This is a genomic window from Paraburkholderia unamae (assembly GCF_003096875.1).
Classification (GTDB): Bacteria; Pseudomonadota; Gammaproteobacteria; order Burkholderiales; family Burkholderiaceae; genus Paraburkholderia; species Paraburkholderia unamae.
The window spans coordinates 573,403-631,073 of sequence record NZ_QEOB01000002.1 but is presented as its reverse complement, the minus strand read 5'-3'; the positions used below and the strand labels follow the sequence as shown (position 1 = coordinate 631,073).

Below are 57,671 nucleotides of genomic sequence, written 5' to 3'. Positions count from 1 at the left end.
GGCTTCGAGAAATCGCAGCCACGCGGTCGCACCGGGATCGGGATGACCGATGCTGCGCTCCTGCACCCACGCCGCGCGTCCCTTCTTCGACTGTAGCGCCGCCGTCTCGCTCACCTGGCGTTGCGCCGTGGCGATCATGGCGTCGAGGAGCGCGCGGTCGTCACCTTGCGCCTCGAACGCTTCGAGCGTGTCGAGGCTCGGCACGAGCGCGTCGAGCACCGTCTTGTCGCCGAGTTGCGACTTGCCCCGCTCGGCGATGCGTGCGGCAACGGCTCGCCCCATGGCGAGCGCCTCGGCCCTCCCCGCTTCCTGCCGCCCCGCCAAGGTTTTGGCGGCGGCGAGCAACCCGCCGCCCACGAGTGCCCCAAATGTCGAGGGATTCGCCGTTGAAAATGCCTTGCCCGTGGCCACCAGCACGTCGTTGAGCGCCGCGTCGGGCGGCAGCTTGCCGATGGCCTCGGCCGACGCGAGCGAACCCGCCTTGACGGTCAGGCCCAGGTCGCCGTCGCCCAGTGCGGCATCGAGCTCGCGCAACTCCTCCGCGCAGGCGGGCATCGCATTGAGCACATCGATGAGCCGCGCACGTATTTCGTTGACCGAAAGACTCATCGCGCGCCTCCTTCGTCCACTCGCCAGCCTTCGCGCCAGAACGGCGAGCGCACGGGGGCGTCGAGCAACGTGTCGAGTTCTTCGTCGAGTTGCATCACCGAAATCGAGGCGCCCGCCATTTCCAGGCTCGTCACGTACTCGCCCACATAGGCGCGCGCCACGCGCAGTCCAGCGGCTGTGACCGCTTGCGCGGCGCGCCGGTACAGGAGATAGAGTTCTTCGAGCGGCGTGGCGCCGAGGCTGTTCACGAGCAGCGCGACGCTCGAACCCGTCGGCGCACGCAGATCGCGCAGAATTTCGCCCGAGAGCCGTTCGGCGATCGCGTCGGCGCTCTCCAGCTTGCCGCGATGCGTGCCCGGCTCGCCGTGTATGCCAATGCCGATCTCCATCTCGCCATCGGGCAGCGTGAAGGTAGGCTTGCCGGCCGCCGGCAGGATCGTGGGCGAGAGCCCCACGCCCATGGTGCGCGTCGCGCCGTTCGCCTTGGCCGCAATGCGCGCGACTTCGTCGAGCGTGTCGCCGCGTTCGGCCGCCGCCCCCGCGCACTTGAAGCCGAACACCATGCCCGCCACGCCGCGGCGGTCGGAGGCCCGTTCGGAGGGTGCGGAAGCGACATCGTCCGCCACGAGCACGGTGCGCGTTTCAATGCCGTCGGCGTCGGCAAGGTCGGCGGCGAGATCGAAGTTGAAGACATCGCCGCCATAATTGCCGTACAGATAGAGCACGCCCGCGCCACCGTGCACCGCTTTGGTGGCTTCGTAGATCTGCTCCGAAGAGGGCGAGGAAAACACGTTGCCCACGGCCACGCCGCTCGCCAGCCCCTTGCCCACGTAGCCGAGAAATGCGGGTAGATGGCCGGAGCCGCCGCCGGTCACGATGCCGACCTTGCCTGCGTTCGGCGCGTCCGCGCGCACCAGCGCGCGGCGGTCAGTGGTGACCGGTTTGAGCCAGCCCGGATGGGCGAGCAGCAAGGCATCGATCATTTCATCGACAAATTGATCAGGATTATTGATGATCTTTTTCACGTGTCGCGTCTCCGGTTGCGGTGGCGCACGCGCCACCCTGAATGTCCACTCCTTCCTTGATTTAGTGCTTGCGCCTCTGGCTGAGCGCGTCGAGCAAAACAGCCGCAAGAATCACGCCGCCCTGGATGAACTGCGTCCAGAACGGATTCACGCCGAGCAGCGAGAGCCCGACATTGATCACGCCGATCAGCACGACGCCGATGAACGTGCCGACGATCGAGCCGCGCCCGCCCGCGAGCGACGTGCCGCCAATCACGATGCCCGCGATCACCTGCAATTCGAGGCCGTTGGCCGCCGAAGGCAGCGCCGAATTGAGGCGTCCGGCCAGCACGATGCCCGCAATCGCGGCGGTCACGCCCGCGAGCATGTAGGTGAAAAAGATCACACGGTTGACGGGAATGCCCGCGAGCCGCGCGGCTTCCTTGTTGCCGCCCACGGCGAACACCTGGTGGCCGAATTCGGTCTTGCGCAGCAGCACGTGGCCGATCACGAAGACGGCGAGCATCACGAGCATCGGCGCGGGTAGTCCCGCAACCGTCTTCGCGCCGAACGCGGTGAATACCGTGGGAAAGTCGAACTTCGTGCGCCCGTCCGAGATCGCGAGCGTGAGGCCCCGCCCCATCGCCATCATCGCGAGCGTGACGATGAACGGCACGAGACGCAGCCAGGCAATGCCGAAGCCGTTGAGCGCCCCCACGGCCGCGCCCGTGGCGAGCGCGAAGAACAGCCCGGCCACGCCCAGCCCGATCGCGTCCGGGCTGGCACCGGCCATCACGGTCGCGGCCACCATGCCGCTCAGCGCAACGAGCGAGCCCACGGAAAGATCGATGCCCGACGTGATGATGACGAACGTGCCGCCCACCGCCGCGATCCCGACCACGGACACCTGCACCATGATGTTGGTGAGCGTGCTGGTGGTGAGAAATTCGGGCGAGGCGAGCGAGAGCGCGATGCAGATCAGCGCGAGCGCCGCGATGAGCGGCCCGAGGCCGCTGCGCATCTGGCGCAGCACACGCTGTTGCAGGGTTTGCGCTTCCTGCGGCTGAACGGTGGTGGACGTCATGCTGCAACTCCGGTGGTGGCCCATTGAATGATCGTCTCCGAGTCCGCGCGCTCGCGCGCCACCTCGCCAACGATGCTGCCGCGATACATCACGAGCACGCGATCCGACATGCCGAGCAGTTCGGGCAACTCCGAACTCACGAGCACCACGGCCGCGCCCGCGCGCGCCATCTGCACGATGTGCGCATAGATCTCCGTTTTCGCGCCCACGTCGATGCCGCGCGTGGGTTCGTCGAGCAGGATCACGGCGGGCGACGTGGCGCTCGCGCGTCCGAGAATCACCTTCTGCTGATTGCCGCCCGAGAGATTGCCGGTGAGCGTCGCGACCGAGGGCGCGCGCACGGCGAAGCGCTCGCTCGCCTCGCGGGCGAGCCGGCGCTTTCTGGCCGCGCTCACGAAGCCGCCGCGCACGAGCGCGCGCAAGCTTGACAGCGCGACGTTCTCCTCGATGCTCGCGTCGAGCACGAGCCCTTCCAGCTTGCGGTCTTCGGCGGTATAGACGATGCCCGCGCGCATGCCCTGCGCGGGCGAGCGCAACGTGAGCCTGCGCCCGCGCAGCCGCAACTCGCCGCCTGTGAGCGGCAGCGCGCCGCATAGCGTCTTGAGAAGCTCCGTGCGCCCCGCTCCCGCAATCCCGCCTATGCCGACGATCTCGCCCGCGCGAATGCTGAAGCTCGCGTCGCGCAGCACGGGCGCGCTCGCCACGTTGCGGGCCTCCAGCACCACTTCGCCATAGGGCCGCGCTTCCCACGGATAAAACGAGTCGAGGTTGCGCGCCACCATGGCCTGCACGAGCGCCGGCTCATTCCACTCGGACATGGGCCGCGCGCCGACCGTTGCGCCGTCACGCATCACCACGGCCGAGTCGGCGAGTTCGAACACCTCTTCCAGATGGTGCGAAATGAAGATGATGCCCATGCCCGCCGCGCGCAGGCGGCGCACGACCGCATAGAGATGCTCGATGTCGTGATGCTGAAGCGCGGCGGTGGGCTCGTCCATCACGAGGATGCGCGCCTCGCGTGCGAGCGCCTTCGCCACCTCCACGAGCTGACGTTTGTTGAGCGGCAGATCGCCCGCACGCATGGCGGGCGACACGTTTTCCAGTCCGACCTGCGCGAGCACCTCGCGCGCCATCGCTTCGGCGCACCGATGATCGACGAGAGCGTAGCGCCTCGGCATGCGGCCCAGAAAGAGATTCTCGGCCACGCTCATGTCGTTGACGAGCGATAGCTCCTGATAGATCACGGCCACGCCGGCGTCGATCGCGGCCTGGGTGCCGCGCGCAAGCCGCCGGCCATCGATCTCGATCGTGCCTTCGTCCGGCTCGTAAGCACCGGAGAGCGTCTTGATCAGCGAAGACTTGCCCGCCCCGTTCTCGCCGACGATCGCCATCACATGCCCCGCGTGCAGTTCGAGGCTCACGCCGCGCAGCGCCTTCACGCCGGGAAAACTCTTCACGATGCCGCTCATGCGCAAAAGCGGCGGCGCGAGCGCGTCGTCGGGCGCGCGCTGCGGTGCGTGCAATGCAGAACCTGATTCGCGTATCATCCGTTCATCCCTGGCGCCGGCGCACGCCTCGCGCGCGCCGGGCACATTGACCGCTGCGCGTTACTGCTTGACTTCGAGCGCCCACAGACCGTACTGCTTCACCGCGTCCGAATCGATGTTCGACTTGTCGATCAGATAGGTCGGCCACGCATAGTTTGCGGGCACGTCCTTCTTCGTCTCATAGTCGGTAATGAACGTCATCGCCTTCGCGGACATACCGATCGGATTCTGCGAAATCGTCGCGTCCTGCTTGCCTGCACGGATCGCGGAGAGCGCCTGCGCCGTGCCGTCCGCACCGATCACCATGATGTGGCCGGGGTCGCCAAGCGGCTTGTAGCGGCCCGCGTTGTCGATCGCCTTCTCGGCGCCCACGGTGTTGTCGTCGTTCGCGCCGAATACCGCGTCGATCTGCGGATACTTCTGGAGAATGTTCGTCATCGCGTTGAGCGACTTCTCCTGGTCGAAGCCGCCTTCCTGGCGCGCGACCACCTTGATGTCCGGATACTTCGCGATCTCCTCGGAGAAACCTTTCTCGCGATCGGTCGCAGCCGTCGTGCCGATAAGTCCGATCAGGTCGACCACGTTGCCCTTGGCCGAGCCATAGCGCTTCGTGAGTTGATCGGCGATCCACTTCGCGCCGGTCGCGCCAAGCGCTACGTTATCCGAAGCAACGAACGAAGTGACCTTGCCGCCGTCCGAGCCGCGGTCGAGCATGAAGACCGGCACATTCATCGAATTGGCCTTTTCCACGGCCGGAATGATCGCCTTCGAGTCGATCGGGTTGAGCACCAGTGCGCTTACGCCCTGACTCAGCAGATTGAGCGCGTCGTTGACCTGCTGCTGCGCATCGCCGTTCGCGTTCGTCTGCACGAGGTCGAAGCCCTGCTTTTCGGCACCCCGCTCCACGCCGCTCTTGAGCCCCACGAAGAACGCGTTATTGAGCGTGGCGATCGAAAAGCCCACTTTCATCTTGACCACGCCGGGTGCGGCGGCCTGTGCCGGCGCACTCGCCGCCGGCTCCGAGGCAGCCGTGCTGGCCGAAGGCGACTCGCTCTTCGAACACCCCGCGAGCATCGCGGCGGCGGCAAATACCGCCACGCCCGCCGTCTTGCCCGCCGACGCTCCCACGCGCGCGCCGCGCGCCACCCAACTGTCGAAACCTGCTGAACTCCACGCCATCACTGTCTCCTGTTTTTGATCTGCTGGTTATGGACTCGATGTTGACCGACCTGCGAACCGCCAACCGACTGCGTTACCGTGTGTACCGCCAATGCCAGGACTGCCTGGGCGCGCGCGTTCCCGCGCCTTACTTGCGCGGGCCGTAGCCCTTGAACTTTTCGATGACTTCCTCCATGGCTGCGTCGCTGAGCAGCGGCGGCTCGCCAAGCTGGCACGCGAGCAGATATTGCTTCGCCAGCACCTCGACTTCATTCGCGAGCCACAAGGCTCGCGCCAGATCGCGCCCGAGCGCGATCACGCCGTGATGCGCAAGCAGGCACGCAAGCCGCTCGCGCAGGGCTTCGAGCGCGTGATCCGAGAGCGCCTGGCTGCCGAATGTCGCATACGGCGCGCAGCGAATCGAATTGCCGCCCGCTGCCGCCACCATGTAGTGATGCGCGGGAATCCCACGGCCGTGGATGGCCAGCGCCGTGGCCGCCTGCGAATGCGTGTGGACCACGGCGTTCACATCGGCCCGTTCGCGCAGAATGTCACGATGAAAACGCCATTCCGAGGAAGGCCGTTGCGCTTCGAAAAGCGCATCGTCGTCGCGTACGTCGAGTGGCATCCACACGATGCGCTCGCGCGTGAGCGCGGCGCACGGCACGCCGCTCGGCGTGATGAAGAGTCCGTCGCGCCAGCGCGCGCTCACATTGCCCGACGTGCCCTGATTGATGCCGAGACGCTCCATCTCGCGCATGGTGTGGACGATCTGCTCGCGCAGCCCCGCTTCGGCGCGTGCGTCGCTCATGCAGGCGCTCCCGTCTTGAAGAGCGCCGCGAGGTTGGTGTCGAACGGCGCGCGCACGATCCCCAGCTCCGTGACGATGCCGGTGACGAGCGCGTGCGGCGTAACGTCGAAGGCTGGGTTGCGCACCTTCATGCCCTCGGGCGCAACGCGCCGGCCCGCGAGTTGCGCGACCTCTTCCGCACCGCGCTCTTCAATCACGATGTCCGCGCCGCTCGGGGTACGCAAGTCCAGCGTGGATGAAGGGCACGCCACATAAAACGGAATGCCGAAGTGTTTGGCCGCAATCGCCACGCCGAGTGTGCCGATCTTGTTCGCGACGTCGCCGTTCGCCGCCACGCGGTCGGTACCGACGATCACGAGATCGATGAGCCCTTGCGACATCAGCGCGGGCGCCATGCTATCGGTGATGAGCGTGACGTCGAGTCCGGCTTGCTGCAATTCGTAGGCGGTGAGGCGCGCGCCTTGCAGGAGCGGCCGCGTCTCGTCCGCGTACACGCGAAACGCCGCGCCGTCACGGTGAGCGCAATACAAGGGTGCGGTCGCGGTACCGATGCCGGTGGTCGCAAGCGCGCCGGCGTTGCAATGCGTGAGCACGCCGCTGCCGGGTTCGATCAGCGCGCGTCCCGCCTCTCCAATACGCGCGCATAGTTCGATATCCTCACGATGAATGCGCTTGGCCTCGTCAACCAGCGCTTCGTAGAGCGCTGCACCCGTTTGCGCCGCGTCGCCGCGCGCATGGGCGAGCATACGTTCGAGCGCCCAGCGCAGATTCACCGCCGTGGGTCGCGCGCTATCGAGATACGCCGCGTGCTGTTCGAGGCGCGTGAGAAACGCATCGCGAGCGGCAGGCTGATCGCGCTGCATCGCCACGCACAGGCCGTACGCCGCGGCGACGCCGATCGCGGGCGCCCCGCGCACGCGCAACTCGTGTATTGCGCGCCATACGGCTTCGACGCTGTCCGCCGCCTCAACGACGCATACCTGAGGCAGGCGGGTCTGGTCGAGCAGATAAAGGGTGTCGTCGCGCCACTCGATGGTGGGCGGAAGACTCGAATGGTTCGGCTGCAACGCCATACGTTCTCCGTCGATGCCGGTTGGTCAGACTTTGCCGCGTGAGCGGCGCAGGGGGTGCTTCGGGAATACGTGTTCAGGTGTTCGCGGGCTCCGCTAGCACCTGGGCGGCCAGCGCAGTGGCCGCTTCGATCGAGGCCAGTTCGCGCCGCTGCACGAGCAGCGCCTCGGCGAGCTTCAGGCAGCGCACTTCCACCTGCGCGCGCACTGCTTCGTCCTCAATGCTGGTGATCTCCGCAACTTTCGCCACGCCGACGATGCGCCGGATCATCTTGCAGCCCGCGAAGCCGAGGGTATCCGCAAGAAGCCGCCGCATGAAGTCTTCGCGAAAGGCCTCGGCCGCGCGCGTATCGGCAGCGCCGCCAATCCATGCGCGGCCCGTCTCGTGCTCGTGCGCGCGCCAGAGTTGCGCGAACTTCTGCGCGAAGCCGTTCCACACGGCTTCGGTCTGATCGAGCAACCAGCGCTGATACGCCTGCGGTTCGCGCCCCGCCGCGCGGTCGTGCCATTCGCGCGCGTAGCAGGCGAGCAGCAGGTTCGCAATGAATGCGCCCGTGTCAAAGCCCATTGGACCGTAGAACGCGAACTCCGGATCGATCACATAGGTCTCGTGCTCGTTCGCCATGATCGAGCCGGTATGCAGGTCGCCATGCACGAGCGTTTCCGCATGATTCATGAACGCCCACTTCATCTCGCCCGCCGCACGGCGCAGCGGTTCGTGCGTGCGCAGGCGCTCGACGGCCGCCGCAGGTAGCGCTGGGCTGTACACATTCGACGGATTGTCCTCGAATGGAAACGTGAACACGAGGTCCTCGGTAATCCGGCACAACTCCGCGTTGATGTCGCCACTCACGGCTGTCTTCTTCTCATTGGGTGCGAGATAGAGGTCGGAGCCGTGAAAGAGCGTGCGCGCGAGAAACGTGGAAATGTGACCGGCCAGGCGCGGGTACACGATGCCTTCGGTCAGGGCCTGACGCAGCACGCGATGCGAGTCGAGCCGCTGCATGACCATGAGGTACTTTTCGCTGTCGGCGTGATAGACGCTCGGCACATGCTCCGGGCATAGCGCGCCGAAGCGGCGCAACGCGGCCACTTCGCGCTCCATGCGCTCGCGCGGCAAGGGCCAGCTCTCGCCCACCAGCCGCAGGAAAGGCGGCGCCTGCTTGACCACCACACTGCGGCGCGGGTCGCGCGCGCTGCTCACGAAGTAGACGTAGTTCAGATTGCCGTCGCCCACTTCCATGACATCTAGTTCGCTATCCTCACCAAGTCGCGCGCTGACGGCAGGAATACCCTTCAGGTATGCCGCCAGTTCGGAAGCGCTGAAAGCCTCGAAGTGCATGGGTTTTCCTGTCCGAAAGTTAGGCCCGCGGGCCGCGTCTAACGTCGTTTGCGTACGAGATCGAACTTGAAAATACTGGCGTTGTAGTAGTCGTTGCTGTAGCAGACCGCGCGGCCGGTTTCGTCGAAGTCCACTTCGTCGATCAGCAGAAAGAGGCCAAGGCTCTCCTGCAATTCCGGCAAGTCGCGCGGCGTGAGTACCGTGGGCTGGATCGAGCTGTGCGTGTGCGAAAGCCGGATGCCCGCGCGCTCGAACGTGCCGAACAACGACTCGCCCAGTTCCTCCCCTTCGAGCACCGACTTTGGCACGATGTCGATACAGTAGGCGGCGATCGCGTCGTCGGCGCGGCGTACGCGCTCCAGCCGCACGCAGGGCTCGCCCTCCGCGAGACCAAGCTTCTGCGCAAGACTGGCCGACGCCGCCATCGTCTTCACCTGAATACGGCTCGTGGAGGGCACCGCGCCCACACTGCGGATCATGTCCGTCACAGACATCAGATCATCCAGCCCGCCTTGTAGCTTCAGCGCAATCTGTCTGACGAAAGTCCCTTTGCCGTGCACACGCGTGAGCAAACCGTGGGAAATCATCTGCGCCACCGCTTCACGCAGGCTCGAACGGCCCACGCCCAGCAGTTCGCAAAGCTCGGGCTCCGTGGGAATCTGGTCGCCGGGCTTGAGCGAGCGCTCGCGGATCATTGCCAGCAGAGAATCCTGGATCCGGTCGCTCATCGACTGATCGACGCTCAGGCGCATGGTTGCCTTCGGTAGCCACGTTACGCGCCAATTTACATCAGACGTCTGATGTCATCGACCCGTGGTTTTCCCTTGCTTGCAATGCAACATTGCCCCGGAAGGCCGGCATGGGAAACGACGTTATCAAACATGAAATTGCGCCGTGCTCGCGGTTCGCCTCGCTGTGCACGTGGTGAATCGAAAAACGCTAACCTGTCGCCAGGCCGCCGCGTCATGCGCTGCCGGACCTTTGCAAGCGTTTTTTGTCAGGCTGCCCGAAACGCGAGCTTGCTCGCGCCCGCAGTCGGTAACTCTCTCTGGAGTGACCATCATGAACACGCAACGCCATGCTCCCCGTATCGCCTCGCCGCTTCTTGCCGCGATTTGTGCACTCGCGATGGCAAGCGGCGCAGTGGCGCAGACGGCCGCGCCCACGAACGCCAGCGAAGCCCCCAGTGCCGGCATGCCGCAAACGGAGCAGCAAGGCGACGTATCGTTCGTGTCCGGCGGAGTTGGCCGCGACGAATCCACCGCGCTGCGACAGGCACGCAGTCAATGGCCGCTGTCGTTGCTGTTCACCGGTCCCGGGTCGTCTTATGTCTCCGATGTCCGGGTGCAGATTGCCAATGCCGGAGGCACGACGGTGCTCGACACGAGTGCGCATGGACCGTACATGCTCGTGCGCCTGCCCGCGGGCAGCTATACGATCAACGCCACCTACGGCAGCGTAACGAGGCGGCAGACCGTGAACGTGCATGGCAATGGCAGCGCGCGTGCGACCTTCGCGTTCCCGGCGAATCATTGAACGTGATTTGTGCGGCGTCGTTCAGGCCTGTGCGCGCCGGTGCGTGATCAGGCGGGAAAAGGTCAGCGCAAGCGCCAGCAACCCCAGTGCGGCGAATGCCAGCCAACTGCGTGTGGACCACTGTTCGACCACCATCGCCGCAATCAATATCCCGCACGATTGGCCAAGAAACAGGACGCACGAGAATAGTGAAACTGCCGTTCCCCTGGCGCGGGGCGCCATTTGCGTGGCGTTCATTTGCAGAACGTTGTGCAACGAATAAAAGCCAAACCCCGCAAAAAAACATGCGGGCAAGGCAACGGACACGGACGGCGCCACAGCCAGGATGACGAGAGACGCAAACAGAAAGAGCCCTCCCATGATGGCGAAGCCTCTTTCGCTCAAGCGCGCGAGCAGCAGGCCTGCGCATCGGCTGTAGGTCAAGCCGCCCAGGCCGTAGAGCGCCACCGTCAACGCCGCGCTGGACATCGACAAGCCCATTGCAGCGTGCAGATGCGTTGGCATGAATGCAAGAACGCTGTATGCGAAGCCGCCCTCAAGGAAAGTAACGAGCAGGACGACTCTTGCCCATGGCTCGGCGAGAACGAGCTTCACGCGATCAAAAAAGTTGCCGTCCTTCTGCAACGCAAATGCCTGTGAATGGCGTGCCTCGAGAATCGCGAGTATCGCGCCCACGAAAAATACAACGGCCATGGGAAGAAACGCGCCGCGCCAGCCAAAATGCGCCGACATTACACCGCCCGCCCATTGGCCGGCGATCATGCCAAAGACAGTCGCGCCCAGCAGTTTTGCGAGAACGGCCTGCCTGCGTTCATAGGCAACGTTGTCGCCTATCCACGCCATGGTCAGCGGCACGATGCCCGCGGCAGCCGCGCCCGAGAGAAAGCGCGCTGCAATCAATTGATCGAATGAGTGCGCGAAAAAAGCGGCGGCGTTGCCAAAAGCACAAAGCGCCGTAGCAACAGCAATGACGCGAATCTTGCCGAATTTGTCGCCGGCCGGTCCGAAGAAGAGTTGAATGACACCGTATGCCAACGCAAAGACGGAAATGCTCTTTGACGCGGCCTCCGTTGTCACCGAGAACGACTCGGACAGTGCGGGCAACATGGCGTCGCAGACCCGCATCGAAGCCAGGCTTGCAAAACAGCAGACGTAGAGCGTGAGAACAAGGCGGCGATGCAACCCGTGTTCTGCGTTCCCCTTGAAATCACCCAACGCCGCGTCCGCTTTATTCACCACGCCTTCCTCGACTCAACCATTTTTCCCAGCCATTTTCCCTCGCGTCAACCGACGATCTTCAAGGGATCCATTTGCCACGCCGTGGCTCGCCTGACCGCGCTTTCCAGCGCCTTGAGCCAGTTACCCGAAGCGAACGCACGCGAAGCGTCGCCCTCCCCGGCAAACCACAGCGACGCGAAAACCGACGGCGGATCGCCCTCGAATCCGAGCGATTCGCGATGCGCTGTCGTCTCGACCCTTTCCGTCGACCATTCAACGCAGCCCGCCAGGCCCAAACTCTCCTGCAAGCGCCGGATAGCGCTTTCGGACTCGTCCAGGAGCTTTGCCGCGATCATGACTTTCAGCAGGCCGGGACGGATCTGCCGCGCACCATCTTCAACCCGGCAGAGGGTGATTCCATCGAGGAACTTCAATTCATCTGCCGGCAGCCATTCCCTCACGACTGCCGTTTCACCCGCTGCCGCCATTGCGGCCTCGTGTTCAAACTCCAGTTCAACGATTCCGTCACATTCGTAAGCCGCTTCGCTCGGGTAACTCCATAGCCTGGCGTCAACACGATTCTGCGTATAGGCCGCGATGCCCGGCATGGCGGTAGCTATTTTCGCATGTGGCCCCGCCCAGTGAGTTCGAAATTCCTCGCTGGTGAGATCGGCGCGCCGGCGAAGGAGCGACGAGCGCTTCGCCGTCGAAGGTATTAATTTGCTCACTTTGGTACGCACTCCATGACGTGGCCCGCAATGCGAACCAGGGAATATCGATGTCTACGGTCACTGCGAGGATTGCGGCGCACGCGCTAGCGCGCCGTGTAACCGCCGTCCACAAACCACGTTTGCCCAGTGGTAAAGCTCGCTTTATCGGACAAGAGAAACAGGATCGCCTCCATGATCTCGTTTGAACGGGCGAGGCGGCCCATCGGGTGGAGTGCGGCGATCTTCTCTTTCTCGTCGTCGCCTCGGCCCGACAGTAGCGGCGTATCGACGTAGCCGGGAGCCACGGCATTGACCCGCACGCCTTGTTCGACATAGTCCAGCGCCGCCGCCTTCGTGATCCCCACGACACCGTGCTTCGCGGCGACATACGGAGCGCGCCCGGCCAAAGCCACGCCGCCCAGAATCGACGAAAGATTGACAACGGCGCCGCCGCCGCTGGCGATCAGTGCGGGTATCTCGTACTTCAAGGCGAGGAACACGCCCGTCAAATTGACCGCGATGTTTCTCGACCAGGTCTCGACGGAAACCTCGTGAAGCGCTGAAAACGGCACTGCAATGCCCGCATTGTTGACCGCCAGATGGAGTGCGCCAAAGGCATCGACCGATTTGCCGACGGCTGCTTCCATGTCGCCCGGATTGGACACGTCGGCCTGTATGGCTATTGCGCGACCTTGTTGCGCTTCGATACGCTCAACGGTCTGCAACGCGTTTTCCAGATTGAAGTCCACCACTGCGACCACGGCCCCTCTGGTTGCGAGCGCCACGCACGTTTGCGCGCCAATTCCCGATCCACCGCCTGTTACAAACGCAGACTTGCCTGCGAATTCAGAACTCATCTCAATCTCCTTGATTCATCGAAACCCGCACACTTCGGTTGAACTTTGCCTCTAGCCACGATTTGCTTCACTTCAACACGTACTCCGTTCCGTAAAAGCGTTGCGTTCCTCCGGCGATGAAATGACCAAGGTCGTGCATGATTTCGTCGCGACCTCGCGGCGAATCAAAATAACGCTCGCGCATCGAGGCTTCGTCCGGGAAGTGCAAATCGGAGAGCCCGCGAATCTTCGGCGAGCCCTCTGTCAACACGGCGTCCACCCAGTGGCGCGCATATCGGGCAAGACCAACGTGAACCTTCGTAGCCAGCCCGGAGTGGTGTTCCCAGATTCGGCGGGCAGCGGAGTCTGGCAGATCCTCGAAAATAAAAAGGCCTCGCATCAGCTTGATGCCAGGCGTGGGCACTCCGCGGCTGAGCATTGGTCTGTGAAAAACTTCCGACTCGGTCACCTGGTAGACGTGATGTACGCCGCACCGGCCTCGCAGACGCTCCAGCGCGGGCTTGACAAGGCGTTCGTAGTCGCTGTGATCCCTAAGAGAGACTTGAACAATGACGTCGAATGCGTCGCCGGCTAACGATTCGGCACTTCCGTAGGGTTGTGCGGTCCGAATCGCCGTCGCCAGATTTACGATCAAACGTTCGACTCTGTCTCCGTGGTCGACAAGCGTGGGCGCCCACTCCCGCAAACACCACGATTTGAATTCGTCGGCTTTCTCTTGCGATTTTGCGCAGGCTTGAATCATCACTTCCATATCGCTTCCTCCCATTGTTGACAGGCTTGCGGATCACTCGGCTGACACGGGTGGCAACATCTGGAAATGGTCGGTGATGCGCGAGTACATACCGGGATTCGACAGGCGCCCGACGGGGTTCATTGCCAGCATGTCCACGTGCAGGCGTTGATTCACGATCCCGCTACGGTAGTGGGCGTAGACGATTTCGCCGACAACCATGTGATACGGCGTCTTGCCCAGCGTGTGAATGTCGGTCACCACGCATTCGAACTGCACGGGACAGTCGATAATGCGCGGCGCCTTGACCCGAACCGAAGGGGCTGTCGTGAAGCCCGCCCTCTCCATCTCGTCGACGTCGGCACCATACTCGGGCGCGCACAGATTCATGCGCTCCTTGTTCGCGTCGTCCACGAGTTGAACCACGAACTCGCCGGTTTCGCGCACGTTGCGAAGGGTGTCTTTTTCCTGGCCCAATTTTTCCGACTTTGTCGGACCGATACAGAACATGACCATCGGCGGTCCGATCGAGACGGCATTGAAGAAGCTGAACGGCGCCGCGTTGCGTCCAGCCGGGCCGTCGGTCGACACGAGCGCAATGGGTCTGGGAATGACCGTGCTCGAAATCAGCTTGTACTGCTCGTCCCAGGACAGGTCGCGTGTGTCGACGCCGGTAACACTACCGGCTTCGTCGAGCTTGAGCGCCGCCTGCGCGCTTTCGATTTCCATCATGGCGCGCTTGGGTTCCGCGCCGGGACATGTCGCATTTTTCATCGACAATTCTCCTAAAATCCAGTTATGGTCAGAAAATTCGACTGCCGTTAGAACTTGTGCCGGATGCCAATGCGAATCAGCGTTTGCTGATTGGTGGACGAATCGCCGAGGTTGTCGATATCGGCCACCGCTGCGGTTCCCAGCGACGACGTACCGGAAGCGCGTTGCCACCCGGCTCCGAAATACACGTCCGTTCGCTTGGACAGGAAGTAGTCAACGACGAGTGATACCTGGTTGTAGTGCTGATTTCCCACCGTCGTTCCGCGGTCGGTCGTCACGCTGTTTGCCTTCAGATATTCATACGACACCGCTGCACTCAGGTAAGGCGTGATCTGATAGGCGGCACCGATATCGAAGTTATTGAATATCGCGGTGCCATTGAGGAATCCGGGTCCCAGATTCGCGTACTGGACATTCGAGAACGACGCCGCGAGCGTCGCAGCACCGATCAGGTAGTTGGCGGCGACAATGGCAACCTGGTAGGCCTGAGCCGTGCTGTATGCCTTGTTCAACGACTGGGACAACGGTGACGCCCCGTTGGCGTACGCCGTAAAGAATCCGTTCCCCGCGGTAGCGGTTGGATTCTTGAAATACTCGAATGCGGCGCCAACTTTCAGCGAGCCGCCTGTATACCCGGCGCCGAGAGAATATCCGCTGTTGGCCGTGAAGTTACCCGCGACACCGCCCAGACTGTACTCGCCGCCGAACGAAAAACCACGGTACGACGGGCTCATATAGCGAACCGAGTTGTTCAGACGGACCGTATTGGCGGCGTTGTCGACGTCGCCCGGGTGCATCCCGACAGGGCCGCCTACCAGACTTCCGGCGGTGAGCGGTTCGGGAAAGTAGAACACCATGTCATACTGGCGGCCAAACGCCAGCATGCCAAGCTGATCGCTCTTCAGCCCGACGAAGGCTTGTCTGCCAAATTCCGTCCCGCCTTGCCCGAACTGGCCGTTATTCAGATTGACACCTGATTCAAGGGTGAAAATCGCTTTGAGATTGCCGCCAAGATCCTCGATTCCGGTCATCCCGAACCGGCTTCCAAACAAGCCTGATAAGGAATCGAGAGCCACCTTCGTGCCGCCATTGACATTGCTGGTGTACATCAAACCTTCATCCAGAATCCCGTAGATCGTCACGCTGCTTTGTGCGAGAGCAAGCATCGGCATGGCACATAGCGCGCCGCCTAGAAGTAATGCCTTTTTCATTGATTCTCCAAACCGTATTTTTCGATATTTGTATTTTTAATAATTTTTATTTTCGTTACGACTGAGTCTCCAGCTCAACCAGCTTGTTCTGATTGATCGAAAATATCGATGCGGCGGAAATGAGTGCCGGCACGGCCAGCAGCGTGAACACGTCCCCCAGGTGCCAACCCAGCCCCAGCAGCGCTGCGCCGGCAAAAGAACCCGCTACGCCGCCGAATCGCCCCACGCCCTGCATCCACGCCACGCCGGTCGAGCGCCCTTCGGTCGGGTAGATCTGCGCGGCATACGCCGACAAAGAAGTCGATGCGCTCGTAGCAAGCGCCCCGCACAGGAAAATCAGCACGCCCAGCGCAAGTTCATTGCCAACGCTCTGGCCAATCAGCACCACCAGCACCGCAACCAGCACATAGGCGTAGACGATGGTCCGGTTTGCATTGACGCGGTCCATCAACCAGCCGGTAACTGGATTGCCGATCAATCCGCCCAGCGGGAACAGCGAGGCGATCAACATACTGTGTTCGGTACTGAAGCCGAGGTCGCGGAACAGCGTGGGCATCCAGTTCGTCAGCAGGTAGTAGACAATCAGGCTCGTGAAATACGCCGTCCAGAGCAAGAACGTGCGCGCCCGATAATCCCTGGACAGTATCAACGCGAGCGCGGCCCTGCCCGTCGCCTTCGACGCCGAAGCGCTTGAGGCGACGAAATGGCAATTTTCCAGCGAGGCATGCGGCGCGATCCGCTTGAGAATGCGCTCGATCTTTTCACGTGTGCCGTGGCGAACCGCGAGAAACTGGACCGACTCGGGCAAGAACACCAGAAGAACGAAGGAAAGAAAAATCGGTACGGCGCCGCCGATCACCAGAATGCTTTGCCAGCCCACGTGCGGAATCAACCACGCCGACGCCGCGCCGCCCACAATCAGGCCAACGGAAAAGCCGCAATACATGACGTTGACCGTCATCGACCGCAAGCGCTCCGGCGCGTATTCGGACATGAGCGCGACCGTGTTCGGCATTGCCGCTCCGAGGCCCAGACCGGTCAACAAGCGAAAGACCGTAAGCGAGAAAACCGTATGGGAATTCGCGGCAATCAATGTCCACACGCCAAAGCAGGCAACCGACACGACCAGGACGCTCTTGCGGCCGATCCGGTCGGCAATGGGGCCGCCCAGCACCGACCCGAGCCCCAGACCGACAAGGGCAGCGCTCATCACCACGCCGAGTTCCGTTCGCGGGATACCCCAATCCTGAGTCAGCGCCGGTGCAATGAAGCCAATCGCCGCGGCGTCGTAACCGTCGGCAGTCACGATACAAAAGCAGAGGATGAGAATCACCCATTGGCTTAGCGAGAATCGCTGGGCGTCGATGAATGCCTTGACGTCGACTGTGCGCGTCGCGTTTGTCATCATGTGTCTCCTGAATGCGTGGGCCTGCGGCCCGAACGCACTCGTAGATAATTTCTTTATATAAAGGAACGATCGTCAAACGTTGGTCATGCGACGACTACAACCGGCCTCCAAACCGGGTTGCGCACAATATTGATTCGATATACTAATTAACATGGATAAAAGTCCATCTTCTTCGGCGCCCGCCTTACATGGCGAGATATCCCCCGTCGACAGGCAGCGTGACACCGGTGACGTACGTCGACATCGACGAAGCGAGGAACAATACGGCGCCGACGAGCTCATCCGGCTTCCCCACACGGTGCATTGGAATACGCGACAAAAAGCGCTCCAGCTTTTCCGGGTTATCTCGCGTGGAAACGGTCATCGGCGTTTCGATCACACCGGGCGCGATGGCATTGACGCGAATGCCGTCCTTGGCGAGATCGACGGCGAGCGACTGGGTCAGCATCTTCACCGCGCCTTTGGAGGCCGAATAGCCGAGCGTGTTGGGCTGGCCTGAGAACGATGCAATGGACGCGACGTTCACGACATTGCCCGAGGTCTTGCGGAGCGCGGCAAGAAACGCATACGTCACGTTGAAGGTTCCTTCATGATTCACCTTCATGACCTGTTGCAGGTTGTGCGGTGCGTTCGGGCTATCAATGCCGTCGCGAACGATGATGCCCGCGTTGTTCACCAGGATGTCGATGGCTCCCGCCTCCGCCTCGACCTTGGCCGCCGTGGCTTGACATTGCGGAAGGTCGGTAACGTCGAGTTCGTACCACGCGGCCTGACCGCCCTTCTCCTGGATCAGCCCGGCGGTCTCGCGCGCGTTGTGGCTATTCATGTCGGTCACGATCACGCGCGCGCCGGCTTGTGCCAGCCCCAAGGCGATGGCCCGGCCGTTGCCCTGGCCTGCGCCGGTGATAAAGGCTTTCTTGTTGCTCAGGAGGTTCGGAATAGTCATGAAAAATCTCTTGTAGTGGTATTGGAACGAAGACGTCGATCGCCCCCTGTGCCAGGGCGTGCATGCGCGACGCCGCGCATGCACTCTCGCCCGGCTCACGCAGGCAGCGAGGCCGAATAGCAGCGAGACTGACCGGCCGATCCGCGTGCCGCCATATCGGCCATATGATTGGCCGCCACGTAACCGAACGTGAGGCCGGGTCCAAGCGTAATGCCCGCACCGTTGTATTCGCCGCCCATGATGCTCGCGGCATCGTTGCCGGCGGCGTACAGGCCGGAAATCGGCGCCTCCTGCGACGTGAGCACCTGCGAATGCTCATTCGTCTTGACACCCATGAACGAACCCAGGTCGCCCGGCACCAGCTTGATTGCGTAGAACGGGCCGGTCTGCAAGGGCTCCACGCACGGATTCGGTGCGTGCAGCGCGTCGCCTTGATAGCGGTTGTAGGCTTTGCTGCCGCGCCCGAATAACGGATCGCGGCCGATTTTCGCTGATTCGTTATACTGACGAATCGTGCTTTCCAGCACGGCGGCATTCACACCGATCTGCGCGGCCAGATCGGCGACGGTCCTGCCCTTCTTCAGGTAGCCGTTGCGCAGATGGTTGCCAAGCGGCATCGGGAAAGGCTTGACGAAGCCAAGACCATAGCGCCGCAGCGCGCGGTGATCCGCGAGCAGCCAGCACGCGGCCTCGGGCTTTCCTTCAGAGGCGGCGATCATCGCTTGCACCACGTCGTGATACGAGTTCGCCTCATTGGTGAACCGTCGACCTTCCTGATCGACCGCGATCACACCGGGTTTGGCGCGGTCGATGAAGTGCGGCATGATGCCGGTCGAACCGTCTTTGCGCGGCACGAGCGACATCGGCGTCCAGGCAGCGGCATTCGAGAGGGTGTCGTCGAACATGCCGCCGACCTTCTCCGCCATGGCGGCGCCGTCGCCCGTATTGGTTGGCGGCGTCGGCGAAAAATGACGCTGGCCCGCCTTGATATGCGGATAGGTGTGTTTCTGACGTTCGACGTCATGCGGGAAACCGCCGCTTGCGAGCACCACGCCGTGGCGCGCCTTGACCGTCACCCGTTGGCCGTTGCGATCGATCACCGCCCCGCTCACGCGCTCGCCGTTCCGCGTCAACTCGACGGCAGGCGCGGACAGCCACAGGGTCACGCCCAGATCGCTCGCGGATTTCGCGAGACGCGCGGCAAGCGCGTTGCCGTTGGTCAGCGTCATGCCCCGGCCATAACGCATGACTTCGGCGAAGTGTTTGCTCAGGCGCTTCGCCACGTACCACGCCGATTGAACCGACCGCGTGACGCGCATGAAATGAATGATGTCTTTGCCCGAGCCTATCGTGACGCCGAAAACCGTCAGCTCGGGCAGCACCGGGCCCAGCGTCTTGAGAAGCGGCCCGAGCTCACGCGCGTCGTACGGACGCGTCACCATCGAGCGGCCGCCCTGCACCGCGCCGGGCGCTTCCGCGTGATAGTCGGGGAACGTCAGCGGCATGTCGAACTGCACGGCAGTCTTCGACATGAAAAATTCGATCGCCTTCGGCCCGTTGGCCAGGAACGCGCGCACACGCGCCTCATCGAAGCTCGCGCCTGCCTGATCGCGGATATAGGTCAGCGCCTGGTCCGGCGCTTCGTCGTGCCCGTATGCCTTCGCAAGGTGCGATCCGGGCACCCATAGCCAGCCGCCCGAGCGAGCCGTGGTCCCGCCGTAGTAACTGGCCTTCTCCGTCACGATCACCTTCAGGCCGCGACTCGCGGCGGTAATCGCCGCGGACATTCCCGCTACTCCCGAGCCGACCACGAGCACGTCGCACTCTTGCACGTCTCCTGCTGACATAAATCTCTCCATTCATCACTTAGCTGGCGAACGCCTCGCCGCAGTGGTTGCTAGATTACTACTAGCACGCTAAATTAAAACTAAGCGTTAACCATAGCTGAGCACGTTAGTCATTCACTATTGATATACTGGAGATCATTTCCCAATCGCAGGAACCTGACGTGGAACAATCCGCACCGCAGCCGGACCGCGAACGCCGTGGCATCCAATCCATTGAAGTGGGCGGCGAAATCCTCAAGGTGTTCGCCTCCGAGCCACGCCCGATGGCGCTGCGCGACCTCGTGAAGGCCGTCAACATGCCGTCCGGGAAGATTCACCCTTACCTGGTCAGCTTCGGCAAAGTGGGGCTCGTATCGCAGGACCCGGTCACGGGGCGCTATCAGTTGGGGCCGATGGCCATCCAGCTCGGTCTGACCAGCCTGCAAACGCTCAATCCGGTGCGCGAGGCGTCGCCGTTCGCGGACACGCTGGCCGAGGAGACCACGCACAGCGTCGCGCTCGCGGTGTGGGGCAACATGGGGCCGGTCATCGTGCGACTGGTCGATTCGGCTTACCCGGTGCATACGAACATCCGCACCGGCACCGTGATGTCGCTCGTCGATACTGCAACGGGCCGCGTGTTCTCCGCCTTCTTGCCGCGCCCGTTCGTCGACAAGCTGCTGCTCGACGAACGCAAGCGCCTGGGTCCCGATATCGCGCATCCGCTCGATGCGGCCGTGGTCGAGCAGATGATCGAGGAAACGCGAACACGCAAGCTCTCGCGCGGCATCAACCATCCGACGCCGGGTGTCGTGGCCTTTTCCGCGCCCGTGTTCGACTACTCCGGCAACATCGTGCTTGCCATTACGATCATGGGCCCCACCGGCACCATGGACGCGGAGTGGGAAAGCCCAGCCGCGCAGGCCGTGAGAGCGTGCGCGGAAACCATCTCCAGACGTCTGGGCTTTCAGCACGCCTATTGAGCCATTCCATCGCCAACCAGTCAGGAATGCCAGGTAATGACGCGCCGGCGATCACACACTTTGGCGCAACCGGGTTAACCGCGCGCCTGGGGTTGGCGATGCGCTGATCCGCGTCAGTTTCGCGCCCGGACGCATAAGCGTCGAGCCACTTCTCCGGTGCTTCGCTCGCAGGCACCACGCCCCGGATTGTCATCCCGGCTACGCCTCCCAAAAAATCGGGGCGCGTTCAAACACGCGCCTGCGCCCGGCCCCAGGGTCATCCCTCTCCTTCCGCCGATTTACTTGACACCTAAAGTAAATCGACCTACTCTGCCCTTACAGACTGAACGAAGGAGCGAGCATGCGCATTGTTTGTATCGGTGGCGGGCCGGCCGGCCTCTATTTCGGGCTTTTGATGAAGCGCCGTCACCCCGACTACGACATCACCGTGATCGAACGCAACCGCCCGTACGACACATTCGGCTGGGGCGTGGTGTTCTCGGACCAGACGCTGGGCAACCTGCGCGCGGCCGACCCCGAAAGCGCAAGCGAAATACTCGACGCGTTCAATCACTGGGACGACATCGAAATTCATTTCCGCGGGCGCTCGATCCGCTCGTCGGGCCACGGCTTCTGCGGCATCGGCCGCAAGCGTCTGCTCAATATCTTGCAGGCGCGTTGCGAAGCGCTGGGCGTGAAGCTCGTGTTCGAATCGCAGATCACGGACGACGACGTGACCAACGCCGACCTGATCATCGCGAGCGACGGACTGAACAGCGCCACGCGCCAGAAGTACGCCGCCACCTATCAGCCCGACATCGACCTGCGCGATTGCCGCTTCGTGTGGCTCGGCACCTCGAAGCTCTTCGATGCGTTCACGTTCGCGTTCGAAGAAACCGAATGGGGCTGGTTCCAGGCGCACGCGTACCGCTTCGACGACAACACCTCGACATTCATTGTCGAAACGCCCGATCACGTGTGGCGCGCCGCCGGTCTCGACACCATGAGCAAGGAAGACTGCATCGCGTTCTGCGAAAAGCTGTTTGCGCGCTATCTCGACGGCCATGCGCTGCGCTCGAACGCGTCGCATCTGCGCGGCTCGTCGCAGTGGATCCGCTTTCCGCGCGTGGTCAATCGCGAGTGGGTTCACTGGAAAACCGCAGCCGACGGCAAGCAAACGCCGGTCGTGCTGATGGGCGACGCCGCGCACACCGCGCACTTCTCGATTGGCTCCGGCACCAAGCTCGCGCTCGAAGACGCGATCGAACTCGCCAACAGCATGGAAGCGCACCCAGGCGACCCGCGCGCGGCGCTCACGCACTATACGAACGTGCGCAGCGTGGACGTGCTGCGTATTCAGAACGCGGCGCGCAACTCCACGGAGTGGTTCGAACACGTGGACCGCTATACGCAGTTCGAGCCCGAGCAGTTCGCCTATTCGCTGCTCACGCGCTCACAGCGCATCTCGCATGAGAATCTGCGCGAACGCGATGCCGGTTATCTGTCCGGCTTCGAAACGTGGCTCGCGCAGCGCGCGGGTGGCGAAGCCGACAACAACGCGCGCGCCGTGCCGCCCATGTTCACGCCTTTTACGGTGCGCGGCGTAACGTTAAAGAATCGCGTAGTGGTCTCGCCGATGGCGCAGTATTCCGCGCATGACGGCGTGGCGGGCGACTATCACCTCATGCATCTCGGCGCGCGCGCCATGGGCGGCGCCGCGCTCGTGATGACCGAGATGACCTGCGTCTCGCCCGAGGCGCGCATCACGCCCGCTTGCCCCGGCATGTATGCGCCCGAGCATCGGCAGGCGTGGCAGCGCATCGTCGATTTCGTGCACGTGAATTCGGACGCGAAAATCGGCATGCAGCTTGGCCACTCCGGTGCCAAGGGCTCGACGCGCGTGGCCTGGGAAGGCATCGACCAGCCGCTCGACGATGGCAACTGGCCGCTCGTTTCCGCTTCGCCGCAACAGTATTTGCGCGGCGTGAGCCAGTGCTCGCATGAGGCAAGCATCGAGGAACTGCGGGAAATCGAAGCCCAATTCGTGCGCGCCACGCAAATGGCCGCTGAAGCCGGCTTCGACTGGCTCGAACTGCACTGCGCGCACGGCTATCTGCTTTCGAGCTTCCTCTCTCCGCTCACGAATCAACGCACGGATCAATACGGCGGTTCGCTCGAAAACCGGCTGCGTTATCCGCTCGAAGTTTTCAAGGCGATTCGCGCGGTGTGGCCGGAAGACAAGCCGATTTCCGTGCGCATCTCCGCCCACGACTGGGTCGAAGGCGGCAACACGCCCGACGACGCCATCGAGATCGCCCGCGCGTTCAAGGCCGCGGACGCGGACATGATCGACGTCTCCTCGGGCCAGGTGAGCAAAGACGAAAAGCCCGTGTATGGCCGCATGTTCCAGACGCCGTTTGCCGATCGCGTGCGCAACGAGGCGGGCATCGCCACGATCGCCGTGGGCGCGATATCCGAAGCGGACCACGTGAACGGCATCATTGCGGCCGGGCGCGCGGACCTGTGCGCCGTGGCGCGGCCGCATCTGGCCAATCCTTCGTGGACGCTCACCGAAGCCGCCCGCATTGGCTACCTCGACATCAAGTGGCCGAACCAGTACACCGCGGCCAAGACGCAACTCGAACGCAACATCGAACGCGAACGCGCGGCAGCCGCAGCCGCCGCGGGACTGTCGCCAATCGAACGCGCCCAACGTGCGGAAGGAACCGTGTGAGCATGAACCAGGCTGACCAGGCAATCCTCGGCGATCGTCACGCCGTCGTCACAGGTGGCGGCAGCGGCATCGGCGCGGCCACCGCCGCCGCGCTGCTCCAGGCCGGCGCGCGCGTCACGCTGATGGGCCGCGACGCCGCGCGCCTCGACGCGCAGCGCGCGGCGCTCGGTGGCGGCGAGCGTGTGGCTTGCGTGAGCGTCGACATCACCGACGAAGAAGGCGTGAGCGCTGCGTTCGCGCGCGCGGCCGGCGCATTCGGCGACGTCGATATCCTCGTGAATAACGCAGGCCAGGCGCAGGCCGCGCCCTTCGCGCAAACCGATCTCGCGCTGTGGAAACGCATGCTCGACGTGAATCTGACGGGCGCGTTTCTCTGCACGCGCGCGGTGCTTCCCGCGATGCTCGCGCGCAAGGCCGGGCGCATCGTCAATGTCGCGAGCACGGCGGGCCAGGTCGGCTATCCCTACGTCGCCGCCTATTGCGCCTCGAAACACGGCGTGATCGGCATGACGCGCGCGCTCGCGCTGGAAGTCGCCACGCAAGGCGTGACTGTGAACGCCGTGTGCCCCGGCTACACGGAAACGGAGCTGCTGCACGCGTCGCTCGAACAGATCACACGCAAAACCTCGCGCAGCGAAGCCGAGGCGCGCAGCATCCTCGTGCGCCACAACCCGCAGCAACGCTTCGTCACGCCCGAGGAAGTCGCCAACGCGGTGCTGTGGCTTTGCTCGCCCGGATCGTCGGCGATCACCGGGCAATCCCTTTCCGTCTCCGGTGGAGAAATCACATGACATCGCCCACATCCACTCGCAAGCCCGCCGCCACGAAAGCCACGGCGAAAGCGCCGCGCAAAGGCGTGGAGAAGCCGGCCGGGAATGTCGTCGACATGGAGATGAGCACCGGCGCCGACAGCCACATGGGCCTGCGCCTGTGGTTGCGTCTGCTCACCACGACGAACCTCGTGCAAGCGGAGCTGCGCCGCCGTCTGCGCGCCGAATTCGACACCACGCTGCCGCGTTTCGACCTGATGGCGCAACTCGAGCGCCAGCCCGAAGGACTGCGCATGACCGAGCTCTCGCGCCGCCTCATGGTGACGGGCGGCAACGTCACGGGCATTACCGATCAGCTCGAAAAAGAAGGCCTCGTCGTGCGCGACGTGGCGCCCGAGGACCGGCGCTCCTTCGCGGTGCGCCTCACGCCCGAGGGCCGCGCCCTCTTCGACCGCATGGCGAGCGCGCACGAACAATGGGTCGTGGAGTTGCTCGGCGGCCTCTCGCTCGACGAGAAGTCGAAGATGCACGAGCGCCTTGGCAAGCTCAAACAACATCTGCGCAACGGCATCGAAGGCTGACGCCGTATTGCACGAACAACCGAGAACACCCGGGAGACATATCTTGACGACACCTTCCAGCGCCGAGGCGCTTTTCGCGGGCAACCGCGTGACGCTCGCCGGCTATCGCGCGCAGCACTTCGGCTGGTCGGTCGACGGCCGCGTCGCGACCATCACGCTCAACCGCCCCGAACGCAAGAATCCGCTCACGTTCGAATCGTACGCAGAACTACGCGATCTGTTCCGCCAACTCGCCTACGCCACCGACGTGAAAGCCGTCGTGCTGCACGGTTCGGGCGAAAACTTCTGCTCGGGTGGCGACGTGCACGACATCATCGCGCCGCTCATCGACCTGCCCATGCCCGAGCTCCTGATGTTCACGCGCATGACGGGCGATCTCGTGAAGGCCATGCGCCACTGCCCGCAGCCAATCATCGCCGCCGTGGACGGCGTGTGCGCCGGCGCGGGTGCGATTCTGGCCATGGCCTCCGACATGCGCTACGCCACGGCGCGCAGCAAGCTCGCCTTCCTCTTCACGCGCGTGGGTCTCGCGGGCTGCGACATGGGCGCGTGCGCGATCCTGCCGCGCATCATCGGCCAGGGCCGCGCCGCCGAACTGCTCTACACGGGCCGCTCCGCCACGGGCGATGAAGGCCACGCATGGGGTTTCTATAACCGCATTTGCGACCCCGAAACGCTGCTCGCCGACGCCCAAAAGCTCGCCGCCGATCTCGCGGCCGGGCCGACCTTCGCGCACGGCATCACCAAGACGATGCTGCATCAGGAATGGACCATGAGCATCGACGAGGCCATCGAATCCGAAGCGCAGGCGCAGGCGATCTGCATGGCCACACGCGATTTCGGCCGCGCCTACGAAGCGTTCGCGGCGAAAACGCGTCCGGTTTTTCAGGGAGACTGAATTGAACGCTGCCGCTAACACCCCTCTCCACGACGCGCTTGCATGGCCGTTCTTCGAAGATCGCCATCGCGCGCTCGCCACAGGAATCGAGACGTGGGCACGCGAGCATCTCGCGCACGTTCCGCACGACGATGTCGACGCCACCTGCCGCGCGCTCGTGCACAAGCTGGGCGCGGCCGGCTGGCTGCGCTACGGCGTGGGCGGCGCCGCTTACGGCGGCCACGGCGACACCATCGACACGCGCGCCGTTTGCCTGCTGCGCGAAACGCTCGCGAAACACTCTGGCCTTGCCGACTTCGCGCTTGCCATGCAGGGCCTGGGCTCCGGCGCCATCTCGCTGGCCGGCAACGACGCGCAAAAATCGCGCTATCTGCCGCGCGTGGCGCAGGGCGAAGCGATCGCCGCATTCGCGCTGTCCGAGCCGCAAGCGGGCTCCGATGTCGCCGCGATGGCGCTCGCCGCGCGCGCCGACGGCGACGACTACGTGCTCGACGGCGAAAAGACGTGGATCTCGAACGGCGGCATCGCCGACTTCTATGTGGTGTTCGCGCGCACCGGCGAAGCGCCGGGCTCGCGCGGCATCAGCGCATTCATCGTCGACGCCGACACGCCGGGGCTGGAAATCGCCGAGCGCATCGACATGATCGCACCGCACCCGCTCGCGCGCCTGCGCTTCACCGGCGCGCGCGTGAAGCGTGCCCAGATGCTCGGCGCGCCCGGCGAAGGCTTCAAGATCGCCATGCGCACGCTCGATATTTTCCGCACCTCGGTAGCCGCGGCGTCGCTTGGCTTCGCGCGCCGCGCCATGGCCGAAGGGCTCGCCCGCGCGGCTTCGCGCAAGATGTTCGGCCAGGCGCTCGGCGACTTTCAGTTGACCCAGGCAAAGCTCGCGCAAATGGCGCTCACCATCGACAGCAGCGCCCTGCTCGTTTATCGCGCGGCGTGGCTGCGCGACCAGGGCGAAAGCGTGACACGCGAAGCGGCCATGGCCAAGTGGCATGCGAGCGAAGGCGCGCAACAGGTGATCGATGCGGCCGTGCAGTTGTGGGGCGGCATGGGCGTGCAAAGCGGCAACGTCGTCGAGTCGCTTTATCGCGAGATCCGCTCGCTGCGCATTTACGAAGGCGCGACCGAAGTGCAGCAACTCATCGTCGGGCGCGACTTGCTCAAGGAATACAACGCCGCGTAAGCACGCGCTTCGCGACGCCTCTACGGAATCGGACGAGACATGAAACAAGCCCTTCTTCCCGCAGGCTGGGTCAAGCCGCGCGGCTATGCCAACGGCGTCGCCGCCACGGGCACCCAGGTCTATATCGCCGGCCAGATCGGCTGGGACGAGAACGCGCGCTTCACGAGCCGCGAATTCGGCGCGCAGGCCGTGCAGGCGCTGCGCAATATCGTGGCCGTGCTCGCGGCCGCAGGCGGAAAACCCGAGCATCTCGTGCGCCTGACCTGGTACGTGATCGACAAGAAGGAGTACCTGGCATCGCTGAAAGAAATCGGCGCGGCGTTTCGCGAGCTGATCGGCGACTACGACATCGCGATGAGCGCCGTGCAGGTGGTCGCGCTCGTGGAAGACGAAGCCAAGGTGGAGATCGAGGCCACCGCCGTGATTCCCGACGACGCGCGCCTCACGCGCAAGTAGACCGCCGCCCACGCAACAGAACGATCTGCTCACGCAGACAGCCGGAGACGCCATGCAACCCACCGCCCATGTCGACACCTTCGCACGCGACCACCTGCCGCCCGAGACGCAGTGGCCCGTCATGCTGCTCGACAATCCCGACGTCGCCTACCCCGCGCGCATGAATTGCGCGGTCGAGTTGCTGGACCGCGCAATCGAGGCCGGGCACGGCGATCGCCCGGCCATCTGGTCGGACATCGAAGGCAAGCCGCACGCAACGACTTACGCCGAGCTGCTCGCCCTCGTCAACCGCAGCGCGCACGTGCTCGTGCAGGACATGGGGCTGCGGCCCGGCAATCGCGTGCTGCTGCGCGGGCCCAACACGCTGCAAATGGCGGTGGCGTTCCTCGCGTCGCTCAAGGCGGGACTCGTGGTGATTCCCACCATGCCGCTGCTGCGCGCGAAGGAGCTCAAGCAGATCGTCGACAAGGCGCGGATTCACGCGGCGTTGTGCGACGTGCGGCTCAGCGAGGAACTCGCGCGCTGCATGGACCCGGCCGACGAGTTCTTTTGCGAAACGCTGCAACAAGTGAGCTATTTCCACGACGATGCGGCGGGCACGCTCGAATACCTCGCAAAGGACAAGCCCGCGGACTTCACAGCCTGTGACACGGCCAGCGACGACGTTTGCCTCATCGCCTTCACGAGCGGCACGACGGGCACGCCCAAGGGCTGCATGCACTTCCACCGCGACGTGATCGCCATGTGCGACCTGTTCCCGCGCCACATCCTGAAGCCCACGGCCGACGACGTGTTCTGCGGCACGCCTCCGCTCGCGTTCACGTTCGGGCTGGGCGGCCTGCTGTGCTTTCCCATGCGCGTCGGCGCTTCGACGGTGCTGATCGAAAAGCTCACGCCGGCGCTACTGCTCGAGACGATCCAGCGCTTTCGCGCAACGATCGTCTTCACCGCGCCCACCTTCTACCGGCAGATGGCGCCGCTCGTCACGCAATACGATCTTGCCAGCCTGCGCAAGACGGTCTCAGCGGGCGAGGCGCTGCCGCAAGCCACGCGCGACCTGTGGCGCGAGGCGTCGGGCATCGAGATGATCGACGGCATTGGCGGCACCGAGCTGATTCATATCTTCGTATCGTCGGCGGGCGCCGATGTGCGGCCCGGCTCGATCGGGCGCGCCGTGCCCGGCTATGTCGTGCAAGCGCTCGACGACAACCTGGAGCCCGTCGCGCCCGGCGTGACCGGCAATCTTGCCGTACGGGGCCCGACCGGCTGCCGCTACCTCGCCGACGACCGCCAGGCGAAGTTCGTACGCGGCGGCTGGAACCTGCCGGGCGACGCCGTTTCCATCGACGCCGACGGCTATGTGTTCTACCAGGCGCGCTCCGACGACATGATCGTTTCGTCGGGCTACAACATCGCGGGGCCCGAAATCGAGACCGTGCTCATGCAGCACCCCGCCGTGGCCGAGTGCGGCGTGACGGGCGTGCCCGACGAGTTGCGCGGCCAGGTGGTGAAGGCGTTCGTCGTCTTGCGCCCCGGTTTCAGCGCCGGGGACGCGATGGTCGCCGAATTGCAGCGCTTCGTGAAGAGCGCCGTGGCGGCTTACAAGTATCCGCGACTGATTGCGTTTATCGACGCGCTTCCGCGCACCGAAACCGGCAAGCTCAAGCGCTCGGCGTTGCGGCTGCTGTGAGGCGAGACGGGCTGGTGGACTGAGATTAGCGTTGGGCGTTTGCGGATTTGTTGTGCGCGAGCGCCCGATTTTTATCATGTATTACTACGTAAACCGTTAATTTTCTACTATCAACGCTAACATTTTTGACATTATTCCTATAATGTTTGGATTAAAGAGGATGCACGCCCATGAAACGCGCGCGGACGCCTCACACCCTGCCCATGAAAGCGAGCATGGCACCACATCTGGAAGGCCGCATCATTCTGCGCAGTATCTTGCGCAATTTCCCATTCATTCACTCATTTGCGCACAATAGCGCGCATTTGGTTGCGTGTATGCCAGCGATCCGACAGGAGATTTGCGCACAATAGCGCGCAATTCGACAGAAACCGACCTATAATGCGCACTATGATGCGCAAAAAAGCTGCCCAACCACCGATCTCCAACGTGGAGCGTCTCGCAGCGAGCCTGCGTGCGACCCGACGCGAGCGCAAGCTGACCCAGCAGACCCTGGCAGAGCGGTCAGGCATTGCCCGCCGCACCATCACGAACGCCGAGCACGCGGGTAACGTCGGCATCCGTGAACTCTGCCGGCTCGCGAACGCGCTCGGCTATGAAGTCGTCCTGCGTCCCATGGACACCGTGATCCTCGAAGACCTGAACGACATCTTCAGGGACGACGAATGAGCACCAGCGCGCCCTTCGATCTCGAGCGGCTCCTGCGGGAGATCCGCAAGCTCGAAGTCCACACGCCCCAAGGCCCAAGTGGTCTGCTGGCGCGCGAAAGCCGCTTCGTTTTCAACTATGGCGAGGTGCCCGATGTCGCCGGCGTGTCGCTCACCATGCCCGTGCGCCGCCAGAGCTACGCGAGCGGCGACCTGATGGGCGTCTTCGCGATGAACCGCCCGGAGGGCTACCTGCGCTTCGTGATCGAGGAGCGGCTCGCACGCTATGGCGCGCCGAGCGACATGTTTCTGCTGTTTCTCGCGGGGCGCAACCAGATCGGCCGCCTCACCTATTCCGTGCCGGGCGAACGCGTGCCGGAAAGCGAAGGCGAGCGCCTCGACGAATTGCTCTCCTCGCCGTCGGGCCGGCTGTTCGAGCGCCTGATCGACCGCTATGCGCTCGGCTCCGGCATCTCCGGCGTCCAACCGAAGGCCGTCGTCCCGCTTGCCGGGGACGCTGTCGCGCGCCCGGCGGAGCACACGGCACTGCCGCTGCGCACGGTGATCGTGAAAGCCGAAGGCGAGGATTTTCCCGGACTCGCGCGCAACGAGTTCTTCTGCATGTCGGTGGCAAAAGAAGCGGCGCTCGAAGTCCCCGACTTCTGGCTATCCGACGACGGCCAGCTTTTCGTGATGTCCCGCTTCGACCGCGAGGCGAACGGCTCCCTCCTCGGTTTCGAGGACATGAGCGTCCTCACGGGCAAGGGCAAATACGAGGGCAGCTACGAGATGATCGCCAAGGCCGTGGACATCTACACGCGCTCCGACCCGGCGCAAAAGCGGCGTCTCTTCGAACGCATCGCCCTTTCGTGCCTGTTGCGCGACGGCGACGCCCACATGAAAAACCTGGGAATCCTCTATATCGATCCGACGGGTCCACGCCGGCTGGCTCCCGTGTTCGACGTGGTCTGCACGGACATCTACCCGGATCTGGACGGCCGCATGGCGCTCAGCCTCAACCGCAGCAAGACGTTTCCGCTGCCCGCCGAACTCCTTGCGTTCGCACGCCGCCTCGACCTCGGCGCGGCCGAGAGCGAGGCGATCATGGCGCGTCTGCGCGACGCCTACCACACGGTCGCCGCGCGCCTCGCCCATGACCCGCGCTTTGGCACGGACGATCTGCTCGCGAGGATCCTGCATGCCGTCGAACGCACCGGCATCAAACCGGTGTCGCGCCCCAAGGTGGTTCGCTAGGGGCGCGCCAACGTTTCAGGTTTTTGCGCCGCGGTCGTATCAGCCGTTGCCGGCGTCCTGCAACGCAAAGGCCATGCGCCGCTGCGCCGCGTCGTAGCGACAGAGGACTTTCGCCCCCTCCTTCACGTCGCCCTTGAGCATCTCCTTCGCCAGCTCGTTTTCCACCGCCTGCTGGATCTGCCGCTTGAGCTCGCGCGCGCCGAACTCCGGCCGGTATCCCTCGGCGGCGAGATGGTCGATCACGCTCTCGTCGAAGGTCAGGTCGATGTCCTGGCTGCGCGCCATCCGCTGGACCTGTTCGAGCTGTAGCCGCACGATCGAGCGAAGCTCGTCGCTGCTGAGCGGCTGGAACATGATGATTTCGTCGATGCGGTTCAGGAACTCGGGCCGGAAATGCTGGCGCAACTCGCCCATCACGGCGTTCTGCATCGATCCTTCGGCGCTGGAAAGGAACCCCGGCCCCGAGCGCTTCTGGCCCGAGACGACGTCCGAGCCAAGATTGCTCGTCGCGATCACGATCGTATTGCTGAAGTCGACCACGCGCCCCTTGCCGTCGGTAAGGCGCCCGTCGTCGAACACCTGCAACAGCACGTTGTAGACGTCGGAGTGCGCCTTTTCGATTTCGTCGAGCAGGATCACGCAATAAGGACGGCGGCGCACCTTCTCGGTCAACTGCCCGCCCTCGTCGTAGCCGACGTAGCCGGGCGGCGAGCCGATGAGCCGCGACACCGCGTGCCGCTCCATGTACTCGCTCATGTCGATGCGCACGATGGCGTCCTCGTCGCCGAACACCACTTCGGCCAGCGCCTTCGCGAGTTCGGTCTTGCCCACGCCGGTCGGCCCGAGGAACAGGAACACGGCCGTGGGCCGGCGCCCGCGCCGCAGCCCGGCGCGCGAGCGGCGCACCGCGTCGCTCACCGCGACGATTGCCTGCTCCTGGCCGATCACACGCTCGTGCAGGCGCGCTTCCATTTCGAGCAAGCGCGTGCGCTCCTCGGCGGTCAGTTGCGTGACCGGCACGCCCGTGAGCTTCGACACGATCTCGGCCACGTCCTCGTTCGTCACGTCGGACGTGACCGAGCCGAGCTGGCCTTTCCATTCGCTCGTGGCCTGCGTGAGCGACTTCTCCTTGTCGGCGATCGGCTCGTCGAGCGTGTGAGCGCGCTCGAAGTTCTTGCGCGTGGCCGCGTAGTCCTGCTCGCGGCGCAACTGCGCCAGCTCCGCTTCGAGTTCGAGGATCGCGGCAGGCCGCGAGGTGGCCGAAAGATGCACGCGCGCCGCGGCCTGGTCGACGAGGTCGATCGCCTTGTCGGGCAGGAAGCGGCCCATCACGTAACGGTCCGACAGCTCGGCCGCCGCGACGAGCGCGTCGTCGCGTATCGTGACGTGGTGATGAACCTCGAGCTTGTCGCGCAAGCCGCGCAGGATGTTGATCGTCTGATCGACGCTCGGCTCCGACACGAACACGGGCTGGAAGCGCCGCTCGAGCGCCGCGTCCTTCTCGATGTACTTCTGGTACTCCGAGAGCGTCGTCGCCCCGATCAGGTTCAGCTCGCCGCGCGCCATGGCCGGCTTGAACACGTTGGCGATATCGAGCCCGCCTTCGTTGCCGCCCTGGCCCGCGCCCACGATCATGTGGACTTCGTCGATGAAGAGCACGAGGCTCTCGCGCTGCGCCGAGATTTCCTCCATCACACCCTTCACGCGCTCTTCGAATTCGCCGCGATACTTCGCGCCCGCGATCAACCCGTTGACGTTGAGCTCGACGAGCCGCCGCCCGCGCAGCGACTCCGGCACGTCGCCGTTGAGCATGCGCTGCGCGAGCCCTTCGGCAATTGCCGTCTTGCCCACGCCCGGCTCGCCGATCAGCACCGGGTTGTTCTTGCGCCGCCGCGCGAGCACTTCCACCACCGTCTCGATCTCGCTGGAGCGGCCGATCACGGGGTCGAGCTTGCCCTCGCTCGCAAGGGCCGTGAGGTCGCGGCTGTACTGGTCGAGTTGCGGCGTCGCGCTCGGACCTTTCGCGGCGGGCCGCTCGCGCTTGTCGCCCTGGGCCTCCACGAGCCCCTGGAGCACCTTCTGGGGCGTGACGCCGTAGCGGCCGAGCAGATGCCCCGCGAAGCTCTCCGGCACCTGCGTAAGCCCGAACAGCAGATGCTCGGGCGCCACGTAGCTGTGGCCCAGTTCGCGCGAAACGAGAAACGCGCGGTCGAGTGCGCCCTTCAGGCGCGGCGAGACGCCGATGCGGCCGTCTTCGGGCGTGCCCGTGCCTTCGCGCTTTTGCGCATTGGCGTCGATGAACGCGCGCACGTCGTCGGGCTGAATGCCCAGGCGCTTGAGGATGGCCGCGCCGGCATCATTGCCCGCGAGTTCGTAAAGCAGATGTTCGGTGTCCACCTCGCGGCGCCCGAACTGCACCGCGCGCTCGGCCGCGCGTTGCAGCAATTCGCGCGCCACGTCGCTGAAGTAGCGCTCGACGATCGCGCCGTCGCCCGCCTCCATGGCCTGCGCGACGGGTTCCTGCGGCGCGCCGCCGCCCTGCTGCGAAGCGCGGAACAGCGACTCCAGCGGGCTCAACGTGCGTTGATGCCGGGTGAGCTGCGCATAGTGATAATCGCAGACATCGAGAAAGCGCCGTCTGCCGTCCTGCAACACGGCGACCCGCACCGTCGCGGGGCGCACGCCGCAGATATCGCAGTTGAACTGAGCCATTTCCTCTCCTTGGAAGCGGTGCGCGGCGCACGTGAGGCCGCCGCCCGCGACCGGAGCCGGGACGAAGCGTGCCGCCACGAGCGCCGCTGAATGCTCTAACGAATGCCGTCGCGAAATTCAGACGTCATCGTAACGTCGAATCGAACGGCGCGTCGTCAAGGAGACGTTTTGCGTCTGGATCGGATTGGCTATGCCCGGTCAAACGTCTTGACGGGTAGCCGGCTCGCCCGCGTCGCGCACACCGGCCGCCGGGTCGCGTATCCACGCCGTCAGCAAGGTGGAAGACACCGCGAGAATCACCGGCCCGATAAAGAGCCCGACGATGCCGAAGGCGAACAAACCACCGAGCACGCCGGAGAGTATCAGCAGCATCGAAAGATTGACGCCGCGCCGGATCAGCACGGGGCGCACCAGGTTGTCTAGCATGGCGACCATCACGGACCACACCGCGAGCAGGATGGCCACGACGTGCGCGTCGTGCATGAACAGCCAGATCACGCCGCCGAGCAGCGGCAGCGTGGGACCGATCTGCGCGAGGCAGAGCATGAGCATCACGGCCGTGAGCACGCCCGCGCCCGGCACACCGGCCACGGCGAGGCCGATGCCGCCCAGCGCCGACTGGAGGATCGCCGTGACGACGATGCCGAGCGCCACGGCGCGAATCGAAGCGCCCGCGAGCTTCACGGCCTGCTCGCCATAGGCCGGAGCGACGCGGATCGCGAAGCGCGTGACATAGGCGGCGGCGTGCTCGCCCTGGCTGTACAGGATGCCCGTGATGATGATCGTAATGAACATGTGCATGACGAACACGCCCACCGAGGCGGCATGGCCGATCAACCAGTGGGCGGCGATAGTCGCGTAGGGCTCCAGTTGCGCGAGCAGGCCGCTCGGGCCCGCATCGGAGAACTCCTGCCATTTGCCCGCAATGCGCTCGCCCACCACGGGAATCTCGCGAATCCACTCCGGCGGCGACGTCAACGCATAGTCGGGCAGCTTGCGGATCACGTCCATGATTTCGCCGCCGTGCACGGCGAGCGTCGACACGGCTTCATAGAGCGGCAGGACGATCACCACGAGGAGGATCACCAGCATCACGAGCGTGGCGAGCCAGCGGCGGTTGCCGCAGCGCCGCTCTATGCCGATCATGGCGGGCCACGTCGCGACAACGATGGTCGTGGCCCAGATCAACCCTGGGAGGAACGGGCGCATCACATAGAGGCTGCCGATCGTCAACGCGCAAAGTATCGCGACGATGAACAGAATGCGGGCAAGGTCCGGCGTGGCTTGCGGCTTCACTTACATCTCCTGGCTGCGGGGCGCGCGTCATGGCGCCGACGCGCTAGTCTATCCCGGATACGTGACACAACCTACCCAGATGGGACGCGCCCGAGGCGCGCGGCCCGGCCGTACCCCGCATCAGGCCACGCCGCCCCACTGATCGGCACGCCCCGGAAACGCATGCGAGCGCCCGCAAACATCCAAAAGCGCCCGATTCATTCGCATTCTTAACTGAATGCAAGGCGGTGCGAGCGCGGGGCGCGCATGCAGCCTGCGGCGCACTCTGGAATAATGCCTGTTTCCCCGACCCTGCACCGAACCCGAGCGCTCCATGTCCGCAACCGATACGAAACTCCCCTGCGTGCTCCTGACCAACGACGACGGCATCGACGCCCCCGGCCTCGCCGTGCTCGAAGCCGTGGCCGCCGAGCTGGCGCACGAAGTCTGGGTCGTCGCGCCCGAGCACGACCAGAGCGGCACCTCGCACTCCATCAGCCTGCACACGCCGCTGCGCGTGAGCCGCCGCGGCGAGCGGCGCTTCGGCGTGCTCGGCACACCCGGCGATTGCGTGGTGATGGCGGTGCGCCAGTTGATGGGCGACGTGCGGCCCTCGCTCGTGCTTTCGGGCATCAACCGCGGCGGCAACCTCGGCGTGGAAACGATGTTCTCCGGCACGGTGGGCGCCGCCATGACGGGCCTGCTGCTAGGCCTGCCGTCGATCGCGCTGAGCCAGACCTTCCGCGACCGCGACCACGTGCGCTGGGACACGGCCCGCGCGCTCGCGCCGGACGTGATCCGCCGCCTCGCCGCGGTCGCGCACGACGCGCCCGTCTGCCTGAACGTGAACTTCCCGGATATCGACGCGAGCGCGGCCGGCCCGCTCACGGTCACGCGCCAGGGCGTGGGACTCGTGCAGGGCATCGACGTCGTGCCGCAGATCGACCCGCGCGGCATGGACTACCACTGGCTGCGCTTTAACCGCGGCCCGCGCGAAAACGGTCCCGACAGCGAAACGGCCGTGGTGAACGCCGGGCGCGTTTCGGTCACGCCGCTGCACTTCGAGCGCACCGACGAAAAGACCTTCGCCACGTTGCAGGCGGCGCTGGCCGGCGCCGCCTGAGCCTCACTCGCGAGCGGCCGCCATGGCCGTTTCGATCGCTCGGCGAATGTCATCAGGAATGCCGATCGATCGATGGGTGTCGAGCGAGGTCGTGACGATGGTCTGGCGCGCCGCCATGCGCAGCACGCCGTCCACGCCCGTGCAGGCCCACGCGAGCGTGAGCGAAGCCTCGCCGAGCCGCACGACCTCGAGCGACAACCAGACCTCGTCACCCATCTTGCTGATGGCCTTGAAGTCCACTTCGAGCCGCACGGTCGGCATGCCCACACGGCGCACGCCCAGCACGCCGTGATAGCCCTCCTGCGGCAGCATTTCGTCGAACCACGACTCGACGAGGTCGTTGAACAGGACGAAATACTGCGGATAGAACACGATGCCGGCCGGATCGCACTCCGAGAAGTGAATCTTGTGCTTGCGGCGGAAGGTGGGCATCCCCACGCGGGTATCTGCGCTCATTGCCGTACTCGCGCCGCTCAGATCACGAGGCGCGAGACCTTCACGCCTTCGAGCGACACCCCCGCCATGAGGCCGCCGTTGGTCAGCACGAACGCTTCGACGGGGCTCATGGCGGTCGAGGTATCGACATTGCCGTTCGCCCCCACGGTAACGACCGCGACCGTGGCGTCCGCGCCGGCCGACCATCCCTGGCTGCTGGTGAAGTCGTCGAGCGCAACCGGATTCATGAACGCGAAGATGATGGCCTTGGACTGGGCCCCGATCTGCAAGCCGAACGAGCCCGCCACCGTGCTGTAGTAGCCGGTGGTGCGGCCCTGCACGCGCAGCGCGCCGGTGCCGTACTGACCGCCGATCCAGAAGCCTGCCGCCAACACCTGCGGAAAGACGAGCACGCCGCTCGCCTTCGAAATCAACTCCTGCGAGCCGCTCACCGTGCTGTAGAGCCGCGTGAGCGTGCTGTCCACGCCCGCGTCGATGGCGTTGCGCTTGGCCGCGTTCTGCGCGGCGCTGTCCTGCGAACCCAGCGGGGTCGTCGTGCAGCCGGCAAGCGCAAGGCCGCTTGCGGCGAGCGCGGCGCTGGAACTGAGTATGAATTGACGTCGGCGCATTGCGGTGTTCCTGTGGATAGGTGACTTCGATTGCCCGCGCCGGCCGCGCTATCGCCTGGCCGTGCGCAAAGCCCTACAGGATAGCGCGCAGGGGCGCGGGCCTGGAAAATTCGCGGGCCGATACGCCACGGCAGTCGCGCGCGAAGGGGCGCGCCGCCGCGTGGTCGGCCGGCACTCGCGCCCGTGACCGCCATCCTTGGGGGTATAGGACCATGCGCCGCGCATGGAGTTCGCTCCCCGGCATCAGGGTGTTCCCGCCCTTCGGTGCGATGCAGCATGGCTCCACTTCTCGAAATCCTTCTATGTCGGCGCGGCACCCCGATCGCTACATTGGGGTCATGTCTCGACGAGGTCTGCCGCAACGGCCGCCGCCCTCGCCCCGAGCCCGACATCCGAGGAGAACCGCCATGCCCAACAGCACGCCAGACCGTACGCCGCAACCGCGCAGCCAGGCGCTGTCGCGTGCCTGCGAATACCTGAGCGGCGCGGGCATCTATCTGCTGCCGGTCTTCTACGTCAGCTTCGTCGCCATGCTGTTCCTGCTGTGGCGCTCGCCCGCCGGCGCCTTCTGGCTGCCGGCCGCCGCCGGCGCGCTGGGCGGTTCGATGGGCGTCTGGGCGCTGGTATTCCACGTGGCGAGCGCGAAATGGTCGAACTCGCGAGAACCTGCGGCCACTCGCCCTGCGGCGCCACTTGCCGCGACGCGCTCCGTCCCGCTGCGCTTCGTCCAGATGACCACGCGCACGTGCAGCCACGCCTGCACCTCGTCCAGCGGCGCGCGCTCGCAGTTCACGGTGTCGTGCTTCCACGCCCACTGCCCGGCCGCCACGCCGGCGAAAAACGCCGCCCGGCCGCCCTACGCCAACTCAGACAAACATCAGTAAGGCCTGACATATAATGAGTGACACGATGGCAGAGCGGCGCAATCGCTGAAGCCTGACTCTGCTGGCATGGCCCTTGGGGTTTTCCGACTTCAGGCGACTCTCTCACGCCCATGACGAATGCGACGCAAGACGTGCGGGTCGTGGTGGCCGACGACCATCCAGTCGTGCTGACAGCGATCAGCGACTACCTCAACGGCATGCCGGGCTTCAAGGTGATCGCTACAGCCAGCACCGGCGCTGCCCTCATCGACACCTTGCGCGAGAGCGCGTGCGATCTCATCGTCACGGACTTCTCGATGCAAGGCGAAGTCGAAGACGAAGACGGGCTGCGGCTCATCAGCAGGCTGCGCCGGCTCCACCCCGACACGCCAGTCGTCGTATTCACGATGCTCACCAACGGCGGCATCCTGCACGAACTCGCGCAACTCGGCGTGTCCGGGCTGATCGGCAAGGACGAGCCGATTCCCGCACTCGGCGAAGTCTGCCGCCGCGCGCTCGCGCAGGCGGGCACCGCGCTTTCCGCCCGCATTGCCGAGCGCCTCGCGAAAGAAGGTTCGAACTCCGACGAATTCCAGCGCAATCAACCGCTCTCGCCGCGCGAGCTGGAAGTGGTGCGCCTCTTCGCGCTCGGCCTGAGCGTGACCGAAATCTCAAAGCGGCTGAACCGCTCGGTGACCACCGTCGCCACGCAAAAGCGCGCGGCCATGCGCAAACTCCACCTCGAATCGAATGCCGACCTGATCAGGTACGCCAGCGAAAACGGATTCGCGTGATGCCGCGCTCCGCGTATCGGAACGGCTTCGCTCATACCTCGCCCTATGAAGCGCTCGGCGCGCTCGAGCGCAACCTGAAACGCGAACGGCGCGTGTTCGCGATGCTCACGGGCCTTCTGATTTTCGCGGCGCTGTGCATGGCGGCCATCGCGATCGCCAGCGTCACGTTCGCCTCGCTGCGCACGCAGGCCTTACGCGCCCGCACCACCAGCGCGCAAGTCGACGCGCTGATCGAGCGTCAGCACACCCTGGTCATCGGCACACAAGTCGTCCTTTCACTCGAAAGCGCATCCCCACGCGCAGGGCCGCCGGACGACAACGCGCCGGCGCCGTGCGCGCCGACCTTCGCGGGCCTGAACGGCGCGCCCGAATTGCGCGCGGCCTGCAATCGCACCGTGCGGCTCGCGAGCGCGGTCTCTCCCGACGCGCCCCTGCTGTTGCTGGCGGCGGACGGCAGCGCCGCGTACGGCTACCGGCTCGGCCCGGCCGCCCACGAGCCGACGCAATCGCTGGAGGACGCCGCAGCGCACGCGCGCCTGCTCGCCGACGCGGTGCTTCTGCGCATGACGGCGCGCGCAACGGACCCGGTTAGGGCCGCACGCGAACTGAAAGTCATCTGGTTCCGGCCTCCCGCGGCACTCGGCTTCCCGGATTCGCTCGTGCTCGGCGCGCTGAGCGTGCTCAAGGACGGCAAGCCCTATGCGTTCGTGCTGACGAGCGTCGATCTCGCCGCGTTCGATCGCATTGCACGCGACAACGACTCGCGCGTCATGCCCACGCTGTTCGACGCCGAGGGCGCCATGCTCGCCGGCCCGCTCTCGGCGCCCGCCGCGCAATTGCTCGACAGGCGCATCGCGAACCTCCCGACCGGCTCGTTCCATGCGCTCGCGCGCTTTGGCTGGGTGCTGCGCGAACAACCTCTCGCGTACGGCTTCGGCCGCTACATCGTGACGCTCTCGTGGGGCCAGCAGTTCGCGCTGATTCGCTTGCCGCTCCTCATCATTCTCGCGCTCACGGCCGCGCTCGTGGCAATGCTCATCACGCTCTCGCACTACTGGAACCGCCGCGTGCTCACGCGCACTTATGACGAGGCGAGCCGCGCGCTCGAAGGCGAGCTGCTCAACCATCTGCTCGTTCACGCCACGCCGGTCGGCCTGTGCATCGTGAGGCGCAGCAACTTCGAGATCGTCGTGGCGAACCAGATCGTGCGCAACGTGCTCGGGCTCGACGCGAACGCCACGCGCCTGCCGAACACGTTGTGCGCCGAATTCGAAAAGCACCTGCCCTGGCCCACGCCCGCGCACAGCGACGACGAAACGCCGGTGTACGAACTGCCGTACTCGCTCGAGCGCCCCGGCGAAGAGGGCCTGCATCTCGCCATCACTTATGCGCCCGCCACGATGAACCGCGAAGACGTGATGTTCTGCGCGGTCGCCGACATGTCGAAGCACTACGAGGTCGAGCGGCTGCTGCGCGAGGCCAAGCGCATGAGCGACGAAGCCGCCCGCGCGAAAGTGAGCTTCTTCGCCGCGATGAGCCACGAAATCCGCACGCCGCTCGCTTCGCTCGTCGGCAATATCGAACTCGTCGCGCGTGGACCGCTCGCGCCCGAACAGGGGGCGCGCGTGCAGGCCATGCAGATTTCCGCGGCCGAGTTGCTACAGATCGTGAGCGACGTGCTGGACTTTTCGAAGATCGACGTGGGTCAGATGAAGCTCACGGAGGCGCCCGGTTCGATCGCGGGACTGCTCGGCCGCATCGCGCTCGCGCATGCTCCGCTCGCCGTGCGTCAGCGCCTGCCGTTCTTCCTCGTGATGGACCGCGCGATCCCCGCGCAACTTCACTTCGACGCCGTGCGGCTCGCGCAGATCGTCAACAACCTGCTGAGCAACGCCTTCAAGTTCACCCGCTCGGGCAAGATCGTGCTGCGCGCGAGCTGGCGCGAAGGCGCGCTGGAGATCGGCGTGAGCGACTCCGGCGGCGGCATTTCCGACGACCTCAAGCAGCATCTCTTCAAGCCCTTCACGCAAGGCGACGGCCAGCGCCTCACGCAGGCGCGCGGCACCGGCCTCGGGCTTTCGATCTGCGCGCGCCTCGCCCAGCTGATGCACGGGCGCATCGCACTCGACAGCACGCTTGGCGTGGGCACGCGCGTGACGGTCACGCTGCCGCTGCGGGCCGAGGGCGAGACCACCGCGGGCGAGGAATGGACGCTGCACGACGCGCACCCCGCCATCCTGTGCCGCGCGCCCGAAAACCGCGAATGGCTCGCCAACCTGTTCGACGCCCGCGCGAGCGCGCCGACCTTCCTGAGCCTCGATGAACCGCCGCGCGAAGGCACGTTCGACTATCTGCTCGTGACCGACGAGTTCGCCCGCGACGACGTCGCGCCGCTCTGGGGTGAGAGCGCGAAGATCGTGTGGCTGCGCCAGGACGGACCGCTCGTGCCGCTGGAGCTGGGAGGCGGCGCGGTCGAGGTGAGCCTCTACAGCCTCGCGGGCATCCGCGCCGCCACGCAGATGATCGTGCGCGGCGGGGGCGCCTCGACGGCCGGCACGCCCCAACCGGAAACCGGTGTGCAACTGGAAGGCGGACAGTTCGCATCCCTGAATGTCCTCATCGCCGAAGACAATCTGCTGAACCGCGGGCTGCTGCGCGACCAGTTGCGCACGCTGGGTGCGAACGTGATCGAAACGAAGGACGGCGAGGAAGCGCTCGCGCGGCTCGGCGAGCGCGAGGTGGATCTCGTGCTCACCGACCTGAACATGCCGGGCATGAACGGCAACGCGCTGCTCGAAGCGACGCGGGCAAAGTTCCCCGATCTTCCTGTTTATGCATTGAGTTCCAACGCCTTGCCCGAGCAGATCGCGCAAGGACGCGCACTGGGCTTCACCGACTACCTCACCAAGCCGCTCGCCCTCGCCGAGCTTGCGCGTGTGCTGTCGGACGTATCGGCACGCACACCGGCTTCGCAAGATACGGCGGCCGTGCAGGACTCCGAAACAGACTCCGCTCAAGAACTGCCGCGCTTTCCGGCGCTCACCGCCCCGCTTGCCGGACTCTTCATCGAGCAGGCCGAACGCGACATCGCCGATTACGCGCAAATCGCGCAGCAGCGCGACTTCAAGCGCTTGCGCGACTGGGCGCACCGCGTCTCGGGCGGTCTCGCGGTTCTCGGCCCTTCGATGCTCAACGAAGCCTGCCTCGAACTGCGCGCGACGATGCGAGAAGCCGGGCAGTGGACCGATGACGTCGGCGATCTCGCGGCCGCCGTGGCGGACGAACTCGACGCCATGCGCGTTCAAGCGGCGTCTCGCGACGCCGCTTGAACGCATGTCTCTCGCTCAGCGCGAACGCTTGAGAAACATCGGCGCTTCGTGGGACGCTTTGTTCGGGCAATCGTCGTTCTGCAAGCGCACGCACCACTGGCGCAATGCGGTTTCATCGAGCGGACAGCGCACAGGACTGCGCGGCGTCACGGGGTGATGCACGGCAAGCCGCAGCGCGAAGCTCTCCGGCAGCACGAGGTCGCAGGGCGAGGTCTTGCTCGTGCGAGGCATCTCGCCGCCATCGTGTTCGCCACGATGCTCGGGCAGACGTGGGGTCCAGCGCACACCGGGCGCGCGGCGCAGAAAAAAGACGGACATGGACGTTCCCGCCCTTGGCGGACGGCTCCTGGGTCGTATCGGATAGCTCGATAGTCGCCCTCGCCGGGCGCTGCGACCATCGAAACCCTTCGAAAACGCGCGCGGGCGCGACATAGCGCCGCGCTTATGGCACGCCTCAACGCGGCCCGTGAGCGTGCGCAAACGCGGTGCGCCGTGTTAGACTGCGCCGCGCATTCATTCTCATTCTCATGAATCCACGCAAGCATTCACTGCTGACCGCATGGCTTGGCCTCGTCGCCATGTGGCTCATCGTGCTTGCGCCGCTCGTGAGCCAGCTCGCCGCCGCGCACCGCGCGCACGAGCCGGACGCCCCGCTCTGCTCGGCCTTGCAGCCGGCACAAAGCGCACCGCATCTTTCGCACGACGATGCATTCGGCGCCTGCGGCTACTGCCACCTGCTCGAACACCACGTGGCGATGCCTTCGGTCGCCGCGCCCGAGCCGCTTTTCTCCATCGCCGTCGCGCTCGATACCATCGCGCCGCCGGTCACGCACGACCTCCCGCTCGGCGCATTCCCTTCGGGGCGGCCACGCGCCCCACCGTTCCTTTCCTGAGCTTTGCCGATACCGGCCGCGTGATCGCGACTTGCTCGTGACCCGCTCGTCATTCGTCTGCGCAACGCTCGTGATCTGTTCGTGAACAACACACGAAACAGGCACAAGCAGCAGTCGCAAGCAGCACGCGACTGGCTTGCGCGCGCAACGAGCACGCATGGCGCGCGGCCGTTCGCCCTTCGTCTACAGGAAAGGATTTCATGTCCACGCTCGCCACGCGTGGCGCTGCCGTTCGCCCACGCGAACGCGCAACGCCGCGCGCGCAGCGGCATGCCGTGCGCCTCGCGCTCGGTGTGCTGCCGCGCTTTTTGCCGCCCCTTTTGCCGCTCGCCCTGGTCGCCCCCGTTGCGACGCATGCCGCCGAAAACCAAGCCCCCGACACCGCCACGCTGCCCACAGTCACGGTGAGCGCGAGCGCCGCAAGCAGCGGCTCGGGCGGCGCCGCCACGCCCGCCGTCGATCCGAACCTGCCCGCGACGGTGGAAACCGTCACGCCCGCGCAGTTCGACAACTGGAACGTCGTCAACACCGAGGACGTGCTCAAGTACCTGCCCAACCTCGCGGTGCGCAAGCGCTTCGTGGGCGACCTGAACTCGATCATCGCCGTGCGCGGCACGAGCAACACGCAGAGCGCGCGCGGCCTCGTCTACGCGGACGGCCTGCTGCTCTCGAATCTCCTCGGCAACAGTTACACGTTTCCGCCGCGCTGGTCGATGGTGTTTCCCGACCAGATCCAGCAGGTCGACGTGATCTACGGGCCGTTCTCCGCGCTCTATCCCGGCAACTCGCTCGGCGCGACCGTGCTCATCACCACGCGCATGCCAAAGCAGTTCGAAGCGAACGCGGACGTGAAGGCGTTCACGCAGCACTTCAGCCTTTATGGCGTGAACCAGAACTTCAACGGCAGCGAGATGAGCGCGTCGATCGGCGACCGCATCGGCAAGTTCTCGTACCTGCTCGGCGTGAACCATCTGGAGAACACGAGCCAGCCGTTGCAGTTCGCCACGCTCGCACAGTCGACGAAACCCGCGCAGCCCGGCGACATTCCGGTGCATGGCGCGTACTTCTACAACAACCAGACGAACACGCCGACCGTCGTGCTCGGCGTGAACGGCGAAGGCATCGAGCACACGGTGCAGGACCAGTTCAAGCTGCGCATGCAGTACGACTTCACGCCTACCGTGCAAGGCGGCGTGACGCTCGGCTACTGGCACCAGACCTACGACAGCGCGACTTCGACCTTCCTGTACGACGCGAACGGCAATCCCGTGTACAGCGGCCGGGTCTCGATCAACGGCTACGAGTACACCATTCCCGCCGCGGCGCTCGCACCGAGCCGCGGCTGGAGCGAAAACTGGCTTTACGGCGCAACGCTGCGCACACACCAGGCGAGCGGCTGGAACGCGGAGGCTATCGCTTCGTACTACGACGTAAGCAACAGCGTCGCGCGCACGGCGAATGCAGGCGGCCCCGGCAACGGTCCCGGCGTGATGACACTAGGCGACGGCACGGGCTGGAAGACACTCGACCTCAAGACGACGTGGACACCCCACACGCCCGATGCGGGCCTCATGGCCCACTGGCTCACCTTCGGCTATCACTACGACAACTACACGCTCGACAACCGCACGTACAACACGCTCGCGTGGCGCGACGGCGGCGCGGCCGGCTTCGCCAACGCCTTCGCGGGCAAGACCGAAACCCAGGCGTTCTACGCACAGGACGCGTGGCGCTTCCTGCCGCGCTGGAAACTCGTGTACGGCGTGCGCTACGAGGACTGGCGCGCCTACGACGGCTATCAGGCACTGGGCGGCGTGAACCTGCCCTATGCGAACGTGGGCGACCGGCACCTTTCTCCCAAGGCGTCGCTCTCGTTCGACGTGACCGACGACCTGACGCTGCGCGCGTCGATCGCACGCGCCTACCGCTTCCCCACCGTGAGCGAACTTTTCCAGGGCCAGGTGAACGGCTCGTCGATCGTCAACAACAATCCGAACCTGCGCCCCGAGGACGATCTCTCGAAGGAACTCAGCGCGGAATGGGCGCACTGGAACGGCCTCTTTCGCCTGACGCTCTTTCAGGACGACGTGAAGAACACTATCTTCAGCCAGACCGATACGACCGTCATTCCCAACGTCACCAACTTCCAGAACATCGGCAAGGTGCGCTCGCGCGGCGTGGAAACGAGCTACCAGGGCGAGGACGTCATGCTGCATGGCCTCGATCTCGCGGCGAGCGTCGCCTATACGCAGTCGAAGATCCTGGAGAACGCGCAAAACCCCGCCACCGTCGGTAAGTACTTCTACCGGATTCCGTTGTGGCGCGCGAACCTGGTCGCGACCTACCGCTTCGACGCGCACTCGGCGCTCACGCTGGCCGCGCGCTACTCGGGCCGCCAGTACAACACGCTGACGAACACCGACACGAACCCGAACGTGTTCGGCGGCACGAGCACCTATGCGGTCGTCGACATGAAGTTCACCTACCGGCCGACGAAGAAAAGCCAGATAGGCGTGGGCGTCGACAACCTCTTCGACACGCGCTACTTCGTCTATCACCCGTACCCCGGCCGCACGTTCTACCTCGAAGCGAAGCTCGGAATTTGAGCGGCTCGCCCGCAACCGTGTTCGCAACCGACCGAATCGCCAATGCAACCGAGCCGTCATGGCTCGACAAGGAGCATTCCATGTCAACGACATCCGGCCAGACAAGTGCCGCCCCGGCCACCCGCAGCGCGCCCGCCGCCAACGCGGCCCAGCCCGGCTACCGCACGCTATGGCGCTGGCATTTTTATGCGGGCCTGTTCGTCATGCCCTTGCTGATCGTGCTCGCCGTCACGGGCACGATCTACTGCTTCCAGCCGCAGATCGAGCCGCTGCTGTACCCGCACCGGCTCGTCGTCGCACCGGCGGCCACGCCGCGCCTGCCCACCGACGCGCTGCTCGCCCGCGCCCAGGCCGCCTTGCCCGAGGGCGCGCGCGCGCTGCGCGCGCATGTCGAGGCCAATCCCGCACGCAGCGCGGAATTCGTGTTCGCGCTGCCGGGCGGCAGCAAGGAGAGCGTCTACGTGAATCCCTACGATGGCGAGGTGCTCGGCACGCTCGACGTCGATCGCCGCTTCATGCAGGTGGACCGCATGCTGCATCGCAAGCTGCTGCTCGGCAAGCCGGGCGAGTTGCTGATGGAGTTGGCCGCCTGCTGGACGCTCGTGATGATCGGCACGGGCATCGCCCTCTGGTGGCCGCGCGCGGGCGCGTCGTGGCGAGCCGCGCTGCTGCCGCGCCTTGGTGCGCACGGGCGGCCGTTCTGGAAGAGCGTGCATGCGAGCGTCGGCATCTGGCTCGCCGTGGGCGCGCTCGCGTTCGTCGTGAGCGGCTTGCCGTGGACCGGCTCGTGGGGCAAGCAGTTCAAGGCGCTCGCCACGCGCGCGAATCTGGGCGCGCCCGCGGGCGCGTGGGGTGGGGGACTCGCGCTGAAATCGGCGCTGCCTGGCGCGCCGGCCGCAGCCGCCCCGGCCCCCAGCGCCGCCACGACGGATGCGCACGCGGGCCACGACATGTCCTCGATGCCGGGCATGGTGATGGACGACCTGCCGCTGCCGAACGTGCCCTGGGCCGTGGGCGCAGTGGGCGTGCCGCGCTCGCCCGATACCGCTCATGCGCCGGGCGGCGGCACCGTGCCGCGCCGCTGGACGCTCGATCAGGTGGTCGCACAGATGCGCGACCTCGGCATCGACGCCGGTTACGACATCGTGCTGCCGGGCAAGCCCGACGGCGTCTACACCGTCTCGTACTTTCCGGCCGATCCGAAGGCTGAGCGCACGCTCTATATCGACCAGTACAACGGCAGCGTGCTCAAGGACATCCGCTACGCGGATTACGGCGCGGTTTCGCAGGCGATTTCGTATGGCACGTCGCTGCACATGGGCCGCTATTTCGGGCTCGCGAACCAGTTGATCTGCGCGGCGATTTCGCTGGGCCTCGCCGCGCTCGCGGTCACGGGCTTCGTGATGTGGTGGCTGCGACGGCCCGCGCGCACGGCCACCGGCGCGCTGGGTGCGCCCGCACGCGAGCGCGCCGCGCCGCCGCTGCGCGCCTGGAAAACCGGCCTCGTGCTGCTCGGCATCGTGTTCCCGCTGATGGGCGCGACGCTCGTGGCCGTCTGGCTGCTCGACCGTCTCGCCTTCGGCCGCGCCACGCGGTTGACCGCTTCATGAAATCTGCGCGCGCAGCCGCGCTGCGGTAATCTGCGGACACAAATCTGTCTGAACCTGGCGGCGCCATCCGGTTTCAAACGGATATCTCCGGAGATTATCGTGTTGCGGTTCATATCGACACTGGGGGCGGCGGCGGTCCTGGCCGGCTGCGCCGTCGCGCCGTACGGCTATCCGTACTATGACGGGAGCGGCTACCCGTATTACTACAGTTACCCCTACTACGGCTACCCATACGCCTATGGCTATGGCTACTACCCCGGCTATTTCGGCTTCGGGTATGGCGGCGTGGCCATCTGGGGCGGCGGCGGCGGTTGCTGCTACCACGGCTGGCATGGCGGTGGCTGGCACGGCGGCCACGGCGGCGGCTGGCATGGCGGCGGCGGAACGTGGCAAGGCGGCGGTGGCGGCATGGGCCACGGCGGCGGGCACAGCCACTAGCCGCTGTTAGCGATTGCCGGCCGCTACCGGCAGCTACCCACAGCCACCCGCGCGGCGTCGCCGCCAACGCCGCCGCGCTTACACGCGCCCGTTCACCGGAATCGAAGCGCCCGTGACCGCCTGCGCCTGCGCGCCGAGCAGGAATGCGATCACCTCGGCGATCTCACGCGGCTGCACCCAGCGCGTGAAATCGGCGTCGGGCATGTCGGCGCGGTTCTGCGGCGTGTCGATGATGCTTGGCAAGATCGCGTTCACGGTCACGCCCTTGTCCTTCACTTCCTCCGCGAGCGCCTCCGTCAAGCGCGCCACGCCCGCCTTCGAAGCCGAATACGCCCCCATGCCGAGCCCCGCCTTCTGCCCGGCCCCCGCGCCGATGTTGACGACGCGCCCGGCGCCGCTCGCCACCAGCCAGGGCAGCGCGGCCTTCGAGGCATTGAGCGCCGTCTTCACGTTCAAATCGAACATCAGGTCCCAGGTGCGCGCGTCGCCGTCGCCGATGGTCTCCCAGCGGAACGCGCCCGCCACGTTCACCAGCGCGTCGAGCCCGCCCAGCCGCTCATGCAGCGTGTCAAACGCGGCCTGCGCGGCCGCCGCATCGACGAGATCGACGCCGCCCAGGCACAGCGCGCCGGCGAGCGCGGCGGGCAGCGTCGCCGCCGCGGGCACCGCGCCCCGCCCGATCAGCGCCACGCGCGCGCCGCGCTCGGCCAGCAATTGCGCCGTGGCCATGCCGAGGCTGCCAAAGCCGCCCGTCACGGCGACCACCTTGCCGTTCAATCCGTTTTCCATGCTCATCTTCCTTCGCTGATCCTGTTGCAATGCGGGCGCGGCACGCGCGCCGCTGGCGCCACGTTACGCGAGCGAGCGCTATCCATCAACCTCACGCGTCCGTGCGCACCGCTGCGAGCGCGCGCTGCTTGCGCAGATTCTCGGTCGTTTCGCCCTGGCCGTCCGCGCGCCATCCCGGCGGCAGAAAGACGTAGCGCACGGCGGTCCAGACGTCTCTCGCAGTCAGGACATCGCGGACCAGCGTCGCCCAGTGCTCCAGTTCGACGACGAACGGATTGCGCGAGCGCACCGGCGTGACGAGGCCGAAGCGGCAAGGTTCGTCGGCGCGCTCCTCGACCCAGGTGCCGAACAGGCGATCGAAAACGATCAGGACTCCGCCATAGTTCGCATCGAGGTAATCGACGTTCGACGCATGATGCACGCGATGATTCGACGGCGTGTTGAACACGTACTCCAGCCAGCCGAGCTTCGGAATCCACGTGTTGTGCAGCCAGAACTGATAGAGCAGATTGAACGAAAGGATGGCGAGCACGACCTCGGGGCGCACGCCGAGCCACACGAGCGGTGCGAAGAACATGGCGGGGCCGGTGAGCTTGCCGGTCCAGCCGAGCCGGTACGCCGAGGAGAGCGTCAACTGGTTCGGCGAATGATGGACCGCGTGCGTTGCCCAGAAGAAGCGCATGCGGTGCGACGCGCGGTGGTACCAGTAATAGCAGAACTCCTGCCCTATGAAGATCAGGAGCGCCAACGCAATGTTATCGATCTTCAGCGTGAAAAGCCGGTGCTCCCAGGCAAAGTCGAAGATGGGCGTAGCGAGCGAGAGCGGCAGCAACGCGAAGAGCTTGCGGCCCGCGAGATCCGCGAGCGACAGCCAAACTTCAGACCAATCGAAAGCCTCCTGTTGTTTCGGGTGCTTTCCGAACGTCAACACGCACGCTTCGATCAGCGAAACGGCGACGACGAACAGCGTGACATAAAGCGCGATTTTTCCTGTGGTGAGCATGATGGACCATGTGCGAATTCGCGCGTCGTGCGCGGTGAGGAAAGACGCGTATGGCACGGGAACGAACCGGCAGCGCGTCGGATGAGACGCACTGTAGTGGCGCGGCGCGGGGAGCACCACGCGCAAAGTATGTCGAGGTATGTCACGCGGCCCGGCGTGCAAAACGTCGCGAAACGCCACGACACGCCCGCAGCGCCGCGTGCGCGGGGCTGCGGCGGCGCGGGCCGCGCCCCGTGTAACACCGCGACATCTTTCATGACGCGACTTGGGCGAAAGAGAACCCTATAGTTCGTTCCGCTGACACGCCACAGCGTGCCCCCCGAAACGAACCGCAAGGACCTCTGATGAAAACGCTCCCCCTCGTCGCCGCCGCGCTCATCGGCTTCGCCAGCGCCCCCGCATTCGCCGGCTGGTCCGGCCACGGCACGGCCTACACGCCGCACGGCACGTACAACGGCGCGCACTACGGTTCCTGCGGCGGCGGCACCTGCTCGCATGCGGGCGGCGTGGCAGGCCCCTGGGGCGGCGTCGCCACCAACAGCGGTTCGGTCACGCGCACCGCGCCGGGCCAGTTCAGCAACAGCGGCACGGCCTACGGCCCGAACGGCCGCTCGGTCCAGCACTCGGGCGACACGAACTGCGCGAACGGCACCTGCTCGCACACCGGCTCGCTCGACGGCTCCGACGGCCGCAGCGCAAGCACCTCGGGCAGCGTGACGCGCACCGCGCCGGGCCAGTATTCGTCGACGGGCACGGTCACCACGGGCAACGGCAACACCTACGGCCACTCGGCTTCCACGGCCTGTGCGGGCAACACCTGCAATCGCTCGGGCACCGTGACCGGCTCGCAAGGCGGTAGCGTCTATCACTCGGGCAGCGCCACGGGTGTCGGCACCGGCGTCGTGACCACGGGCGGCGGCACGACCGTTGTCCACGGCGGCACGGTGTCGACCGGCGGCACGACGGTGGTGCACGGCAGCACCGTCACGACGACGGGCGCGACCGTGGCCGTCGTAGCCGCCCCGGCCCCCGCGCCCGCTCCGGTTGTCGTGACGCCGCCGCCGGCCGGCACCACCGTCTATGTCGCCCCGCCGCCGCCCGCGCCGAAGGCCGTGGTCGTCGCCCCCGCGCCAGTGCCGAAGACGGTTTATGTCGCGCCGCCCGCACCGAAGGTCGTGTACGTGGCCGCACCGGCGCCGAAGGTCGTCTACGTGGCCCGGCCGCTGCCGCGCGCCGTGTATATCGCGCCGCGTCCCACCGTGTGGGTGCCCGGCCACTGGGTTGGCCGCGTGTGGGTGCCCGCGCACTGGGCCTGAACCGCACGATCCATCACGCGGCGGCTGCGCATGCGGGCGACACAATCGCCTGACATGAAGCCCGCCGCGTTACCGAACACCCGCTTGACCTGTATTACCCGCTCTACTCACCGGCCGCCGCACTACGTCGGCCACCTCACGGAGAACACCATGAAGAAGATGATCGCAGCCCTCGTTTTGTGTATCGTTTCAGCAGCGGTTTGCGTGCCGGCTTCGGCCCAGGCGCTGCCCGGCGCCGGAAGCTCGGGCGGCGCGCGCGTCGAGCGCATGATGGCGCAGATGCAGGAGCGTTTCGCCGCCGCGAACACCACGCACGACGGCAAGCTCACGCGCGAACAGGCCCAGGCGGGCATGCCGCGCGTGGCCCAGCACTTCGACGAAATCGACACGCAAAAGGCCGGTTTTGTCACCCTCGCGCAGATCGAGGACTTCATGCGAGCGCGCGCAGCAGCCCGATGAACGCCGGAGGCGTCACATGGAGCAGGCAAACAGGATCATCGTGCTCGACGACGAAGCGGAACTGCGCAACATGCTGCAACGCTTCCTCACGGGCCAGGGTTTCGAGGTGCGCGCGGTGGCCGACGGCAAGCGGCTCGACCGCCTGCTCCAGCGCGAGCCCTACGACCTGCTCGTGCTCGACCTGATGATGGAGCCCGAGGACGGCCTCACGGTGTGCCGCCGGCTGCGCGCCGAAGGCCAGACGCTGCCGATCCTCATGCTCACCGCGAAGGGCGACGCCGCCGACAAGGTGATCGGCCTCGAAACCGGCGCGGACGACTACCTCGCCAAGCCCTTTCTTCCCGACGAACTCGTCGCGCGCATCCGCGCGCTGCTGCGCCGCCAGAAGATGGCTTCGGGCGAAGCCACGGTCACCTCGCAGATGCTGCGCTTCGGCGACTTCCAGTTCGACGTTGGCAAACAAACGCTCTACCGCGACGGCACGCCCGTCGAAGTCCACTCCGCGCAAATGCTGTTGCTCCACGCGCTCGGCTCCTCGCCCAATCGCGCCGTGAGCCGCGAAAACCTGCTCGCCCGCGCGCGCGGACGCGACCACAACGCGCTCGACCGCAGCGTGGACGTGCAGATTCTGCGACTGCGCCAGATCGTCGAGGACGACCCCGCGAAACCGCGCTTCATCAAGACCGTCTGGGGCATCGGCTACATGCTGGTGGCCGGCGTCGAAGCATGATGCGGCTCGGGCTGCCGCGCTCGCTGCTCTCGCGCAACATCGCGCTGCTGGTCGCGCTGGTCGCGCTCTCGCAAATCTGCTCGCTCGCCGTGCTGCTGCACTTCGTGCAGCGCCCGCGCATCGAGCGCGCGTCGATCATCTTCGCCGATTACGTGAAGCTGCTCGACGGCACGCTCGCCTCCATGCCGCCCGCAGAAGGTCGCGCTGCGGCCGCGCGGCTCGACGCGCGCAACGAAGCGCCGCCGGAGTCTCCTGGCGAAAACCACCCGAGCCTCGTGCGCTTTTTCCGCACCTGGCAGCGCGACGTATTCGTGGAAGCGCTGCAACGCCATCTTCCGCCCGACCTGCTGGTGCAATGGGACGCCAGCCACGACGCGATCGCCCCGACGCAGGAACGCCTCTGGATCCGCGTGCACGCGGCGGGCGAGCCGGTATGGATCGCACTGCCAATGACCGCCGACGCGCGCGCAAGCGGCATCACGACCGCGTTGATCCTCAGCGCCGCGCTCGCGCTGCTCGCGGCATTCACCGGCTATCTGTTGCAGCGCCACATCAACCAGCCGCTGCGCAAGCTCGCGCGCGCGGCGCGGCGAGTGAGCGCGGGCGAAAAGCCGCCGCCGCTGCCCACCGACGGCCCGACCGAAATCGCGCAGGTGAGCCACGCGTTCAACCAGATGACCGAGGCGCTGCAACAGGCCGAGGCCACACGCGCGCTGATGCTGGCGGGCGTCTCGCACGACATCCGCACGCCGCTCACGAAGCTGCGCCTCGCGATCGCGATGGCCCTGCCGCGCGGCAGCAACGACGCACTCGTGGCTTCTTCCGAGAGCTATCTCGACCAGATCGACACGATCCTCCAGCAGTTCATGGACTACGCGGGCAGCGGCGAGCGCGAAGCGCCGCTGCCGGGCGACCTCAACGCGCTCGCGGGCCAGCTCGTCGCCGACTTCGCCGGGCTAGGGCACGAATTCGAGTTCGAAGAAGGCGAGTTGCCGATGTTCGAATTCCGTCCCATCGCCGTTATGCGTCTGCTGATGAATCTTATGCAAAACGCCGTGAACTACGGCCGCACGGGTCTCGCGATTCGCACCTGGCGCGACGGCGACGTGGCGTGTGTGATCGTCGCCGACCGTGGCACCGGCATCCGCGCCGAGGAACTGGAGCGCCTGAAGTCGCCGTTCAGCCGCGGCGCGAACGCCCGTACGCATTCGGGCGGCTCGGGGCTTGGCCTCGCCATCGTCGATCGCATCGCGCGCCTGCACGGCGGCTCACTCGTCTTTCACGACCGCGAAGGCGGCGGCCTCGAAGCCGTCGTGCGCCTGCCGCTGCACCAGCCCGCCACGGGCCGGAGCGGCGCGCAACCGGCCGCGCGCGCGTGACATGACTCGACATAATTCGCGCGTGGATTTCACGCGCCCTTCCCCGCATACTTGCGCCTGAGCCTGAGCAACGGAACGAAGTCAACCGAAGCCCAGTCGCTGAAACACCATCGTCGATAGTTCGCCATCCTGAATGATTTGCGAGTATCGGCAGACACGAGACACTCTTTCAGGCAAAGGACATCGACATGCAAACGCTCATCCACTTCCTCCTCAACAAGGCCAAGCGTATCGCGGGCACGGCGCTGCTCGCGGGCTCGCTCTTCGCAAGCGGTTGCGCATCGGCCGCGCCGGTCGTGCAGACGAACGGGCCGCTGCCGCAACTGCATGCCGACGTGATCTACGTCTACGCGTTCGACGCCAACGCCGACCAGGTGCAGCTCGACAACACCGGCATGATGCACAAGCTCAAGGCCATGACGAGCGGCGAATCGTCGGCGCAGCAGCAACAGCAAGCCGCGCAGCAAACGCGCGAGCATCTCGCCGACCAGCTCGTGAGCGAACTCCGGAAAATGGGCCTGCCCGCCGTGCGCATGGACGGTCCCGCGCCCGCCGGCCGCAGCGCGCTGATCGTGGAAGGCCGCATCGACACGATGGACGCGGGCAGCAGCCGCCGCCGCACGCTGATCGGTCTGGGCGCGGGCAAGAGCGAAGTGGGCGCGACGGTCGCCGTGCTGTATCAGCCGGCCAACGGCGGCGCGCCGCAACCGGTCATGAGCTTCGAGGCGAACGCCAACAGCGGCCATATGCCGGGCGTGGCGGAAACGGCGGGCGTGGGCGCGGCGGCGGGCCATGTGGCGACCGCGGTGGCCGTGGGCGGCGGTCTGCACGGCGCCTCCGAGGCGAAGCGCGACACGCTCTCATCCGACGCAGGCAAGCTTGCCAAGTCGATTGCGAAGGCACTCGCACAGGTCAGCACGGAGAACGGCTGGACGTCGACGACAACGACAAAAAGCTGAAACGGGGAAGCGCGCCTGACGTAGTTCGGCGGCGATTCGGCGGCGGTTCGACACCGCCGCCGTTTTTTGCTTGTGACTAGGCCGACTGCTCGCGATAGTTCGCGAACTTCGACGTGTGGCCGATGCCCGGATTGAAGCAGTTGCAAGGGTCGAGGCCCTCGTAGAACGACTTCAGCGCGGGCTTGGCGTAATACAGATGACCGACGTTGTGCTCGGCGGGATACTCGGCGCCGCGCGCGTCGAGCAGTTTCCACATCTCGTGCTCGAGCGCGAGACAATCGTTCCCCTTGCGCACGATGTAGTCCTGATGAAACACGTGGCAAAGAAAATGCCCGTAATAGAGCTTGATCGCAATGGGCTTTTCCACGGCTTCGGGCAAATGCTCGAACCATTCGCGATCGTTGCGACGAAGCGCAATATCGAGCGCGACGATATCCTCCACTTCGTCGCCGTGCACCGCGCGGTAGCGCACCGCCGCCCCCGCCGCCGCGAAGCGATGCAGGAACGCCTTGCTGCCCTCTTCGTCGGTGCATTCGAAGAAGTCGCCGCTCGCCTCGCCGAAATACGCCTTCAAATAAGCGCGCGTTTCGTCCACGCAATCGGCCGATACCTTGAGCATCAGATGATGCTCGTAGCGCTGCCGGTAATCCTTGAGCCTTGCCGGCAAATGGCTCGGAAAGCAGTGGCTCACGGCCTGCATCACGCGGTCGGTGAAATGGGCGGGCAGGAACGGCAGGCGTTCGAACAAGGCATCGCAGCGGCTCTTGAGCGCGAACAGCGCGGGCAGGCGCTGCGTGCCGAGATGCTGGATCAAAAGGAACATGTCCTTGCCATAGCGCTCGGCAATATCGAAAGCGTCTCGATGCAGATACTCGCCCGCGATCGGCAGCTTCGAGAACTTGCCGAGAATGTCGCGGCGCAAGTCCGTCAACTCCGCGGTCTCGTTCGTGCCGATGTAGAACACCTTCGCGCCGCGTTCGATCGGGAACGTGTCGAGCCGCACCGCGAACACCATGACCTTGCCTGCCGACCCCGCCGATTCGTGCAGCCGCAACGGGTCGGCGTTGTAGCGCGCCGGTGTGGCCGCGTCGATGTCGCGTACGTGCGCGGCGTAGCCATGGTCCGAAGCCGCGCCCGCATCGTGCTGAATATCCGCTTCGGGCAGCTCGCCGCGATCGAGACGGCCGAGCACCTCTTCGGGCGTTTCGCCAAGCCGGATGCCGAGATGATTCACGAGATGCAGACGGCCCGCCTCATCGACCTGCGCGAACACCGTCATTTCCGTATAGGCCGGGCCGCGCCGCACGAGCGAGCCGCCCGAGTTGTTGCACACGCCGCCGACCACCGAAGCGCCGATGCACGACGAGCCGATCACCGAATGCGGCTCGCGCCCGAGCGGCTTGAGCGTCTGCTCCAGTTGATCAAGCGTCGAGCCCGGCAGGCAGACCACCTGCTTGCCGCCGTCGATCACATAGACCTTGCGCATGCGCGTCATGCTCACGATCACGACGTCGCGGTCGTAGTCGTCGCCGTCCGGCGTGGAGCCGCCGGTCAGTCCCGTGTTCGAGGCCTGCGAAATCACAATCGCATTCGCGGCCACGCAGGCTTGCAGCACCCGCCATTGCTCCACGAGCGTGCCGGGGCGCACAACCGCCGCCACCTTGCCCTCGCCGAAACGAAAGCCCTTGCGGTAACGCCGCGTGGCTTCGTCGCCGGTCAGCACATACGGGCCGCCGACGGCGGCACGCAACGACGCGATCAGCGGCTCGCGCCCTGCGCTACGGTTCGTGGTGGACGAGGCGACGCGCCCGGGGACGGTGGACATGCGAACGGCTCCTGCGAAATATGGGAATTTTGTAAGAATAAAACCCACAAATCATTACGTCCAATATCGTTCGGGCGCTCGATCAAGACGAAAAAGATATGGATAGCCTTCGGAGTCGCACGGATTCACGCACATTCACGCATGCGGTGCATGGCGCGCCGCGTCGCGCACGACACGCACGAAATTCTGTACCGTCGGCGCCCTTTCGCGCGGACGATGCACGAGCGCAATCGTCGTGTGCAGCGTGCCGCCCTTGAGGTCGTGATACGTCACGCCCTTTGCCTGAATCTGCCGCATCGACGAAGGAATGAGCGTGGCGCCAAAACCGGCGGCGGCCATGTTGACCGTCGAGGAAATCTGCGGCGACTCCATGCTGATCACCGGATTGAAGCCCGCCGCATGGCAGGCGCTGATGATCGAGTCGTAGAGGTCGGGACCGATGGCGCGCGGAAACAGGATGAGCGGGTCGCCCGCCAGATCGCCGAGGTCGAGGCTGCGGCGGCGCGCGAGGCGATGACGCGGCGGCAGCACGGCCAGCACGTCCTCCTCCACGAGCGGCTGGGTGGCGAGCCCGCGGCAGTCCAGCGGCAAGCGCACGAACGCGGCATCCACTTTCGCCTCGCTCACGCGTTCGAGCAGCACCGAGCTATTGCTTTCCTCGCAGCCGATCACGACACCCGGATAGGCGCTGCGATAGCGTTGCAGCACCGTCGCGACAAGCGGATGGAACACCGTGGAGCCCGCGAAGCCGAGCACGAGCCGGCCGGTTTCGCCGCGCCCTGCGTTTTGCGCCTCCGCGAGCGCGAGATCCGCGTCATCGACAATGCGTTGCGCGCGCTCGCGAAAGAGCCGCCCGGCCTCGGTCAGTTCGACGCGCCGCGAATGGCGAATGAAAAGCCGCGTGCCGATTTCCTTTTCGAGCTTGAGGATCTGCTGGCTCAGCGGCGGCTGCGCGATGCCGAGAAAGCGCGCGGCCTCGCTGAAATGCAGATACTGCGCGACGGCCAGAAAGTAGCGTAGTTGCCGGAATTCCATATTTTTTTCGTCTTGATGCGACCGGTGGATTGTGAACCTGCCGCGCGCGCGCGTCCAACCCGCGTATTCAACCCGCGGGCGGAACGTGCGCTCCGGTACACATCATGACGGCACGGCTTGCCGCCGGAAGCCCCTCAACCGAGACCCTTCAACCGAGACCCATGCGCGTCTCGTCGACGAACTTCTCCGTGGCGTCGTCGATCTTGCGGCCCTTGCGGCCGGTCGGGCCATGGATATAGACGGTCTTCATATCGACCTGCGGCGCGCCGCTCATGCCAGGCGGCGGCGACATCTCGTAGTGCACTTCGCGTGCGTGATCGGCCAGTTGCAGGCGCGGGTCGAACACCGAGTTGAAGCGCCACAGCATGCGCACGAAATTGGTCTGTCCGCGCAGCAACAGGTGCGTGGCCTGACCGGCCGCGCCGCGCAGCGCGGTCCAGCCCAAGT

The 57,671-nt window shown here is 65.4% G+C and carries 52 protein-coding genes (2 of these 52 only partly in view); 24 read left to right on the top strand and 28 right to left on the bottom strand.

The features are described from left to right. The 9 genes from C7402_RS06755 to C7402_RS06715 form a co-directional block, all read right to left on the bottom strand. On the bottom strand, nt 1–609 hold the 5' portion of the coding sequence (locus tag C7402_RS06755; protein WP_116610058.1) for a DAK2 domain-containing protein. Its footprint begins 12 nt before the window's first position; only the first 609 of its 621 coding nucleotides appear in the window; its start codon is at nt 607–609; the stop codon falls past the left edge of the window. After that, on the bottom strand, nt 606–1,634 hold the full coding sequence (locus C7402_RS06750; RefSeq protein WP_116610057.1) for a dihydroxyacetone kinase subunit DhaK: 1,029 nt from the start codon (nt 1,632–1,634) through the stop codon (nt 606–608). Before C7402_RS06750 ends, C7402_RS06755 begins: the two co-directional genes overlap by 4 nt. A gap of 61 nt (nt 1,635–1,695) precedes the next feature. Further along, nucleotides 1,696–2,697, bottom strand: coding sequence for an ABC transporter permease (locus C7402_RS06745; protein ID WP_116610056.1), 1,002 nt, complete (start codon nt 2,695–2,697; stop codon nt 1,696–1,698). Then, nucleotides 2,694–4,244: a sugar ABC transporter ATP-binding protein gene (locus tag C7402_RS06740; protein ID WP_116610055.1), complete on the bottom strand. Its 1,551-nt coding sequence runs from the start codon at nt 4,242–4,244 to the stop codon at nt 2,694–2,696. Before C7402_RS06740 ends, C7402_RS06745 begins: the two co-directional genes overlap by 4 nt. 60 nt (nt 4,245–4,304) lie before the next feature. Beyond that, entirely contained in the window at nt 4,305–5,423 is a 1,119-nt protein-coding gene (locus C7402_RS06735) for a sugar ABC transporter substrate-binding protein (protein ID WP_116610054.1), read from the bottom strand. Between the two features lie 127 nt (nt 5,424–5,550). Next, nucleotides 5,551–6,213, bottom strand: coding sequence for a class II aldolase/adducin family protein (locus tag C7402_RS06730; protein WP_112169044.1), 663 nt, complete (start codon nt 6,211–6,213; stop codon nt 5,551–5,553). Then, nucleotides 6,210–7,286, bottom strand: a complete 1,077-nt coding sequence (gene mtnA, locus C7402_RS06725) for an S-methyl-5-thioribose-1-phosphate isomerase (protein ID WP_116610053.1) — start codon at nt 7,284–7,286, stop codon at nt 6,210–6,212. Before mtnA ends, C7402_RS06730 begins: the two co-directional genes overlap by 4 nt. A 73-nt stretch (nt 7,287–7,359) precedes the next feature. Then, nucleotides 7,360–8,625, bottom strand: coding sequence for an S-methyl-5-thioribose kinase (gene mtnK, locus C7402_RS06720; RefSeq protein ID WP_116610052.1), 1,266 nt, complete (start codon nt 8,623–8,625; stop codon nt 7,360–7,362). Between the two features lie 38 nt (nt 8,626–8,663). Further along, nucleotides 8,664–9,353 (bottom strand): GntR family transcriptional regulator, encoded by a 690-nt coding sequence (locus tag C7402_RS06715; protein ID WP_224045167.1) that lies wholly within the window; start codon nt 9,351–9,353, stop codon nt 8,664–8,666. A gap of 334 nt (nt 9,354–9,687) precedes the next feature. On the opposite strand from C7402_RS06715, the gene C7402_RS06710 reads away from it, so the two are divergent. Then, the gene (locus C7402_RS06710) at nt 9,688–10,161 is read left to right on the top strand and encodes a carboxypeptidase regulatory-like domain-containing protein (RefSeq protein WP_116610051.1); all 474 of its coding nucleotides are present in this window, start codon (nt 9,688–9,690) and stop codon (nt 10,159–10,161) included. A gap of 21 nt (nt 10,162–10,182) precedes the next feature. Here the strand turns inward: C7402_RS06710 and C7402_RS06705 are convergent, their stop codons facing one another. The 9 genes from C7402_RS06705 to C7402_RS06665 form a co-directional block, all read right to left on the bottom strand. Further along, entirely contained in the window at nt 10,183–11,397 is a 1,215-nt protein-coding gene (locus C7402_RS06705; protein WP_224045166.1) for an MFS transporter, read from the bottom strand. A 47-nt stretch (nt 11,398–11,444) separates the two neighbouring features. Continuing rightward, complete coding sequence (locus C7402_RS06700; protein ID WP_165841801.1) at nt 11,445–12,107, bottom strand: EthD domain-containing protein; 663 nt, start codon at nt 12,105–12,107, stop codon at nt 11,445–11,447. 86 nt (nt 12,108–12,193) lie between these two features. Continuing rightward, a complete protein-coding gene (locus tag C7402_RS06695; protein ID WP_112169056.1) occupies nt 12,194–12,946 on the bottom strand; it encodes an SDR family NAD(P)-dependent oxidoreductase in 753 nt (250 codons plus the stop codon). A gap of 67 nt (nt 12,947–13,013) precedes the next feature. After that, nucleotides 13,014–13,697 carry a hypothetical protein gene (locus C7402_RS06690; RefSeq protein ID WP_116610049.1) on the bottom strand — a complete coding sequence of 228 codons (684 nt, stop codon included), beginning with the start codon at nt 13,695–13,697 and terminating at the stop codon, nt 13,014–13,016. Nucleotides 13,698–13,730: 33 nt separating this feature from the next. Beyond that, the gene (locus C7402_RS06685; RefSeq protein ID WP_116610048.1) at nt 13,731–14,450 is read right to left on the bottom strand and encodes a flavin reductase family protein; all 720 of its coding nucleotides are present in this window, start codon (nt 14,448–14,450) and stop codon (nt 13,731–13,733) included. A 47-nt stretch (nt 14,451–14,497) separates the two neighbouring features. Next, entirely contained in the window at nt 14,498–15,661 is a 1,164-nt protein-coding gene (locus C7402_RS06680) for a porin (protein WP_116610047.1), read from the bottom strand. Between the two features lie 55 nt (nt 15,662–15,716). Then, nucleotides 15,717–17,066, bottom strand: a complete 1,350-nt coding sequence (locus C7402_RS06675; protein ID WP_116610095.1) for an MFS transporter — start codon at nt 17,064–17,066, stop codon at nt 15,717–15,719. Nucleotides 17,067–17,253: 187 nt separating this feature from the next. Beyond that, nucleotides 17,254–18,015, bottom strand: a complete 762-nt coding sequence (locus tag C7402_RS06670) for an SDR family NAD(P)-dependent oxidoreductase (RefSeq protein ID WP_116610046.1) — start codon at nt 18,013–18,015, stop codon at nt 17,254–17,256. Between the two features lie 95 nt (nt 18,016–18,110). Further along, nucleotides 18,111–19,862 carry an FAD-dependent oxidoreductase gene (locus C7402_RS06665; RefSeq protein ID WP_116610045.1) on the bottom strand — a complete coding sequence of 584 codons (1,752 nt, stop codon included), beginning with the start codon at nt 19,860–19,862 and terminating at the stop codon, nt 18,111–18,113. A 161-nt stretch (nt 19,863–20,023) separates the two neighbouring features. On the opposite strand from C7402_RS06665, the gene C7402_RS06660 reads away from it, so the two are divergent. From C7402_RS06660 to C7402_RS06615, 10 genes are all read left to right on the top strand, one after another. Next, the gene (locus C7402_RS06660) at nt 20,024–20,824 is read left to right on the top strand and encodes an IclR family transcriptional regulator (RefSeq protein WP_116610044.1); all 801 of its coding nucleotides are present in this window, start codon (nt 20,024–20,026) and stop codon (nt 20,822–20,824) included. Nucleotides 20,825–21,164: 340 nt separating this feature from the next. Continuing rightward, a complete protein-coding gene (locus C7402_RS06655; RefSeq protein ID WP_116610043.1) occupies nt 21,165–23,537 on the top strand; it encodes a bifunctional salicylyl-CoA 5-hydroxylase/oxidoreductase in 2,373 nt (790 codons plus the stop codon). 2 nt (nt 23,538–23,539) lie between these two features. Further along, complete coding sequence (locus tag C7402_RS06650; protein ID WP_116610042.1) at nt 23,540–24,328, top strand: SDR family NAD(P)-dependent oxidoreductase; 789 nt, start codon at nt 23,540–23,542, stop codon at nt 24,326–24,328. Continuing rightward, complete coding sequence (locus C7402_RS06645; protein WP_112169078.1) at nt 24,325–24,888, top strand: MarR family winged helix-turn-helix transcriptional regulator; 564 nt, start codon at nt 24,325–24,327, stop codon at nt 24,886–24,888. Before C7402_RS06650 ends, C7402_RS06645 begins: the two co-directional genes overlap by 4 nt. Before the next feature lie 43 nt (nt 24,889–24,931). After that, a complete protein-coding gene (locus tag C7402_RS06640) occupies nt 24,932–25,786 on the top strand; it encodes an enoyl-CoA hydratase family protein (protein ID WP_116610041.1) in 855 nt (284 codons plus the stop codon). Nucleotide 25,787: 1 nt separating this feature from the next. Beyond that, nucleotides 25,788–26,975 (top strand): acyl-CoA dehydrogenase family protein, encoded by a 1,188-nt coding sequence (locus C7402_RS06635; protein WP_116610040.1) that lies wholly within the window; start codon nt 25,788–25,790, stop codon nt 26,973–26,975. A gap of 39 nt (nt 26,976–27,014) precedes the next feature. Beyond that, complete coding sequence (locus C7402_RS06630; protein WP_116610039.1) at nt 27,015–27,431, top strand: RidA family protein; 417 nt, start codon at nt 27,015–27,017, stop codon at nt 27,429–27,431. Between the two features lie 52 nt (nt 27,432–27,483). Continuing rightward, a complete protein-coding gene (locus C7402_RS06625; RefSeq protein WP_116610038.1) occupies nt 27,484–29,121 on the top strand; it encodes an AMP-binding protein in 1,638 nt (545 codons plus the stop codon). Between the two features lie 393 nt (nt 29,122–29,514). Next, entirely contained in the window at nt 29,515–29,790 is a 276-nt protein-coding gene (locus tag C7402_RS06620; protein ID WP_244314755.1) for a helix-turn-helix domain-containing protein, read from the top strand. After that, complete coding sequence (locus C7402_RS06615; protein ID WP_116610036.1) at nt 29,787–31,022, top strand: type II toxin-antitoxin system HipA family toxin; 1,236 nt, start codon at nt 29,787–29,789, stop codon at nt 31,020–31,022. The genes C7402_RS06620 and C7402_RS06615 overlap by 4 nt, the downstream gene beginning before the upstream one ends. Nucleotides 31,023–31,061: 39 nt before the next feature. On the opposite strand, the gene C7402_RS06610 is transcribed toward C7402_RS06615, so the two are convergent. Together C7402_RS06610 and ydiK are read right to left on the bottom strand one after the other, a co-directional pair. Beyond that, complete coding sequence (locus C7402_RS06610; RefSeq protein ID WP_116610035.1) at nt 31,062–33,734, bottom strand: ATP-dependent Clp protease ATP-binding subunit; 2,673 nt, start codon at nt 33,732–33,734, stop codon at nt 31,062–31,064. Nucleotides 33,735–33,932: 198 nt separating this feature from the next. Next, nucleotides 33,933–35,030, bottom strand: a complete 1,098-nt coding sequence (gene ydiK, locus C7402_RS06605; RefSeq protein ID WP_116610034.1) for an AI-2E family transporter YdiK — start codon at nt 35,028–35,030, stop codon at nt 33,933–33,935. A 313-nt stretch (nt 35,031–35,343) separates the two neighbouring features. On the opposite strand from ydiK, the gene surE reads away from it, so the two are divergent. Beyond that, nucleotides 35,344–36,132: a 5'/3'-nucleotidase SurE gene (gene surE, locus C7402_RS06600; RefSeq protein ID WP_116610033.1), complete on the top strand. Its 789-nt coding sequence runs from the start codon at nt 35,344–35,346 to the stop codon at nt 36,130–36,132. Between the two features lie 3 nt (nt 36,133–36,135). Here the strand turns inward: surE and C7402_RS06595 are convergent, their stop codons facing one another. Together C7402_RS06595 and C7402_RS06590 are read right to left on the bottom strand one after the other, a co-directional pair. Next, entirely contained in the window at nt 36,136–36,588 is a 453-nt protein-coding gene (locus tag C7402_RS06595) for an acyl-CoA thioesterase (protein ID WP_208948896.1), read from the bottom strand. Between the two features lie 17 nt (nt 36,589–36,605). After that, nucleotides 36,606–37,196: a BPSL1445 family SYLF domain-containing lipoprotein gene (locus tag C7402_RS06590; protein WP_116610032.1), complete on the bottom strand. Its 591-nt coding sequence runs from the start codon at nt 37,194–37,196 to the stop codon at nt 36,606–36,608. 407 nt (nt 37,197–37,603) lie between these two features. Here C7402_RS06590 and C7402_RS06585 point away from each other — a divergent pair, with 407 nt between their 5' ends. The 3 genes from C7402_RS06585 (at nt 37,604) to C7402_RS06575 (ending at nt 42,182) form a co-directional block, all read left to right on the top strand. Continuing rightward, nucleotides 37,604–38,080, top strand: a complete 477-nt coding sequence (locus tag C7402_RS06585) for a hypothetical protein (RefSeq protein WP_116610031.1) — start codon at nt 37,604–37,606, stop codon at nt 38,078–38,080. Between the two features lie 110 nt (nt 38,081–38,190). Beyond that, nucleotides 38,191–38,853 carry a response regulator gene (locus tag C7402_RS06580; protein WP_112169104.1) on the top strand — a complete coding sequence of 221 codons (663 nt, stop codon included), beginning with the start codon at nt 38,191–38,193 and terminating at the stop codon, nt 38,851–38,853. Then, nucleotides 38,853–42,182 (top strand): hybrid sensor histidine kinase/response regulator, encoded by a 3,330-nt coding sequence (locus C7402_RS06575; RefSeq protein ID WP_116610030.1) that lies wholly within the window; start codon nt 38,853–38,855, stop codon nt 42,180–42,182. Before C7402_RS06580 ends, C7402_RS06575 begins: the two co-directional genes overlap by 1 nt. A 15-nt stretch (nt 42,183–42,197) precedes the next feature. Here C7402_RS06575 and C7402_RS06570 read toward each other — a convergent pair whose 3' ends face one another. Beyond that, the gene (locus C7402_RS06570; protein WP_116610029.1) at nt 42,198–42,500 is read right to left on the bottom strand and encodes a hypothetical protein; all 303 of its coding nucleotides are present in this window, start codon (nt 42,498–42,500) and stop codon (nt 42,198–42,200) included. Nucleotides 42,501–42,709: 209 nt separating this feature from the next. On the opposite strand from C7402_RS06570, the gene C7402_RS06565 reads away from it, so the two are divergent. From C7402_RS06565 to C7402_RS06550, 4 genes are all read left to right on the top strand, one after another. After that, nucleotides 42,710–43,075: a DUF2946 domain-containing protein gene (locus C7402_RS06565; RefSeq protein WP_116610028.1), complete on the top strand. Its 366-nt coding sequence runs from the start codon at nt 42,710–42,712 to the stop codon at nt 43,073–43,075. A 200-nt stretch (nt 43,076–43,275) separates the two neighbouring features. Further along, nucleotides 43,276–45,681, top strand: coding sequence for a TonB-dependent receptor (locus tag C7402_RS06560; protein WP_116610027.1), 2,406 nt, complete (start codon nt 43,276–43,278; stop codon nt 45,679–45,681). 80 nt (nt 45,682–45,761) lie between these two features. Then, nucleotides 45,762–47,291 carry a PepSY-associated TM helix domain-containing protein gene (locus C7402_RS06555; protein WP_116610094.1) on the top strand — a complete coding sequence of 510 codons (1,530 nt, stop codon included), beginning with the start codon at nt 45,762–45,764 and terminating at the stop codon, nt 47,289–47,291. Nucleotides 47,292–47,390: 99 nt separating this feature from the next. After that, nucleotides 47,391–47,729, top strand: coding sequence for a hypothetical protein (locus C7402_RS06550; RefSeq protein WP_116610026.1), 339 nt, complete (start codon nt 47,391–47,393; stop codon nt 47,727–47,729). 78 nt (nt 47,730–47,807) lie between these two features. Here the strand turns inward: C7402_RS06550 and C7402_RS06545 are convergent, their stop codons facing one another. Together C7402_RS06545 and C7402_RS06540 are read right to left on the bottom strand one after the other, a co-directional pair. Continuing rightward, a complete protein-coding gene (locus C7402_RS06545) occupies nt 47,808–48,518 on the bottom strand; it encodes an SDR family NAD(P)-dependent oxidoreductase (protein ID WP_116610025.1) in 711 nt (236 codons plus the stop codon). A gap of 91 nt (nt 48,519–48,609) precedes the next feature. After that, a complete protein-coding gene (locus C7402_RS06540; protein WP_116610024.1) occupies nt 48,610–49,521 on the bottom strand; it encodes a sterol desaturase family protein in 912 nt (303 codons plus the stop codon). A gap of 344 nt (nt 49,522–49,865) precedes the next feature. Here C7402_RS06540 and C7402_RS06535 point away from each other — a divergent pair, with 344 nt between their 5' ends. From C7402_RS06535 to C7402_RS06515, 5 genes are all read left to right on the top strand, one after another. After that, nucleotides 49,866–50,837, top strand: a complete 972-nt coding sequence (locus C7402_RS06535) for a hypothetical protein (protein ID WP_116610023.1) — start codon at nt 49,866–49,868, stop codon at nt 50,835–50,837. Nucleotides 50,838–50,987: 150 nt separating this feature from the next. Beyond that, nucleotides 50,988–51,296: an EF-hand domain-containing protein gene (locus tag C7402_RS06530; protein ID WP_112169122.1), complete on the top strand. Its 309-nt coding sequence runs from the start codon at nt 50,988–50,990 to the stop codon at nt 51,294–51,296. 16 nt (nt 51,297–51,312) lie between these two features. Beyond that, entirely contained in the window at nt 51,313–52,026 is a 714-nt protein-coding gene (locus tag C7402_RS06525; protein WP_112169124.1) for a response regulator, read from the top strand. After that, on the top strand, nt 52,026–53,405 hold the full coding sequence (locus C7402_RS06520) for an ATP-binding protein (RefSeq protein ID WP_116610022.1): 1,380 nt from the start codon (nt 52,026–52,028) through the stop codon (nt 53,403–53,405). Before C7402_RS06525 ends, C7402_RS06520 begins: the two co-directional genes overlap by 1 nt. Nucleotides 53,406–53,593: 188 nt before the next feature. Next, nucleotides 53,594–54,364 carry a DUF4410 domain-containing protein gene (locus C7402_RS06515; RefSeq protein ID WP_116610021.1) on the top strand — a complete coding sequence of 257 codons (771 nt, stop codon included), beginning with the start codon at nt 53,594–53,596 and terminating at the stop codon, nt 54,362–54,364. Nucleotides 54,365–54,440: 76 nt separating this feature from the next. Here the strand turns inward: C7402_RS06515 and dld are convergent, their stop codons facing one another. From dld to hpnR, 3 genes are all read right to left on the bottom strand, one after another. Beyond that, the gene (gene dld / locus C7402_RS06510; RefSeq protein ID WP_116610020.1) at nt 54,441–56,189 is read right to left on the bottom strand and encodes a D-lactate dehydrogenase; all 1,749 of its coding nucleotides are present in this window, start codon (nt 56,187–56,189) and stop codon (nt 54,441–54,443) included. Between the two features lie 135 nt (nt 56,190–56,324). Continuing rightward, a complete protein-coding gene (locus C7402_RS06505; protein ID WP_116610019.1) occupies nt 56,325–57,224 on the bottom strand; it encodes a LysR family transcriptional regulator in 900 nt (299 codons plus the stop codon). A gap of 148 nt (nt 57,225–57,372) precedes the next feature. After that, nucleotides 57,373–57,671, bottom strand: the 3' end of a protein-coding gene (gene hpnR, locus C7402_RS06500; protein WP_112169132.1) for a hopanoid C-3 methylase HpnR. Its footprint extends 1,246 nt past the window's final position; 299 of the gene's 1,545 nt are visible here — the last part of the coding sequence; its start codon lies off the right edge, out of view; it ends in the stop codon at nt 57,373–57,375.

Excerpts from the sequence above, each read along its gene's own strand:
- C7402_RS06745 (WP_116610056.1), bottom strand. The coding sequence starts at position 2,697 with ATGACGTCCACCACCGTTCAGCCGCAGGAAGCGCAAACCCTGCAACAG.
- C7402_RS06740 (WP_116610055.1), bottom strand. The coding sequence starts at position 4,244 with ATGATACGCGAATCAGGTTCTGCATTGCACGCACCGCAGCGCGCGCCC.
- C7402_RS06735 (WP_116610054.1), bottom strand. The coding sequence starts at position 5,423 with ATGGCGTGGAGTTCAGCAGGTTTCGACAGTTGGGTGGCGCGCGGCGCG.
- C7402_RS06730 (WP_112169044.1), bottom strand. The coding sequence starts at position 6,213 with ATGAGCGACGCACGCGCCGAAGCGGGGCTGCGCGAGCAGATCGTCCAC.
- mtnA (WP_116610053.1), bottom strand. The coding sequence starts at position 7,286 with ATGGCGTTGCAGCCGAACCATTCGAGTCTTCCGCCCACCATCGAGTGG.
- mtnK (WP_116610052.1), bottom strand. The coding sequence starts at position 8,625 with ATGCACTTCGAGGCTTTCAGCGCTTCCGAACTGGCGGCATACCTGAAG.
- C7402_RS06715 (WP_224045167.1), bottom strand. The coding sequence starts at position 9,353 with ATGAGCGACCGGATCCAGGATTCTCTGCTGGCAATGATCCGCGAGCGC.
- C7402_RS06710 (WP_116610051.1), top strand. The coding sequence starts at position 9,688 with ATGAACACGCAACGCCATGCTCCCCGTATCGCCTCGCCGCTTCTTGCC.
- C7402_RS06695 (WP_112169056.1), bottom strand. The coding sequence starts at position 12,946 with ATGAGTTCTGAATTCGCAGGCAAGTCTGCGTTTGTAACAGGCGGTGGA.
- C7402_RS06690 (WP_116610049.1), bottom strand. The coding sequence starts at position 13,697 with ATGGAAGTGATGATTCAAGCCTGCGCAAAATCGCAAGAGAAAGCCGAC.
- C7402_RS06685 (WP_116610048.1), bottom strand. The coding sequence starts at position 14,450 with ATGAAAAATGCGACATGTCCCGGCGCGGAACCCAAGCGCGCCATGATG.
- C7402_RS06680 (WP_116610047.1), bottom strand. The coding sequence starts at position 15,661 with ATGAAAAAGGCATTACTTCTAGGCGGCGCGCTATGTGCCATGCCGATG.
- C7402_RS06675 (WP_116610095.1), bottom strand. The coding sequence starts at position 17,066 with ATGACAAACGCGACGCGCACAGTCGACGTCAAGGCATTCATCGACGCC.
- C7402_RS06670 (WP_116610046.1), bottom strand. The coding sequence starts at position 18,015 with ATGACTATTCCGAACCTCCTGAGCAACAAGAAAGCCTTTATCACCGGC.
- C7402_RS06665 (WP_116610045.1), bottom strand. The coding sequence starts at position 19,862 with ATGTCAGCAGGAGACGTGCAAGAGTGCGACGTGCTCGTGGTCGGCTCG.
- C7402_RS06655 (WP_116610043.1), top strand. The coding sequence starts at position 21,165 with ATGCGCATTGTTTGTATCGGTGGCGGGCCGGCCGGCCTCTATTTCGGG.
- C7402_RS06650 (WP_116610042.1), top strand. The coding sequence starts at position 23,540 with ATGAACCAGGCTGACCAGGCAATCCTCGGCGATCGTCACGCCGTCGTC.
- C7402_RS06645 (WP_112169078.1), top strand. The coding sequence starts at position 24,325 with ATGACATCGCCCACATCCACTCGCAAGCCCGCCGCCACGAAAGCCACG.
- C7402_RS06630 (WP_116610039.1), top strand. The coding sequence starts at position 27,015 with ATGAAACAAGCCCTTCTTCCCGCAGGCTGGGTCAAGCCGCGCGGCTAT.
- C7402_RS06625 (WP_116610038.1), top strand. The coding sequence starts at position 27,484 with ATGCAACCCACCGCCCATGTCGACACCTTCGCACGCGACCACCTGCCG.
- C7402_RS06620 (WP_244314755.1), top strand. The coding sequence starts at position 29,515 with ATGCGCAAAAAAGCTGCCCAACCACCGATCTCCAACGTGGAGCGTCTC.
- C7402_RS06615 (WP_116610036.1), top strand. The coding sequence starts at position 29,787 with ATGAGCACCAGCGCGCCCTTCGATCTCGAGCGGCTCCTGCGGGAGATC.
- C7402_RS06610 (WP_116610035.1), bottom strand. The coding sequence starts at position 33,734 with ATGGCTCAGTTCAACTGCGATATCTGCGGCGTGCGCCCCGCGACGGTG.
- surE (WP_116610033.1), top strand. The coding sequence starts at position 35,344 with ATGTCCGCAACCGATACGAAACTCCCCTGCGTGCTCCTGACCAACGAC.
- C7402_RS06595 (WP_208948896.1), bottom strand. The coding sequence starts at position 36,588 with ATGAGCGCAGATACCCGCGTGGGGATGCCCACCTTCCGCCGCAAGCAC.
- C7402_RS06590 (WP_116610032.1), bottom strand. The coding sequence starts at position 37,196 with ATGCGCCGACGTCAATTCATACTCAGTTCCAGCGCCGCGCTCGCCGCA.
- C7402_RS06585 (WP_116610031.1), top strand. The coding sequence starts at position 37,604 with ATGCCCAACAGCACGCCAGACCGTACGCCGCAACCGCGCAGCCAGGCG.
- C7402_RS06580 (WP_112169104.1), top strand. The coding sequence starts at position 38,191 with ATGACGAATGCGACGCAAGACGTGCGGGTCGTGGTGGCCGACGACCAT.
- C7402_RS06575 (WP_116610030.1), top strand. The coding sequence starts at position 38,853 with ATGCCGCGCTCCGCGTATCGGAACGGCTTCGCTCATACCTCGCCCTAT.
- C7402_RS06570 (WP_116610029.1), bottom strand. The coding sequence starts at position 42,500 with ATGTCCGTCTTTTTTCTGCGCCGCGCGCCCGGTGTGCGCTGGACCCCA.
- C7402_RS06565 (WP_116610028.1), top strand. The coding sequence starts at position 42,710 with ATGAATCCACGCAAGCATTCACTGCTGACCGCATGGCTTGGCCTCGTC.
- C7402_RS06560 (WP_116610027.1), top strand. The coding sequence starts at position 43,276 with ATGTCCACGCTCGCCACGCGTGGCGCTGCCGTTCGCCCACGCGAACGC.
- C7402_RS06555 (WP_116610094.1), top strand. The coding sequence starts at position 45,762 with ATGTCAACGACATCCGGCCAGACAAGTGCCGCCCCGGCCACCCGCAGC.
- C7402_RS06545 (WP_116610025.1), bottom strand. The coding sequence starts at position 48,518 with ATGGAAAACGGATTGAACGGCAAGGTGGTCGCCGTGACGGGCGGCTTT.
- C7402_RS06540 (WP_116610024.1), bottom strand. The coding sequence starts at position 49,521 with ATGCTCACCACAGGAAAAATCGCGCTTTATGTCACGCTGTTCGTCGTC.
- C7402_RS06535 (WP_116610023.1), top strand. The coding sequence starts at position 49,866 with ATGAAAACGCTCCCCCTCGTCGCCGCCGCGCTCATCGGCTTCGCCAGC.
- C7402_RS06530 (WP_112169122.1), top strand. The coding sequence starts at position 50,988 with ATGAAGAAGATGATCGCAGCCCTCGTTTTGTGTATCGTTTCAGCAGCG.
- C7402_RS06525 (WP_112169124.1), top strand. The coding sequence starts at position 51,313 with ATGGAGCAGGCAAACAGGATCATCGTGCTCGACGACGAAGCGGAACTG.
- C7402_RS06520 (WP_116610022.1), top strand. The coding sequence starts at position 52,026 with ATGCGGCTCGGGCTGCCGCGCTCGCTGCTCTCGCGCAACATCGCGCTG.
- C7402_RS06515 (WP_116610021.1), top strand. The coding sequence starts at position 53,594 with ATGCAAACGCTCATCCACTTCCTCCTCAACAAGGCCAAGCGTATCGCG.
- dld (WP_116610020.1), bottom strand. The coding sequence starts at position 56,189 with ATGTCCACCGTCCCCGGGCGCGTCGCCTCGTCCACCACGAACCGTAGC.
- C7402_RS06505 (WP_116610019.1), bottom strand. The coding sequence starts at position 57,224 with ATGGAATTCCGGCAACTACGCTACTTTCTGGCCGTCGCGCAGTATCTG.